Source organism: Paenibacillus sp. V4I5, assembly GCF_030817255.1.
Taxonomy (GTDB): Bacteria; Bacillota; Bacilli; order Paenibacillales; family NBRC-103111; genus Paenibacillus_E.
Genome location: NZ_JAUSZB010000002.1, coordinates 5,561,542 through 5,619,212, shown reverse-complemented (window position 1 = coordinate 5,619,212; position 57,671 = coordinate 5,561,542). Strand labels below are relative to the sequence as shown.

The following is a 57,671-nucleotide window of genomic DNA, read 5'->3' as shown; positions in this document are numbered from 1 at the left end:
GTATCAATAATCTCTTTCATCACCAATGGAGGGATTAAACCAATAATTGCCGCAAACAACGCCAATCCTATAATCGCCAGCAGTTGTCCCCAATATCCCTTGAACAACCGCAAAATCCTTTTTACCGAAACATCCTTTAACTTCGCTTTAGGCCGATTCCTATCGGAAAGTCGCCCCATACCGCCTGGTCCCACTATTCATCTCTCCGTTCTACCCTAAGCTGCCTTCTAAATAGGAAAAGCATGCTCGATTGCTTTCGTCACTTCATCTGCCATCTTCAACACGCTGTACAGCGATGTCGTTTGTAGAACACTATACTGTCTTGGACCGTCTGCATTGACGATAGCGGCGATCGTATAATCCCCAACCTGAGGCAGCACCTTCCCAACTGACTTCCCCGGAGCCAATGGCTGATTAGACACCTGATACATGCCCACAGACAGCTTTTGACCCAAACAAGCATCAATCGCAATCACCACACAGCCATGTGGAATTTCCCGTAAGCGCGCTGCTATGTTACTAGCATCACAAGGCGCTTCAAGTGTTCCTATTACATGCGGATACCCGAGTTCCATAAGTCTGCTCCCTACAAGCGGGCCCAGTGAATCACCTGTAGATCGATCTGTTCCTATACATACAAAAGCCAACTTATCCGGCTTCATCACCGACTTTTTCCCAATCGCTTTGAGAAAGATGGCCAACTGTTCGCCATTCATCTTTTTCCAATACTGCTCCCGCGGTTCAATCCGTTCTTCCCCCATCTGATCCTCCCTTAACACGCATTCAGCAAAATTTCCCCTCACTCCTGATGAATGATATAATGCGGTCAACTTCTATTCTTTCACAAGGAGGTACACCATGTCCACCCTAGGAATGATCGCGATCCTGACCCTCCTCTATTGGCTTTATATCACTTTCGATGTGCTTAAAGGCATACATCTACTGTATTCTCTGCCCAAATCCACGAAGCTCCCGGACAAGCCTCCACTCGTTTCGGTCATTATCGCCGCCAAAGAAGAGGAGAGTACCATCCTAGAAACCGTCCGTCACCTTCTCTCGCAAAATTATCCGCGCCTCGAGATCATCGCCGTCAATGACCGCTCTCAGGACGCTACCGGCGTCCGGCTCGAAGAGCTGCGGAAATGGTCACAGCGCAAAACGGATATTCACACACCGCTGCAAATCATTCACATCACTTCTCTGCCTGAAGGCTGGCTTGGCAAAAACCATGCCCTCTACCAAGGGTATCAGCAAGCGAGAGGCCAATATTTACTTTTTACAGATGCGGATATCATCTTTGCACCTGGAACAATTTCAGATAGCGTTGCTTATATGAAGGAACATGACGTACAGCATCTCACGCTGACCCCTAACATGGTTGCGCGAAGCACATTGCTCAGAGGTTTCGTTCATTTCTTCCTCTTCTCTTTTTCTTTATTCGTTCGCCCGTGGCGTGCCAATCTTGACAGCGCCCGTGAACCAGGTATCGGAATTGGAGCCTTCAACATGGTTAGTCGCAGCGCGTATGAAGCGATAGGCACGCACAAATCGATCGCCCTAAGACCTGATGATGACCTTCAATTAGGCATCTCCCTCAAACGAGCTGGATTTAGGCAGAAGGTTCTGTCCGGCAAGCACATCCTTCAAGTCGAATGGTACCGCTCCCTCAAGGAAGCGATCATCGGTCTGGAGAAAAACCTTTTCTCCGGGTTTCGCTACAGCTACACCAATGCTTTACTCGCTTGTCTGGGTCAGCTTATCTTTTTTATATTCCCTTGGCTCGGTCTTATCTTCCTTTGGGACTGGAGAGGTGCCGTCTATGCTGTCGCTGTCATTTTACAAATATGGCTATACCGCAAGCTAATGTTCCGCCTCATGAGCAAACGCGGAGATGAAGCTTTCCTGCTCCCTATCAGCGCTTCCCTGCTCCTCTATACGATTGTCCGCTCCGTTTGGCTAACTTGGAAACAAGGTGGCATCAATTGGAGAGGAACGTTCTACTCCCTGCGCGAATTAAAAAAGAAGTAAATTCAGAAAGGATGATAGCTGCCATGCCTCTTGCTCGTTTCCGCACTCTTACTTACGCCGTGATGCTCAGCAGCCTGCTTTCAGCAGCCTTTATCTTCCCAGCATCTACTTCAGCACAAGGTACCGTTCAAACACAAAGCCGAACGATTGCTCATAATGGCAAGTCGTTTACTGTACAATGGGTCACAGTGGATCTCACTGATCCCTACTTGCGCGTTAAGCCTGTAACGGCTGAAGGCGGCATCGGTCATGATGAGTCCTTCTCCTCCATGTTAACGAGGAACCATGCGATTGCAGGGATCAATGGGACTTTCTTTGACGCCTATGAAAAAGATGATACCCAGCGCTACCCGAATGGTTTACTCATCGGCTCCGGCGAAATCATGCACTCAGGCGTTAATCCTGCCTTTCTCGTTCACGCCGACAAAACAGCCAGCTTACAACGAATCCAAACCGAACACCAAATAAGCGTTACTCATCAGAGCAAAGCCTACACATTCACTGCTTGGGGTGTGAACAAATATTACGGGGATTCCGCCAATGATCAAGTCGTCTGGTACACCCGCGCTTTTGGGCCGACGATCGGCTTTCCTAACTCAACCAAAGTTGTCCTTCGCGAGGGCAAAGTTACAGATGTTACGACGCAGAGTGTCGATATTCCCGAAGATGGGCAGGTGTTCCTACTCGGAAATAGTGCCAATAATAAGACCTACGTGCTGCCGAATATCCATATTGGCGATACAGTGAAGCTGACATCATCTCTCCATAATAAAGATACCGGAGCAAGCTCTACTCTTGCGGCGGTTGATGCTTCTATCGGCGCAGGACCGCATCTGCTTACCAATGGCGCTGTTGATCTAGATGTCAAACGCGATGGCTTTACCGATCCCAAAATCACAACGAGTGCGAACGTACGCAGCTTCATTGGGTTAGACGCTTCCCATCAGTTCGTCATGGGGACACTCTCCGCAGCTACGATGGCGGATATGGCACAGGTTCTTCTAAAGCTAGGTTTAACGGATGCGATGAATATGGATGGTGGTGCAAGTTCATCTCTGTATGCGAACGGCTCCATGCTGCGAAGTCCGGGTCGGGCGCTGAGCAATGCACTTGTCGTGGAACGTCTAGATCATCCACAAATCCAATTGGAGGTAAATGGACAATTCGTGCATGAGTTCCGAGGGTATTTATTGCAAGAAACAAGTATGGTACCCTTTCGGGGCATTCTAGAAAGAATCGGAGCCAAATTCGATTGGAACGGGACAACCCGTACATTAACCGTTCATCATGGCTCTACTAATCTTCAGCTTCGGCCAGATCTTTCCGTGATGACTGTGAATGGGCAATCGGTCCTACTCCCTGAAGCACCTACCATAATAGATGGTCATATTTATATGCCCTTACGAGCCATTATTGAATCCTTAGGCGGACAGATCCAGTGGGATCCGCAGCTTTACCGGGTTTCACTTCGCTTTTAGTGCACGCGATTCATTCGTACAATACGGTAATACAGTTGGCTGCTCACCTCTTGCTCCACTTCCAAATAGCCTTCCACATGCACATAATCACCCAATATAAAGGTGGATGCATCGGCAGATCCGGAGTGTGTCAGAAAGAGGAGAGCGGCTTTCTCATTTCCAACTACGAACCCCGTTTGCTCATTCACTTGAAACTTATCTAGAACAGTCCCATGGTGAGACCTTGCGATATGATGAAAGCGCCAAGACTGATCCTCTTTTATTAGAAAATAAAGCACGCGATTTCTCTGATTATTACTGAATTCCCTCGTCACACCAATCATGCAAACCTTCTCGCCTATACGAAGATACTCATCGACAACAAAGGATTTTAATCGCAAGCGATGCACGTTTTTCTGCTGAATATAGGCTTCCATCTCTTCTATTGTCCTTTGATCCTTCGGATCCTGTTTCGTTGCGTAAAAGACTTCTTTTATAAACGTATCCGTCTGTAGGCTTCTTGCCCCTTTGAAATGATTATACGTAAGAAAAAATCGATCAATGACTCCCCGAATCTCTTCTGGTATGGCAGGACCTTGTTCCACGATATACATGCTATTTGCTTTATTCGAATGTCTTTTTTTATAAAACCAACTTTTCCAGACACTTAATTGCATGCCGTTCGTGTCACCTGCTTTCTTCCAAACATTTCTTCATTATAGGCTAAAAACCATAAAATTTCGATAAAAATCGCAATATTTCGCGTAAAAAAAAGAACATTTGCCTTCTATGCTTTCATTCGAAAGATTCATAGAGAACAAATGCCCGATGATTTAATCCTTTTTCACCACATGGCTGAATTACAGAACTCTTTTGGCTCCCACATATCTGGATCCCCAGTAGGAACTGGCGAGACTATCTATCGTTACACCTCTAGACGTTGTTGCTGAAATGAATTGATCATTCCCCAGATAAATACCCACGTGATTTACACTGCCTGCTGCAAAAAACACAAGATCTCCAACCTTCAAGTCCGTAACTCTAGTTCCGGCTTGATCATACATTTGAACCGAAGTTCTGGGTAGATCAATGCCTTTAGCTTCGTACAAATAGCGCACAAATCCGGAACAATCAAACCCTCTGGGTGTTGTGCCTCCCCAAACGTATGGCGTACCCATGAACGTATTTGCTGTTTGCACGATTTGATCAGACACGGATGGTTTAGCTACCGCTGCGACCTTTGGAGCTGAGGCTAGGACTGGCGTTGGTGGCGGTGCAATCCAGGCCGGCTTGTGCGACTTGCCATCGACATTCACAATCGCGATACGATTCACTTCATTCCATTCAATTGGAGAACCAAATGTTTCAGTAATGAAACGCAAGGGTACATACGTATTACCTTGATAAAGCGTCGGACTGCTTTCCAGACTAATCGTCTTGCTGTTCACGATCGCTTGCTTCTCGTCGGTTGTCAGTTGAATCGTCTGCTGCTTGTTCATCAACGTAACCACTATGTCGTTTTCTTGCCTAGCCCAGCCTACTTGATAACCCAATTTCTCAGATAGCACTCGTAGTGGAACTTGCAGCGTTCCTGCATTGTCAATAAATGGCTGTACTTCTGGGAACTTAATCAACTCATCGTTGACTTGGACTTTCACAGTGGATGTTGATGATGCGGCTTGAACCGAGGGAGCGGAAAACAGAGATACTGCCGCACAAACAAGTGCGCATGAACAAATAAAGCTTTTTGTGAAATATTTCAAAAATTTTGCCTCCTTGAAGCCTCCGAGGTTAGTTGACGGGTTCGGGAAGAGGTTTCCCTAGCGCGCTCAGTTTCTAAAAAGCTGAGCATTCATTCACCCCAAGTAAAGAAGTCCCCCGTACCCGGAGCTTTTGCTGCTCCGAGATTCGGCATTTTTTGTCTATGTTAGACTAGCATAGTTAGACTATTAATTTCAACTTTTGCATAGTGGTAATAGTTTCCACATGAAATTCTTTCGTACTAATTGCTTATCGTTTCAACTTCGGCAGCTAGCACATATTCGATCTTCTTGATTTTGGTATAAACAGTTGTCGTACGATGTTTGTCTGCCGTGGAAATGACCAACTGAATTTGTTGGTTCTCGTTCAAGTCCTTGATTTTGATATGCTTCACCTTCATGTATTCTGCGCTGATTTGATCAATAAGTGTAGACATGTCCCCTTCAGGACTGAATATAATATTGATCGCCAAGTCCTTCTCCCTCAGTTTTTGCGGGCCAAGCAGCTTGATAAAAATCGGAAACAGATTGATAGCGAAAATAATGAGAATGACAGCCATAGTCGCCTCTTGAAAAAAACCTGCTCCCGTTGCGATGCCTAGAGCGGATGCTGCCCATACCAAGGCCGCTGTCGTAAGTCCCGAAATAATCTCATTACTTCGTCTTAAAATAACGCCGGCCCCGATAAAACCTACTCCGCTTATGATTTGAGCAGCTAGCCTCATAGGATCCATATTCGTATATCCGGGGATGGAGTACTTTTGAACGGCTCCTATCGATACAATAGTGATTAAGCAGCTCGCCACTGAAATCACCATACTCGTTTTCATACCCAATGGTTTATGCTTGAGTTGACGGTCAATCCCGATCAACAGACCTAATAACAGCGCCATCCCTAGTTTCTCCAAAACAAGAAGACTCATTTCATGTCCCCATTCCTAAAGATAAAATGAAAGGTAAAGCCCCGGAAACCGGGGCTTTACGCATAGATTTTTTTTCACTTGGAATCCTGCGTATGCAACAAATCTTTTAATCTTCCAGGGAAGTCCGTAATGATACCCGAAACCCCAAACCCAGTTAGATGCAGCAGATCATTGACTTCATTTGCCGTATAAGGGTAGACATAAAGCCCGCTCTCTGTAGCCTTCAGCACATCCTCGGCATCCAGCATTTGAAAGTACGGATGAAGCGAGTACACCTCGACATCAAAACTTCGCGCGTATGCGGTAGGATCAAGCAATTTAGATTGATACAAAAGACCGATCTTGGCTTCCGATTCCATTTGCTTGATCCTTCTGACACACTTATGGTCGAAAGATGAAACGATGACATGATTTAAACGGTGACGTCTGCGTAGAAATTCAACTAACTTACGCTCCATTCTGCCTTCGTATGCATATTTAACTTCCACGTTAATCATAATGCTTTCAGGTACTAGATCAAAGACTTCGTCTAAAGTAGGAACGGTCTCCCCTTTGAACTCATTGCCAAACCAGAAACCAGCATCATAGGTTTTGATTTCCGATAAGCTTTTCTCCGCTATCAGGCCTTTCCCGTCTGTAGTCCGATCCAACGTCATATCATGACAAACGACAATTTCATCATCGGCGGTCAAATGTACGTCAAGCTCAATCCCTTCGCATCCCTGGCTTAACCCAAGCCTGAAAGCAGCGAGCGTATTTTCTGGAGCCATTCCTTTGGCCCCACGATGTGCAATAATCATTGGTTTATTACTTAGCATTCCTATTTCCTTTCAGGCTAGTGGACTCAAGCCTTTTTACATAATTATTTGACTGTTTTGTTGTAAGTTTGAATCTTCGAAGTGATCTCTTTTTCCGCTGCATCCAATGCTTCCTTCGGCGACTTCTTGTTGTTGAGCACTTCTTCGATCGCCCCTTCAACAATTTGTCTTGCTTCAGGGAATACCCCCATTACCGCGCCTTGCGTTGCTGGGTTCATCTTCGTTTGGTGCAGTTGATCAATGGCGGTCTGGAATTGAGGGAATTTTTTCAGGTTTTCCTTTACAATATCTTCGTCATAAGCTTTTTTAGTAATCGGGAAGTATCCAGTGTTCACGTGCCAGTAGGCCTGCTCTTTAGGTGAAGTCAAGAATTTGATGAAATCCCAAGTCGATTTTTGCTCGTCATCCGATCGGTTGTTCATGACCCACAAGCTGGCTCCGCCGACAACTACGCCGCCTTCTTTCGCATCTGCTGGCTTCGGCAAGAAACCGGTGCCAACTTCGAATTTGCCGCTAGCGCTGTCAACAAGCCCTTTAACTTGAGCAGTGGACTCTAAGATCATACCCACCTGTCCAGCAGAAAATGCCTTCTTGGAATCGTCGGTCTTACGTCCCAGGTTGTTTGCAGCTTTAGTGTCCACCAAGTCTTTCCACCAAGTCAACACTTTTACTCCAGCTTCCGAGTTCACTTGCGATTGGGTTGCCATCGAGCTGCGACCGTTTCCGTTGTTTACATATTCCGCGCCTTGGTTGGCAAAAAGCTGCTCCATGAACCAGCCGTATATCGCAAAGTTTGCTCCTGTCGCTTTACCAGTTTTGGTAATTGCGTCAGCTGCAGCTTTCAATTCCTCGAAAGTCTTTGGAGGTTTCGCAGGATCAAGGCCGGCAGCTTTAAACAAGTCTTTGTTATAATAAAGAACCGGATTCGATGTGTTGAACGGCATCGAGTAAAGTTTGCCGCCTAACGTATAGTAACCAGCGATGTTCGGCTCCAACTGTGACAAATCCCACTTATCTGCATCAATGAAGTTTTGCATCGGTGTAATTGCTTTGGAATCAATCATGAAGCGGCTACCGATTTCATACATCTGGACGACTGAAGGACCTTCACTTGTCCCCATCGACGCCTTCAGTTTACTAAGCAGGTCGTCGTAATTTCCTTGATAGACCGCTTCTACTTTGATTTTATTCTGAGAAGCGTTATAATTGGCGACCAGTTGATCAACAACTTTCGTATTTGCTCCACCCATCGCATGCCAGAAAACGACTTTTTTAGTCCCGCTTATCTCAACTGCTGCTCCAGATTTCGTTGTCTCTGGTTTCTTGCTTTCTGTACTTTCCCCCATATTTACGCTGCATGCTGCAAGGAAAACCATCGTTGCCGTTAAAGCTAAACCCGTTAACCTTTTATTCCCCATTGTCTCTATCTCTCCTCGCTCAAAGTGGATAAATATATATGATAAGTCTGTTAGGTAACAGACGGATCATCGCTCGTTTAACCTTTTACAGCGCCTGCTGTAATCCCACGTACTAATTGTTTCACGCCAAAGGCCAATAAAATGAAAGATGGAAGCAGAACCAGTGTAACTCCCGCTAAAATCAAATTCCACGACATGACTTCAGCATGCTGCAGCATCGAAACCCCGATTTGCACCGTTCGCATGGATGCCCTATTTGTAATTAACAGAGGCCATAAATAGTGATTCCAGTGCGTAAGGAAGACATAGACCGCCAAAGTAGAAAGTGCAGGACGGGATAGCGGAAGTACGATCGAGAAAAAATTCCGCAGATGCCCGCATCCGTCAATTTTTGCCGCATCAAACAGCTCATTAGGCAGCTGAAGGAAAAACTGGCGAAGCAGGAAAACCCCGAAGGCCCCAGCCATAAAGGGAACGATCAGCCCCTGGTAGCTGTCCATCCATCCCCAATTTTTGATGGTCAAATAATTAGGAATAATGGTGACTTCCCATGGAATCATCATGGTTGAAAGAAAGACGGCGAACAAAACTTTCTTTCCTTTGAAATTCAAGAACGAAAAAGCGTAGGCGGCCAAACTGGACGTGATAACCTGACTTACCGTAATCCCCGAAGATACAATAAAACTGTTCAGAATAAAGCGTACGATTGGAAAGCCAGAAATAGCGTTCTTGAAGTTCTCGAGATACAACTGAGAAGGAAATAATGGCGGTGGGAAGTTAGATACTTCCTGCTCTGTCATAAACGATGAGGATACCGTAAATAACAGCGGATACAAAACGATAAGGGCCAGCACAACTAGCAATAAGTAATTCAGGGTGGGTGCAATCCTTTTCGCGATCATTGATAATGCACCTTCTTTTCTAATACTTTAAACTGCACCACAGTCAAGATCATGATAATTACGAAGAGAACTAAAGCCTGTGCACTTCCAATTCCGAAACGGAAATTAACGAAAGCGTCCTGGTAGATGGAATACACGATCACATTAGTCGTATTCATCGGACCACCTTTTGTCAAAATATGAATTTGTCCAAAGGCTTGGAAGGCTCCGATCACGGACACAATAAGAGCAAAAAATATCGTTGGCGACAGAAGCGGCAAAACGATTTGGATAAATGTCCGTGTTGGTCCTGAACCGTCAATTTTAGCGCTTTCATAAATTTCTTCCGGAACCCCTTGAAGACCACTGGATAGCACAATGAACAGGAATCCCATATTCATCCATATCGTCAACAGGGAGATCGAAACCAACGCCCACGAAGGACTCGTTAGCCAAGGGATCGGATCGATGTTTGCAATGCTTAAAAAGTAATTCAGCATGCCTGCTGTCGGATGGAAGAGCAAGAACCAGATAATCGACCCCGTACCTACCGAAATGACGATAGGCAGAGAAAATATGAACTGGAATACTTTCATACCCCGCAGTTTGTTATGTGTGATTGCCGCCAAAAACAGGGACCATACGATTGAAGTAGGTACTGTAAACAAGATGAAAAGCAACGTCACTTTCAAATTCGAATAAAACTGTCCCGATGCGAGTAAATCGATGAAATTATCCAGCCCAACAAATTCAACGACCCTACCGCGAGGGTCCGTGAGCGTCATGCTCAAGTAAACAGATTTGACCATTGGATAAAAAAGGAAAGCAATAAACAAAGCCAAGGAAGGCGCTAGAAATAAATAAGCTAATATATTCTCCTCCCACTTCTTTTTCCTTGCTGACACACTTTCCGTTATCCCCCGATTTAAAACGCTTTCATTTACTGACATACGGCAAACCCCTCTCTTTCTAAAAGTTACATTTTTCACGTTAGAGGGCATTCGACTTCCCTATAACGCTTTTGGTAACTCGTTATTTTCCGTCACGCTCATCTAGAGGAAACGGTTGAAAAGAGCGAAAAAAAACACATAAATTGCCATGCCCATTGACATGCAATCTACGTGATCTCCTTGTCTCCATCACAATTATTAACTTGTTCACATCATACACGCTAGTAACGGATACTGTCAACCAAGATTTTCCACGAAGCACCAAGACGGGAGGCAAGACGTATGTCATGAGCTACACGGTTTTTCATCATTCTTAATTGTTCAGAATCCACAGAGTAAAATCGTTCTCCAAAACCACGAACGGAGGAGCTTTGATACCATAGTCATTCATGCAGGTGCGGAGATTGTTTTGTTGACCGATATCCCTTTGAATTCGACCGGGAAAATCCCCACCAATTCCCAGCTCCAAATTTCGAAGATCGAATTTTCTTGCAATCCTACAATGATCTTCTATTGTGCGGTAATGCAAACCCCATTCCCCTAAACCGTTTTCAACAATTTTCGAGTTACGTAGCGAAAAATCAAATCATGGTTAAGAAAAATCTGCTATCCCAGAATTTTCTCGCATTAAAATAAGATGATCAAGCCCCCGTATCGTGAGGCCTATTTGTCAGCGCTTATTCTCCATGCCTATCTATTTGCTCTAGGAGAAGGGCTGTATCAGAACGAAGTCTGGAAAGCTCGGTTCCAGGTGCGTATTCAAGAATCAACTGGCAATCGCGCACTGAACGCAGCACCTCATAAATAGGTTCCCATTCTATCGAACCTTCACCGATGGGAAGATGCTCGTCGGAACTCCCGAAATTATCATGCAGATGAACGGAACCAAGCCTAGGGGCTACCTTCTGGAGTAAAGCTGGAATATTCCAGCCATTAAGGTGGGCATGCCCCGTGTCTACCAAATAGACAGCCGCAGATTCCAGCCGCAGGACGAACTGCACATACTCATCCTCCGTAAATAGCGAATGACCGTGATATCCAACATTCTCGATAGCTAATTGAATCCCGAGAGGAGAAGCTATTCGGCATAACCTATTTACTGCCTCCTCAGCCTGAGCGATTGCATTTTGTTTACTGAAAGCCGGTGAAAAGCAAAACCCCGGATGAATCACGACATGTTTAGCCCCTATACGGTGGGCAAATAAGATCGATTTGCGGTATTCATCGAATGAAGCATCACGTATTGCTTTATTTTCACTGGTTAGATTCGTATCCCAAGCAGGAGGATGCACGCTATAAGAAACGCCGGCATGCAGGAGGTAAGGGACAGACCTGTTCATGGTTCCTTCTATATCGTTCCACGCCCCTCCATCAAGCAGAAGCTCAATATGCTTCGCCCCTTCTCTAACAAGCGCTTCCACATTTTCTTCCACTGGCTTCCCTAGCATCAATAAATCGGAATAACTGATCGTCCACTCCATTGAAACGCCCCCCATTCTTTGATTGTGACAACGAGATTGTCTACAACAAGATTATCCTACTTCCGCACGGGTCGGCAGGCAATTGACGATTTTTTAGATGGTTTACATTCGTTTTGATTTCCGATACTCACCGGGCGGAATGCCGGTTATTTTCTTAAACATTCGTATAAAAGAAGTGACATTCTGGTAACCGATCTGAAGGCCGATTTCCTGTACACTAAGATTATGCTCGGTAAGCAACTCCTTCGCTTTGCGAATTCGGATAGCATTTAAGTGCTCACTGAAGTTAGTGCCCGTTTTCTCTTTAATATACACCGACAAGTAGGCAACGGATAAATTCAGTTTATCAGCAAGCAGTTCAAGTGACAGATCCTCCGCATACCGATTCTCTACATAGTCCAAGATGAACGAGATGGTTGGATCTTGTTCATCTTTGATAGATAAGATGATTGTGGCGGATGTGAGAAAAAGATGCTCATAGAACTGTTTGAACTGGTCCAGCGTGTAGCATTCTTTCATAAGTGCCATATGGCGCTGCTGCATGGAGGATTCTGCATCGACTCCATAGGGTGCTAATATTTTCACAACCCTTGCTATGATTCCTGCAGCCAGTTGCTTCAGCTGCTGGATGCTTGCTTCCTTTCGATCGTATTGTTCGAGCATCCGATTCAAGAATGAAATACAGAACTCATGGTTGCCTGCCTGCAAGTTCGCGTACAGCTCCTGCTCTTGCTGAACTGTGAATACCAGTTGAGGCGGTACATGGCGACGTTCCCGAATGATTTGACTTTCATCTACTGGCCTGGCTCGCTGAGCCATCTCCTGAACTTCGAGATAGGCATCATTAAACTGGCTGGAATGCTCGTAAACCGAGCTGATTGCAATAGTTGCAAGAAAATAATCTTTATCCCGGTCGAGTATCATTTTCAACATCCCCAGTCCTTGCTCCAACTCTTCTCCCACATCCTTACCTCTAATTAGAGATAAAATTTGATTATTTTCGATTTGAAAGGTATGGGAAGAGGGGACAGATTCGGACATGACCACATTAATATACTCCTGAATATAGTAAGCCATGCGATCCGTTTTCATCTGACTGTTCTCAACCGATAGCATCTTAAAGTGGAGCTGATACAATACGATGAAGAACGGTTCGTTCATTTCGGCGATATCCTTCCAGTCGTTAATGTCGGACATAATAGCTTTCAATTTATTGATATAACCAAAGCTAGTCAGAAGAGATCGTTTGTCGATTAGATCCTTGAGGGTGGCCTCCTTCTCCAGCATCAAATCCCGGATGTTCTGATGGATCAAGTCAAACTCGTGAATGGTGCTTTTCAACTTGCCCGAATCCCTGCGTAAAAGCAAAGTTACCATATCTTTGACCGGTCGATTAATTTTGCGGCTAAAGAACACGGAAGCAAGGATGCCGATGATGATCGCAGCGCCAGAGATCAAGATCAGAGTAAGTGTGGCAGTCCTGACTCTTGTCGCGATATTGGAATAAGGAACAGCTGTTACATAGGTGAGACTAGATTCGGCAGGCGTGTCTCTAAAAAAGTAATAATCGCCGGATAAGATGTAATCTTCACTATCATTAAACTTGGGTATATCGGTTGCCGCCAGCCGACCAGAGGTGCTGTATAGAAGCGATCCATTCTTCTCTAAGATCATGAACTGCCGATTGTCCTCCTCGCCATAATAGGCTTCTCGCATCAGATTGGCATCAAGCAAGGCAATCACCTGATAATTGGATGCTGGCACCCGAAACGAAAATGGAATAAGCTGTAGCTCCAATGCGGAATTCAGGGTAGACACCGTAAATGTTTCTTCGGCGTGCAGCCTGTAATTGCGGGAATCACGCAAATTATTTTCCCAGAATGAGAGCGGGTAATCTTCGCTCACGTAGAATTGCGAGAAAAGCATGTCCGCTTCGACGCTGCCTTCCTTTTCAAAAACGATCGATGGCGTGTTGAAATGAATCAACACATTATGGAGATAGAGCATCGGATTATACGCCTGGGCCCGCAGTGGCTTCATAAATTCTGTCGCAGAGGAAAACTCGATATCTAACGGACTCTTCCTAAGAAGTTGACGGTTGAAAGCAACCACATATTCATCTGAATAAAGATCAAACAGTATAGTCTTCATTCGCTCAAAATGAGTTTGATACCGCTCTGCGGTATTCTTAAGCATCAAGCGGTTGTACTGAATAATCTCTTTCTGTACGCCCTTACCGAATAAGTGGACGGACAGCAGGTTAAATGAGGAAAACAATAAAATAATGACAAGAAAGCTAATGAATATTTTAAAAACAAGCGTTTGTCGGTTAAAGATAGGCCATTTCAATGAGAGTGCTCCTTTTCTAGTGAGGTTCTATCTTTATCTGGTTGTATTTATTCTACATGAATGTGGTTTTGTAAATAAGTTACTTTTTTTTATGTAGTTATCATTATTTTGGGTGGAGCATGATTTAGCAAAGGAACATAAGAATTGTAAATACCTTTTTCCTTAGAGCCATGCTACGATCTGAATTGAAAAAACGAAAGCGGGTGAGAATTTGTCGAACCAAACTTCTATGTCAACAGCAGAAATGAATGTAAGTACCCGAAAAAAAAGTTCGGCAACGGTGAGGCGAATCAAAAAAAACTGGGATTTGTACTTACTTATTTTACCTGTCATGGCCTTCTTTATTATATTCGAGTATGTGCCGATGTACGGTGTGCAGATTGCATTCAAAGACTTTATCGCAACCAAGGGGATTACGGGAAGCCCATGGGTCGGCTTCAAACACTTTGAGCGCTTTTTTGAAAGCTACTATTTTTGGAGATTACTCAAAAATACACTCGGCATTGGAGTGTACCAGTTACTAATTGGCTTCCCGGTACCGATCGCGCTAGCGCTCTTAATCAACGAGCTGCGATCTAAGAGGATTAGCCGTTTTGTACAAACCGTTACCTATGCGCCTCACTTTTTGTCCACGGTCGTTATGGTAGGAATGATCTTCATTTTCCTCTCGCCACAAACGGGAATCGTGAATGGACTGATCACCTGGTTTAGGGGAACACCCATCGATTTTATGACGGAGCCAGCGTGGTTTAAAAGTATATATGTTGGTTCGGGTGTATGGCAGCAAATGGGCTGGAGCTCCATCATCTATCTGGCTGCTTTAACCGGTATCGATCCACAGCTTCACGAAGCGGCAAGGGTGGACGGAGCGAGCCGCTGGCAGCGCATCTGGCATGTCAATTTACCAGGCATTATACCTACGATCATCATTTTGCTCATCCTGAATATGGGTTCCTTGCTCAGTGTTGGCTTCGAGAAGGTATACCTGATGCAGAACTCGCTCAATATGTCTTCATCTGATATTATCTCGACCCATGTATACCACAAAGGGATCATTGATGGGCAATACAGTTATTCCGCGGCCGTCGGTCTGTTCAATTCAATCGTCAATTTCACTTTACTTGTAATTGTCAATCGAATGGCCCGTAAAGTAAACGGCACAAGCTTATGGTAGGAGGTCAGGAAGATGCAGCAGCAATTCAACAGTGAGAAATTATTCGACTGGTTCGTCCATGCATTATTGGCGCTTATATGCATCGTTGTGTTATATCCGTTAGTGTTCGTTCTGGCGGCATCCATTAGCAGTCCCGACTCGGTCATGCGAGGTGAGGTTTGGCTTTGGCCGAAACAAATTACGTTAATTGGATATTATAGAGTTTTTCAAAACAGTGAAATTTTAACTGGTTATACGAACACGATTATTTATACCATAGTCGGGACCGCCATCAATCTGGTTATGTCGGTCGCAGCAGCTTTTCCTCTTTCACGAAGAGATTTTTATGGACGCAATCTTTTTGCTGCTTTGATGGTGTTTACGATGTTTTTCAGCGGGGGCATGATTCCGTCCTATCTATTGGTCAAAGATTTGGGGATGCTGAACTCGATGTGGGCGCTAATTATTCCGGGAGCCGTATCCGTTTATAATATTTTAATCATGCGAACTTTTTTTCAAAACGGTATTCCGCAAGAGATGCAAGAAGCCGCTTCGATTGATGGTTGTTCGAATTTAGGTACGCTTGTGAAGATTGTGCTGCCGCTATCGATGCCAATTATAGCGGTCATGATCCTATTTTACAGTGTAGGACATTGGAATGCCTATTTCAGTGCCCTCATTTATTTGACCGATCGTGATCAATACCCGTTGCAGCTGTTCTTGCGCGAAATCCTGATTCAGGGACAAATGCAGGAGATGTTAGGAGTAGGCGACGATACGAATGCTAATGTCGTAATGGAAGGTGAAGCCATCAAGTATGCACTGGTCATCGTTGCTAATTTGCCAATATTTCTGTTGTACCCATTTCTTCAAAAATATTTTGCCAAGGGCGTTATGATCGGTGCGATCAAAGGATAAGGGCTCTTTGTAAGAACTTTCATGCTGCGTTTTATAAGGTTAGCTATTAAGGTAATACCTTTTAGCCATAGATGTAAAGGAAAATAAGGGAGGTAGAAAAATTAATGAAAAGTAAGAGCTGGTTATCGTTAACTATAGTAGCTGTCATGACCGGAAGCCTATTATCGGCTTGTAGTGAAGAGCAAGGTACAGTAGAAAGTTCGACCAGTCCAACTGCCAATACGAAGGACGTTGCAAACTTAAACAAAAAGGGCATGCCGATCGTAAAAGAGCCAATTTCACTGACCTTTTTCACGGGCAAAGCGCCTACCAATGGCAATAACTTTGAAGAAACACTCGTATGGAAAGAATATGCGAAAATGACGAATGTTAACGTCAAATTCCAGCTCGTTCCTTTTGAGAATTTAAACGAAAAACGCAACCTTGTGTTAGCTGGCGGGGATTATCCAGACGCTTTTTATTCCTCAAGAGTATCTTCTGCAGATTTAGCGAAATATGGCGCTCAGGGAACCTTTGTCAAATTGAACGACCTGATTGACAATTATGCACCTAACTTCAAGAAACTGATGGAGAAATACCCAGACTTGAAAAAAGGGCTGACTATGCCTGATGGCGGTATCTATTCATTCCCGTCCTTTTATAGTCCGGACTTCCTTCCGATGCTCATCGGAACCCCGCTTTGGGTCAAGCAGGAATGGCTGGAGAAGCTCAAAATGAAGGAACCAACGACAACCGAGGAGTTTTATCAATATTTGAAGGCAGTCAAAAATACCGATTTGAATGGGAATGGTCAGGCGGACGAAGTTCCTTACGCTGGAGAGGGCATCAATCCGTTGATTGAACAAATAAGAGGTGCATGGGACTTCGGTAACCGCGGGTTGGGCCACAAATTTGTAGATGTCGATTCTAAATCGAATGAACTGCGCTTCTTCCGAACAGATCCGAAGTACAAAGAGGTCATCGAGTACGTGCGCAAGCTATATACAGAAGGCCTAATCGATAAGGAAATTTTCACGGTTAAACCGGCTGCCTTGTACGCTAAAGGCCAGAAGGGAGTCTTTGGCTCAACGATCAATCCTAATCCGATGACACAGATGAGCCAGCCGGGCTATTATGGACTTGGTGCATTAAAGGGGCCGCACGGCGATCAATTGTTTACTCAAATTAAGGTACCTATTGTATGGCCTGGATCATTTGTTGTCACAGACAAAAACAAGAACCCTGAAGCCACGATCCGCTGGATCGACCACTTATACGGCGACGAAGGAGCCACGTTTTATTTCATGGGCGTTGAAGGACAAACTTATAAAAAGGCTGCGGATGGCAAGCTGGAATTCGTAGAAGAAATTACGAAAAATCCGAACGGACTGACTATGGATCAGGCATTAGCGAAATACATCACTTGGCTCGGAGGAAGCTATCCAGGCTATGTGCAGGAAAAATATTTCAAAGGCTCCGAGACATTGCCAGAATCGATCGCTGTAGGGAAGAAAGCGGAACAACACAAAGTCAAAGAGCTATGGAATGCATTCAACTTTACACAGGAAGAAACCGAGTTCAGATCGACAGTTGGAAACGACATCCAAAATTATATCAGTGAAATGGAAGCAAAGTTTATTTCCGGTTCCGCACCGATGTCAGAGTGGGATAAATACGTTTCTACCGTTGATAAAATGGGGGTTGGTGAATATATGAAAATCTACAAGCAAGCGTACGATCGTTACAAGAAGTAAATTAGTCATGCTAGCAGATTCTAAGGAGGGCGGCCCAGTCGCCCTCCTGCTTATCCTTCAGAATGGGAAGGCGATGAGATCATGTTCTTGAAGCACTGGACTGCTGTTGCAAAGCTAGTGTGCATTGCGGTCATTCTTTCCTTGCTGTTTACGGCCTGCACGGATACCAAGCCTCAGGTGACTCCAGTCGCCTTGACAATTCAGAGTCCGCAGACAGTGCCAAGTGTACGAACGGAGCAAATATTTGATAAGGACGCTGGTAAAGGACAACTGACCATCCGTTATTTTTATTTGGATGGAGATAATTTGATGGGTGACAGCTTTTTGATTGTTTCTCCGGATGGCAAGACGATGCTGGTAGACGCTGGACTGCCGGAAGTCGGACCGCAAGTGGTGAATTATTTAAATAAGCTTGGAATTAACCTACTAGACATCGCACTGAACACCCACCCGCATATTGATCATATTGGGGGATTCGCTACCGTTGCGAAGGAGAAGCCAATCAAGTCCTTTTATATGGTGAATTTGCCGTATACCAAATCCTCCGCTTACAACAATGCCATGGCCCCTCTTGAAGCGGTGCCTATGAAAACGCTTGAGGAGGGAGATGTATTCCAACTGGGCGAGCATGTGCGATTCGAGGTGCTCAGTCCACCCAAGGGAGCGTTGCCCGAAGCGGTGAAAACATTTTCCGCTCAGGAAATTAACGATTATTCCATGGTGCTTAAGATGACTTATGGTGAACGCACATTCTTGTTTACCGCTGATATCTACAAGCACCGGGAAATTGAGCTTACCTCTTCCCCCTGGAAAGAGAAGCTGAAGTCAGACATGATGGATATTCCTCATCACGGCAGCGAATCAACCTCCTCTTCGGAGGCGTTCCTGCAGGCCGTTTCCCCGCAGATCATCATCATGAGTCAAAACCTGTTCCAAAGCCCGAACCTGCTGGAGCGCTTGGAGAAAAAAGGCGCGAAGGTTTACTCCACCGGCATGCACGGCAATATTATGCTTCGCTCCGATGGTACGACAATGAACGTAACGACTGAAAAAGATTGGTTAAGGAGGAATCATTGATGTCGAAACAGGAACAGGAACATGTGGAACAAGCAACACGTCAAATTAGCAGAAGAAAATTGCTTGCCTCTTTGGGATTGACAAGTGTAGCCCTTGCGACCGGTACTAACTTATTCCAATCTACTTCCGGTGTTTCTGCCAACTCGGTAACTGAAGAGGTCTACGGTCAGAAAGGCCATCCTATCTTTACGACAGAAGCAGTTTCAATGAAAAATATTCGTGATTACGGTGCTGTTGGGGACGGCTCAACCGATGATACTGCCGCAATTCAGAACGCATTGAATCAAGCGCTTCAAGGGACGGGCTCGCATGTTCACATTCCTAAAGGGACCTACAAAGTCACGGACACACTGCGGATCTACCGTCATACACGTCTGACATTAGATACAGATGCCAAAATTCTACGCTGCCATGATCATTCATTTTTAGTAAATGGAGATAACGGCCCTGGCTTCCAAGGCTACGAAGGGCATGGAGATTTATGGATCGAAGGCGGTATTTGGGAAGGGAACATCCTCCAGTATCCTGATACCTATAATGGGTTCGGCCTGGCCAGAGGCAGGAACATCATAATCCGCAACATCGAAATGCGAGATGTCGTTACCGCTCACGGTGTCGATATGAACGCTTGCGAGAACGTCGTCATTGAGAATTGTCGGTTCCTTGGATATCGGGATAGTACGCCCGATCAATCCAGAAATTATGCGGAAGCGATTCAATTAGCCAATCATACACAGGAAGGTTTTAGCCAAATGGGCGCCTTCGACGGAACCCCATGCCGTAACATTACTGTCCGAAGCTGCTACTTTGGGGCAAGCGGTACAACGGGGACACAAGCATGGCCTGCGGGTGTAGGTAATCATTACGCCGTTTATGACCTTTATAATTCGAATATCAAAGTAGTTGACAATACCTTCGAAGGTATGACTTTTGCCGGGGTACGCAGCTTCAAGTTCGCTGAACTATTCATCTCGAACAACTTATTCCTCAATTGCAACAGGGGCATTATGCTGTCTAATCCTGCGGGAAATACCAATTCGTCCAAAGATGCTGCTGGTAACCAAACCGGTCTACCGCAATCCAGTAAAAATATTGTAATTTCCGGTAATATATTTAAGGGGACGCAGCTCGAAACGATTTATTGCGTAGGATGGCCCAAAACGGCTTTGGTATATGCCAAAGTGGAGTCGGTTATCATCACCAACAATGTGTTCGCGCAGGGATCATCCAGCAAGAACTGCATCAACCTGCGATGGGTGCATAAGGTGAGTATTACCGGGAACTTGTTCCACAACCAATATCGTGGAATCTGGTTATCATACGTAACCAAAGCAAGTATTAGTCATAACGTCTTTCAGGACATCAATATGGAGGCTATATTCTCCGAAGAACCAGACGCAGATTACAAAAACCGCGGACTCACGGCCGACATTCAGGTACTTCATAATCAGATCGATCGCTGCGGCAGGACCGGTATTTATATTCAAAGCATGGAGAAATTTCAGATTATTGGAAATATCATTAATTCCCCGGCAACTGAAACTAACAATACGCGAAGTGGCATCCTTGTTGCGAATTCAGCTAAAAAAGGGAAGGTCGCAGGTAACCATATTACTAAAGCTTTGACCGGCAATCAAAACCAATATGGCATAAGCGTTACCGCTACTTGCAGCGATGTGCAGGTCGCTGACAACATGGCCGAAGGCATGACGGCCGCCGTGTCTATTCAAGGTTCCACGAACTTTGACGGAATTTACTTACATAGTCCGAACGGAATGCGGTATAAGATGACCATTGGTAACGATGGCGTTATGATGCATAGCCCCGCATAAGCAAGTATTTAAATAAAAGCCCCGGATCACCAGTCTAACCCATATGGCTTCACTTCCTTACCGTTCAAACGAAAAAGATCACCCGAAGGTGATCTTTTTCTGTAAAGCGGGCGGCGGGAATACTCCAAATACTTATTTTAAATGCTTCCTACGGAAGCGGCTATTGGTATATTGGGACGCGCGTCCTACTTGAGTATATTCTATGATGTCTTCACGGACGGTCGAACCCATACGGCTTCTCTTCCTTTCCCGTTCAAACGAAAAAGACCACCCGAAGGTGATCTTTTTCTGTGAAGCGGGCGGCGGGAATCGAACCCGCGCGATCAGCTTGGAAGGCTGAAGTTCTACCATTAAACTACGCCCGCGTATTATAAAGGGATTGATGGTCGGGACGACACGATTTGAACATGCGACCCCCTGCTCCCAAAGCAGGTGCTCTACCAAGCTGAGCTACGTCCCGATGCGGTTTATGAAAATGGCGCGCCCTGAGAGATTCGAACTCCCGACCTTTTGATTCGTAGTCAAATACTCTATCCAGCTGAGCTAAGGGCGCAAATTAATTGGAGCGGAAGACGGGGATCGAACCCGCGACCCTCGCCTTGGCAAGGCGATGCTCTACCGCTGAGCCACTTCCGCATCGTATAATTGCTTGTCATTCTCGCTAACGTTTCTCCGAGGCGACAAGGAATAATATATCAGGAATTGAAGACAAATGCAAATGTTTTTTCTTTCCTTTTTTCATTTGATGAAAATACCGCCAAATGGCAATACTTCTTTGGCAATACGACGCAATAGGCTGTCATTTTTCATATGCTCATCCAATTTGCGATCCGGCTTACAGGGCTGCATGAGAACATGGCCTTGCCCCGTCATTTCCCAATGATAATTCATATGCTGACTGGCCAGTGTATTGCCGTACACACACAGACGCAGCTGAGCATTCTGCGGATACGCAACAAGACAGCTTGTATCAACATATAAGGGCTGCTTAACATCCAATGCCATTTGGTAAATCGGTCCTGTAGTCAGAAGTCCTAGTTTGCCTGGACCTTTAAACTGCATTTTCACAAGATCCTGCGTAATCAGTGTATTCTTAACATTTTGCAGATGAGAAGTGTAGCTGACTCCCTCTGTGTAAAACAAAACATGCCGGAATTCATATAGAAGTTCATCATCCACTCCTATCGGTATAACAGCCATGCTGTATCCTTCAGGCAGCCCTAGCATTACATTGGCAGGACCATGCAGCCGTGACTGAACAAAACGCTTCTTCCTATACATACTCGGCAGTTTCATTAACGAATCTTCTCTCTGCTCAGACTTCCCTTGGAAAGCGACAATTTGGTTCGGATGCAGCACATGAACAGACTCACCCTGTTCGATGCACATTGTAGCTATCTTTGCATGTGAGCTCACTTCCTCGAAAGATACCTCCATACACACCGACCTCCTCGTAAGACTACATTTATCTCATTCCGCGCTTTTGCCTCCTCCAGACCATGAATCGAAACACGCGGCCTAGCACAAAATAAAAAAGAACCAGCAAAACAGCCGTCACAGCCATATAGGTTAATTTCCGATTTCGCTTTTCTTTATCTAGGGCTACTTGTTCCATGGCCTTCAAGCGTTCTTGCAATTGTTCATTTTCCCTTTTAAGCGTTTCGTTTTGCCCAAGAAGCCGTTCCTCCGTTTCTTGCGAATGTCGTATGGCTTCGGAAAGCTTATCCTTCTGGTCCTCTAATTGCTGCTTTGTTGCCTCATAGTCCTTCTGAATTTGTTCCACATTCTCTGGTAGTTGATATATGTCTTTCACCCGATCCAACCATGAAGCTTGGACAGCAGAAGCTGGATACATAAATCCAAACAAGATGACAAGTATGCTCAAGATTTTAATAGCCCGCGCTAAATAACGTGTCTGCATCTGCCGCCCCTCCCCCTGTGGATATCGACATTTTCTTCTATTTTACCGCAAAAGTCACCCCTTCACCACTTCTACAGCTGCTATGGGATACCGCAAGATCGTCATCATTCTCAAAGACTCCACCTTTCTCGGGTCTGATAAATAAAACTCATGATGGAGACCGCGGATCTTCCGTCTATGTTCAGTCAGCAGACATAAAAAAACTTACCCTTCGCCAAATTTCGCGAAACAGGTAAGTCTCATGCTCATAAAAAATCGTATGTAATTATACCGCTGCTGGTGGCGTGAATGAACGCTGAGCAAATTCAGCATCTAACATGTAGAAAGCGTTACTGTCTTTATCAATGCGTTTCAATTTATTAATAATGCTGTCGAACATTGCTTCTTCCTCTACCTGCTCATCAATGAACCATTTCAAGAATTGCATAGTCGCATGTTCTCTATCGTTCAATGCCAAATCGGATAGATGATAGATACGTCTTGTTACTTCTTGCTCATGTTGATAAGCATGTTCAAAAGCATCTAGGATCGATTTGTACTCATTCACAGGCGTATCCATACCAGCAAAGCTAACCTTTTTTCCACGATCATTTATGAATTTGAAAATTTTCATTGCATGGAATTTCTCTTCTTCAGCTTGTACAATAAAAAAGTTGGAAAAGCCGTCTAAGCTTTCCGCAGCACAATAACCAGCAATAGCCAAGTAGACGTGCGCGGAATAAAACTCATAGTTCATCTGCTCATTGAGCGCTTCTGTAAGTGTATCGTTTAACATAGATGCACACACCTTTCTGTATGGTTATCTCTTGCGTATTCCCCATACATACAAGATTACCAGAACTCCGCATACAAATACAAACGGAAGTAACAATTTAAGAAGGGTTAAGTTCAAGCCATCACGCTTTCTGCCCTAGATTCAGCTATAATTTGTTTGATCTGAGCATAAAGTAAGTCAGGCGATGCTGCACACAACAGCTCCTTTTTACCGATCATGGCAATACACTCTTTCTTACAATGCTTACAATTACCTAAGCAGTCCTTCTTCTTCTGCTTAAGGCCCGGATATTCGTTTTTCAAGGACTTATATATTTGTTTGGATCCGAACTTTTCATTTCTACAGCAGTATTTAATCGTTTTCATGTTCGATCTCCCCCCGCCATCGCTTTTACCACTATAATTGATATTAGTGATAATAATAATCAATGTCAACTGAAATTTAAAGTTGCTTGTCCATAGAACGCAAAAAACTCAATAGCCGCTAGGCCATTGAGTTTTTTAAATCTTTAGTATGACGAGTGACACAGTCTATCATTGAACAGATTTCTAACTGTGCAGGTGCAGAGAAGTCAAAAGGGGTGCGACCCGCACTCCGGGCCATAAAGGTAACTGTCTTAGGGCGATTCGGCAGTAAATCAAAATAGTTATCATCAAATATACCCTCTATCGACGTAGATAATCGCACCTGTTTGGCCAACGTATCTGTTTCCAATACAAACCGGGTTCCCCCGCTTCCTTCCACCTCGGTTATTTGAATGGTTGGGTCAGCTAGTTTCATTTCCTTGAATGGCACCAAATAATGTTCGCAGCTTCCGATGACTGTTCCATCCGTCTCCAACTGTACAACTAGCAGAACGGATGTCTCATCGTTTCCTGCCAGCAACTCTTCTTTATTGACCGAGAGGGCTTTAACACCTGATAAAGCATCAACCTCAACCGGCCCCACGCAGCACCATATAACATCTCCAGAAAAATTCAATAACTCTATCCTAAGCGTCCCGTGAATCGGAAATCGGAAATCGGAAATAATGTAAACATCGAGGCGGCTTTCATCTGTATCATCCACAGAGAGAAGTACATCGCTGAAGCTGCGCCGTGCATAATATTGCAAGGCTTTCCATCTGCCATAGTAATCCATCCCAGCCCATGAGGCCACAGGCCAGCAGTCATTCATCTGCCAATATAGAGAACCCATACAGTATGGCTTACGGCGTCGATGCGCTTCAATGGCAGTTTTCATCGCCTCCGCCTGCAATACCTGACTCATATATAGAAAGGATGGGAAATCTTTCGGCTCCCTCATATAGATGTCCATGTATTCCTTAATTAATTGATTGCCACGTTTGTGCTTCTGATGTGCCAGCATGACTTCAGATTCTAACGCCATATCTGTTTCCTCGGCATAGGTCTTAACCGACTCGTATTCCGGGAATGATTGAAAACCATATTCGCTCATAAAGCGTCCAACGTGCTCATTATACTTCTCAAAGGGCTCTACAGAATGCCATACGCCCCAGTAGTGAATATCCCCAGAGGAAGAATTCTGGTGAGCATGTTGATCCTCATTCCCCTTAAGCCCACACATAGGTGAAGAAGGCCAGTAAGAAATATCCGGAGCCCATCGGTTAACTGCTTCAGGTAAAATCATATGAAAAATTTGCTCATAATCATGCCAAATACGTTCCCGCTGCTCGGAGCTGTAAAGCTTTTTCCATCCCCATCCAGCCTGCTCATCGTAATGTGACCACGCCGTATCCATTTCGTTGTTTCCACACCACAACGCAATACAAGCATAGTTTCGGAGACGTTTAATGTTCTCCTCAGCTTCTAACTTAACATTTAGTAAAAAAACTTCGTCACCAGGGTACATACTGCAGGCAAACATAAAGTCTTGCCACACGAGAAGCCCATACTCATCACAAAGCTCATAAAACATATCCTGCTCATAGATCCCGCCGCCCCAAACCCGAAGCATGTTCATATTGGAGGCTGCCGCTGTGGCAATTTCATGTCTATAGGTTTCGTAAGTAACTTCTGTTAAAAAGCTGTCATTCGGTATATGATTGGCACCTTTGGCAAACACGGCAACGCCATTTAATTCGATATAAAATGAGGTTCCTTCGTCATCTTGATTCGTCACCAGTTTAATGGTTCGAAGTCCGGTTCTAATACTTTTCTGTGCTGCAGAACCTCTCGTTCCTATTAATTCCACTTTAAAGCTGTATAAATCTGGCTCTCCTAACCCTCTGCACCACCACAAGCGGGGTTGATCAATAGACATATTCAGTTCGACATGATTAATTCCACTTACCAGATTTACTTTCCTGGTCCAACTGAGACCTTCCGTAAGAACATGTAGTGATCCTTCCCATGCTTCTGTAACCTCTATCTCAAGAACAGCGGTAAGTTTAGCGAGTACAGGAGTAACTTCATCTTGCCTGATATATACATCGGTAATCCGGCATTCCGTCCAGCCTTCAAGTCTCACCTCACGCCATATTCCGCTTGTTACAAAGCGCGGACCCCAGTCCCATCCGTAATGGTATGGCGCCTTACGAGCAAAGACGCTAATCTTCTTATCAACGAGACCGCCTACATCTGACTGATCGTTCGATGCCGGCAGTCCATAGCCCAGCCTCTCTAACTTCGGTAAATCTTCATGAATCGGCGATCTGAAATGAACCGACAGCTTGTTATCACATTCGGTGAGCCATTGCTTAACATCAACTCTCCAGCTGCGGAACATATTATCCGCTGAAAGAATGTGCCGATCATTCACATATACATCTGCGTACGTATCTAATCCGTCAAACACAAGCTCCAAATGTAAGCTTGCCTTTAGCTCCTCTGGAACATCAAAAAAGCATTGATACTCCCAATCTTTTTTGTCGATCCACTGCAGCTCGCTCTCATTCTTTCCATAAAACGGATTCGGAATAATGCCGTTATGATATAGATCCATATGGACACAACCAGGAACCTTAGCTGGTATCCAGTTATTTTCGTCACAAGCTTTAAACGTCCATTCTTTCCATACATTTGCTGTTTCGCTCATCCTGTCCTCCATCATAAGCGGTGCTATCGAAAACCCGCTATTATCATCTATAGTCGAACATCGCTAGTATTCGTACCCTTACTTTCTTTCAGTCTCGCTTCTTCTATCTCATGTTCCCAATTCAGATGCCGGTATTCGGCCGCTTCATTAGAGGTGTCAAACCAATCCCTAAAGTCCTGCCAAAGAGCCGGTGTCCACATCCCGTCGATTTGAGCTGTTGTATATATGCCCTCATTCAGCCTTATAAATCCGAAGACGTCGCGCACTTGCGATTTTTCTGCAAGCTCGACCGTCGTTTCCGCCAAATGCGGAGGAATAAAGATAACTCCGGATGGGGTTCCGAGTACAACATCACCCGGTAGGCATACAGCTCTTCCAATCCGGCATGGCACATTCATGCCGACCATTGTCACATCCTCGATAGCGGTTGGATCGCTTCCTCGATAATAAACATTGATTCCCTCAATTTTGACAACCTGCTGATTATCACGAATGCCTCCCCATATGACAGCACCGCCTCGTTTCGTACGAGCGGAAATGGCTGTTGATAGATTGCCCCCAACGAATGTACCTTTATAGACCTTATCGAACATGTCGACTACGGCTACATCATCCTCTTCCAGACAATCGATAATCCATTGATTGAAGAAGCCTTTTCTATTCTCTTGTTCATGTCCATAATTTAGAAGTGTATGATGCAAATCAGGGCGGTGTGGTAGCAATACCGAAGTCACTGCACGACCTACCATGACTTGTTCGGGATGAATAATCTTGAAATCCCCTTCAAATTGAAACTTGTAACCGCTGTTCCATAGGGGGCCCCATGCTTCCTCCAACGTAATCCGGCGCATACGCCGCAATACATCGTCGGATACTTTTGGACGTCCATTTAGGAATCGCTCCCCTTCCCATAACGGCGTAAGTTGGATGATGTCTTCAGCATTATCGAATTTCATGAGTTATTCCTCCTGCGTTTTCGATTTTGTCAGCTCCATAAGCGGTCGTTCGACCAACGATGATTCCATTCATCCGTCGATACCCATAATCCCTGATCTTCTGGATGCAAATGCTGCGCAATCACTTCGTCATTAAGTTCCTCAATACCAAGACCGGGAGCATCGGGCACGGTGATGAATCCATTCTGAACAAGCGGTTTCGTCACATAGCTAGAAATGATGAGATCATCCCACCACGACACATCATCGGAGTGGAATTCCAAGGCAAGGAAATTCTCCGTTGCAGCAGCCACATGTGCAGCCGCTAGACAGGCAATTGGGCTTTCAGCCATATGAATCGCCATTGCTACGCCATATTCTTGCGCCATATCGCCGATTTTCTTCGTCTCTAGTATTCCGCCAGCCGTTAGCACATCCGGATGAATGACGGATACTCCGCCAGCTTCAAGGAGCGGTCTGAAATTTTCTTTTAAATAAATGTCTTCACCCGTACAAATCGGGGTTGTGACACTACTCGCTAGCTTGGCGTACTGCTGCGTATACGTCCATGGAATCATATCCTCCATCCAAGCCAGGTTGAACTTATCGATCCGACGCCCAAGTTTAATACAATCTTCAACACCGATATGTCCAAAATGATCAATAGCAAGGGGAACTTCATACCCGATAACGGATCGAACATCCGCTACATATTGTTCCAGCATATCAAGCCCCTTTTCTGTCACATGGATGCCTGTAAAAGGATGCGCGATATTGTACATATCATACACTCGGTTGCGCAGCGCTCTTTCTTCGGATTGTGGAAGGCTTCCGGGCTGGCGTTTCCACCAGGAACGCGATAGACTCTGCATGTCTTCTAAGAATCCAAGAGGCGCGCTTAACGTACCTGGCTCATGAATAATCTGATTGATGCCAAGATCCATTTTCAAAAATGTATATCCTTTATTTATTCTTTCTTTCAACGCTAATCCCATCGCATGACCGGTGTCTCTACCGTTTACGTCCGTATCACAGTACATTCGAATTTTATCGCGAAATTTGCCACCCAGCATTTGATAAATAGGAATCTGATAGGCCTTTCCTGCTAAATCCCATAGTGCAATTTCTAGACCGCTGACGCCCCCACCTTGACGAGCATGACCTCCGAACTGCTTAATACGACGGAACAATTTATCAATATGACAAGGATTCTCCCCTAGCAATCGACTCTTCAACATCTGAGCGTACACTTTATCCGCACCATCACGAACTTCTCCATAACCAACCAAACCTTGGTTGGTATACACCTTAATTAGGCTGCAATGCATCGGTGCGCTGACAATATCGGCAAAGCGGATATCAACGATCCTCAGCTCAGATGGATTTGAATGCCCGTTAACGTGGGCTAAAGTGCTTTCATAGGTATCTGGTTTCAGAATGATCCTCAATCCCTTCTTTACTGTAAATAAATTGCTTCTCCGTTATCATTAATTGTTTGAAGCTGCAGCCTCCATCAATCCCTTGATGTACCCAACCCCAAACAATCGGCCTAATAGCTCGTAACCCGGATTCTTATTATCCTCTCCTGCCATTGTAGGTACATGATCGGGCCTTGCAGGACCTTGATAGCCATATTTATAGTAAAGCTTCATGGCTTCGAGCATATCCGTCTTGCCGTCATCATGAAATGTTTCCTCGAAACGTTCCGCATTGCCCTTTACATCGCGAAAATGCACAAAAAATATTTTGTTCTGTTCCGCAAAACGAGTGATAACAGACGGAATATGCTCACCAGCTGTAGCCAATGTCCCTTGACATAAAGTAATCCCGCTATACTCGCTTGGAACTAAATCGATAGCCCTCTGCAGGGCATTGGCGCTCGTCAATATACGTGAAACTCCTCGAATTGGTGAAATTGGCGGATCATCCGGGTGTAGAGCAAGCTTCACCTTGGCTTTCTCAGCAGTTGGTACAATTTTCTCCAGATAGTACCGGAGATTGTCCCAGAGCCGATCTTCCTCTACGATACCTGCCTCCGTCAAAGGTGCATCTTTCATCAAAGAATGATCATAACCGGATACAAGGGCTTCTCCACGTGTACGAATGCTCGTTGATGTGCGGAACCAGCCAAACTGTGCCATAAAATTGTAGCAAAGGACAGGTATGCCAAGAGCACCCATGTTCGTAATCAACGTTTGCATGACGGCAATCTCTTCATCCCGCCCAGGTAGCCCTAATTTAATTAAATTCGTCGAAGGAGCTGATTCAATAACGGCTAATTCGATACCGTTGTTGTCGAATCTTTGCTTCATTAGAAGCAGATTATGATAATCCCACGGCTTCATACCGTTAAGTTCTCGGGGCAATGGACCCACCGCATAATTCACGCCCATTTGTTTGGCAAGCGACCAAAGCTGATCAGGTTCTGATGAAAAAAATTCAGCTAACTGCATGCTAACATGACCTCCTTGAATGTTGAGCCACTTCAATTCTCAAAGGAGAACGGAAGTGGCTCAAGAGAAATGTATAGGATGAATAGAGGGCTGACTTTATTTATTCAACTTGGCTTCCGCATCTTTGCCTTTATCAGTAATTGTTTTGAACGCTTGCTCAAGCGTCTGTTTGCCGAACATCACGGCTTCCATTTCCGATTTGTACGTTTTCACGAAATCTTCAGTGCCTGGAGGAGCAGGGTAGAAAGGCAGTGCCTTGTCTTTTGCTGCGTTCAATAAATCTTTACCGAAGAGATCACCTTTGGATAGTGTAGATTCAAGACTTTTGAAAATAGTTTCATTAATCGGAATACCTCTCGTTGTGCCCAGAACTTTGCCAGCCTCTTGATTGGAAATAAACCACTTGATGAACTGTTTGGCTTGCTCTTTATTAGCTGAGTTCGCACCTATGCTGAGGAAGATTGTCGACTGCGCCCAGCCTCCCCCTTTCGGACCTATCGGATTGCTGTTTACTACCAATTTGCCTGGAACTAGTGCCTGGATAGCCGTTGCAGACCCCACGGATGCTCCTTTGAGCATCACTTTGCCGGCTGCCAAAGAGTCGAGCTTTGGATCGTTCTCTTTAAAAGACATCTGCAAATCGGCCGAAGGTACGATGCCGTCTTTGCGGAATCCAGCATATGTGTTTTGGAATTGGAACCAAGTGTCCTTATCTAGGTTGAACTTCGTGCCGTCTTGGAAAATAGGTCCTTTTCCTTGGGCCGTTTGATAATACTGGTACCAATCCCAAACATTTGATAAATCGTCGATCGGATATTTGTCTTTAGGCAATTTCGTGCGTGCTTCTTTCGCAAAGGCAAAGAAATCATCATAGGACCAATTATTGAATGGCAGCTTGATTCCTGCCGCTTCAAGATCAGGTTTGTTGTACACCATCCCCTGACCGTTCAAACTGAGGGGAACACCGTACAGCTTGCCGTTGATTTTAACATTCTCCAAAATTTTTGGATCGACGATGTCTTTCAAATCGAGATCCGACAAGTCAGCAAGCTGCCCCCGCTTGACGTAACTTTGAATATACGCCGCATCCATCTGCAGCACATCTGGGATCGTATTGGAAGCCGCTAAAGTTGGAAGCTTTTCCCAAAATCCATCCCATGCTGTATACTCTGGGGCAAAGGTCACTTTAGGCACTTGACTCGTGTATAAATCCAGCGCTTTCAAAGTGGCATCATGACGTGCCTGTGTTCCCCACCACATGATCTTCAGCTTAACCGCCTTGTCAGAAGCAGGCGCAGACGTCGCTGTTTTCGCCGTCGTTTGCGGCTGCGTCGATGATTGCGCCGGCTGGCTGCCGCTGCTGCATCCAGTAATACCAATCGTTGCAGCAATCATGGCTAAAGATAACCCTTTGAGCATTGGTTGTCGTTGTTTCATGAATAAACACTCCCTTTATATGTGAAATGATGTGTTGCCTACATGAGGTGCAGCTTTTGGCATCAACCTTTGATTCCTGTTGTAGCGATGCCCTCCACGAAATGCTTTTGGGCCAAGAAAAACACAATGGCAGAAGGAGCGACTGAGAGAAGCGACATAGCCAACAATTGGCCCCACTGGATTTCAAATTGGTCAATAAACATTCTTAGTGCCAAACCGACTGTAAATTTCTCAATGGAGCTTAAATACAACAATTGGGAGAAGAAATCGTCCCAGCTCCAAAGAAATGTGAAAATACCTACGGTTACAAGCGCTGGTTTTATTAAAGGTGCAATGACGAAGAGAAATATTTTGTAAACAGAAGCACCGTCCATTTGTGCGGCCTCGTCCAGATCTCTGGGAATTCCCCTAATAAATTGGACGACTAGGAAGATGAAGAATGCACCTCCTCCAAAGAAATGAGGTAATATCAATGGAATATAACTGTTCACAAGGCCCAACTTGTTATACATAATGTACTGAGGCACAACAGTCACCTGAGAAGGCAGCATCATTGTAAGCAACAACACGGAGAACCAGAAACTCCGTAGTTTAAACTGCAATCTCCCAAATCCATACCCCACTAGTGCCGCCGTGACTACGCCGCCCAATACGTTCCAGAATTCCATTAAAAGCGTATTGGCAAAAAAGGTTGTGAACGTGTACTCGGAAGAATACGTCCAGCCTTTGGTGTAATTTTCCCACATCAACACCTGCGGCCAAATCGTTGGTGAACCTAATTCCGCCAAACTTTTCAATGAGGCACCCATCCACCAAAAAACCGGGTAGAGCATGATCAGAGAAAACGGCAACAGAATGAAATGTGCCTTTAATGAAGAATATCGCCGTATGATCATTTAGATCCTCTCCCATCGGATTCGTAATAGACCCAGTATTTGGATACGGCAAAATTAATTGCCGTTAATATTGCTATAATAAGTAACAATATCCATGCTAGTGCGGAGGCGTAACCCATTTGAAATTGTTTGAAAGCCTTTTCATACAAGAACATGACATACATATAAGTTGAGTTTGCAGGGCCTCCTGCCGTAATGACGAATGCAGAAGTAAACATTTGGAAGGATCCAATAATACCTAGCACTAAATTAAAAAACATGACAGGTGAGAGCATTGGTAACGTAATGGTAAAAAACTTACGGACGATTCCAGCACCATCTACGGAAGCGGATTCATATAAATCTTTCGGAATTTGTTTCAAGCCCGCTAGGAAGATAACCATGGTGGACCCAAACTGCCAAGCATTCAGTAAGATAAGAGTGCCAAGAGCTGTATCAGGGTTCGATATCCATCCAACTCCAGTAATATGAAACCATCCCAGAATGTGATTGATATACCCATCCAATCCGAACATGTTTCGCCAAAGCGCAGATACCGCAATACTTCCCCCAATTAACGATGGAAAATAAATAGCTGTCCGATACACATTCATCCCACGGAGACTCCGATTCAGCAGCATCGCTACCATTAGGGAAAAAAACAACTTGACTGGCACGGAGATGAGAACAAACGAGAAAGTTACAGAAAGCGATTTCAAGAATAATCGATCTTTTGTAAAAATCTCCGAATAGTTTTTCGAGCCAATCCATGATGGCTTATCCAGTAATGAATAATCTGTAAAAGATAAATAAAATGACTGAATAATAGGCCATAGCGTCAACAATAGAAAGCCAATTAACCAAGGGGAAATGAATAGATACCCGGCAGTATTATACTCATCTTTATTGCGAAACCTACGCTTTCTTATAATCATAGTTGTTACCTTCTCTCAGCTTAAAATAAATGGGGTCAATGTTACTTAATGTATTTCGATTGTAATCCTAATATTTTATTGTGTCAACCTAATATATAAATAATGTTATGTTAAATAAACTAGTTTTATGTTTATTTTAACCGCTTACTTTCATAACATAAAACACATTATTTACTTATAATCCGTTTATTTCTTGGATATATCGACAAACAACATAAAAAAGTTCCCGAATCAAGTTTACTTGTAAACTTGATTCGGGAACTTTGTAAATCGAGCTACTTCAATTATTCTAAATCGTTAACTTTCTGTGAAAGCACTGATACTTTCCCTAATAATTAAGTCGCTTTGCAGCAATACTTTTTCATAGGGCATATGCCTATTCTTCAATCTCCATAACAACAAGTCTACTGCTTTGATACCGAGTGCATCTTTCTCAGCATTGATCGTTGTAAGCGTTGGAAAGTCTTTAACAATATCGACATTGTTATCAAAACCTGTTAAAGAACAATCCTCAGGGACACGAAGATTCATTGCCTTTAAGGCATTATGCACTAGCACGGCAATTTGATCATTCGCGCTCACGAATGCTGTAGGAAACTCACTAGCCGGGATGGACTGCAAACCTGTCAGCAGCAAATTCGTATTTTCTTCTCTCAAAGAAGGTATCACATTTAACAACGCATGACTTCTATGCAAATAAGGCAGTTCATTCTCCTCCATGATAGACCTGAACCCTATCCAACGGTCAAAAAAACTTCGCGAATAACGCAAATTGCCGATGAATTGGATACGGGTGTGACCCTTGCCAATCAAAAAATTAGTAAGCTTGCGCATAATATCCACATTATTCATGAAAATAGTGTCCGATTCAATCATCTCATCTTCATGATCGACCATTACAAAGGGGATTGCCTTACTTCTTAGCTCCATCAGCATCGGCGTTGATACAAGCCCAACACCAATGACCCCTAACAGACCCTCTGGTTTCATAACCAGATTAAAGTTTCTAGGATTGTCATCTGAGACAATAATCGAGCCTATTCCTTCAGATTCAAGTGTTTTGGAGATGCCGTCTAGTACTTTCCCCCAATAGCCGGACTCTTTATTCTGGCTGCGAATGTTCGGAATTAGAATACAAACGATTTTATCACTTTGCTCCGAAGTGGACTGACTCTGAATTTTTTTAATCGTTTTCTGGTTCAGATATCCTAATTGGGAAGCGATTTCAAAAATTTTTTCTCTCGTTACTGCACTAATGCCAGATTTCCCGGACAATGCTTTCGATACTGCATATTTAGATACACCAACTCGATCCGCGATCTCCTGCATGGTAATTTTATTCGTTTTTGTCAAAGCTATCACTCCAAATCAGTATCCGACACTCGTGTTGATTTTGTAAACCAAACAATACTCTCATAATAATAACAAATTAGCATATATAAGTATACAAGAAGTGTTATCTCTAGTAGATGGAGAAAATAAAAAGAAGAGAAGGCGCTTATTAGCAACCTACTCTTCTTTACCGATAATGCGGTCAAGAGGACTCGAACCTCCACGGGGGGTTAGCCCACACGGACCTGAACCGTGCGCGTCTGCCAATTCCGCCATGACCGCGAAACAGAGAACTTTAGACTAGGTCTAAAGCTCCCCATAAATACTGAGTCATGTAGGATTCGAACCTACGACACCCTGATTAAAAGTCAGGTGCTCTACCAACTGAGCTAATGACTCATGGACATAAATAAAAAAAATGGCGGAGCTGACGGGATTCGAACCCGCGGTCTCCTGCGTGACAGGCAGGCATGTTGGGCCACTACACCACAGCTCCACACTATGTAAGACATCTAATATAGGGATCTTTTTGATAATATCAAAAGTCTCTCCTTATATAAGAGGTTGGTTGCGGGGGCAGGATTTGAACCTGCGGCCTTCGGGTTATGAGCCCGACGAGCTACCGGGCTGCTCCACCCCGCGACATTACTAGCATGATATTTTATTATCCCCGAAAAATGTTTAGCTAATGCGTTACACTTTTTAAGGTAAAATGGTGGAGGCTGACGGGATCGAACCGCCGACCCTCTGCTTGTAAGGCAGATGCTCTCCCAGCTGAGCTAAGCCTCCATGGGATATAACTAGAATATAGATGGTGACCCGTAGGGGACTCGAACCCCTGTTACCTCCGTGAAAGGGAGGTGTCTTAACCACTTGACCAACGGGCCTCGTAAACAGGCTTTTCTTATGTAAAAGTTTATTGGTGGCGGAGAGAGAGGGATTCGAACCCTCGAGACGCTTGTGACGCCTACACGATTTCCAATCGTGCTCCTTCGGCCAGCTCGGACACCTCTCCATGAAAAGCCTGGTATGTTATAAAAAATGGCTCCCCGAACAGGACTCGAACCTGTGACAACTCGATTAACAGTCGAGTGCTCTACCAACTGAGCTATCAGGGAAAACTGCTTGGCAACGTTCTACTCTCCCAGAACCCTGCGGTTCAAGTACCATCGACGCTGGAGGGCTTAACGGTCGTGTTCGAGATGGGAACGCGTGGGTCCCCTCCGCCATCATCACCAAACAGTCAAAGCGTGTTTGCGCCTTGAAAACTAGATACGAAACTTGCGTAAAGTTAGAATTTTAGGTTTATTGGTTAAGCCCTCGACCGATTAGTATTCGTCAGCTGCATGCATTGCTGCACTTCCACCTCGAACCTATCAACCTCGTCGTCTACAAGGGGTCTTACATACTGGGAAATCTCATCTTGAGGGGGGCTTCGCGCTTAGATGCTTTCAGCGCTTATCCCCTCCGTACATAGCTACCCAGCGATGCCTCTGGCGAGACAACTGGTACACCAGCGGTACGTCCATCCCGGTCCTCTCGTACTAAGGACAGCTCCTCTCAAATTTCCTACGCCCGCGACAGATAGGGACCGAACTGTCTCACGACGTTCTGAACCCAGCTCGCGTACCGCTTTAATGGGCGAACAGCCCAACCCTTGGGACCTACTTCAGCCCCAGGATGCGATGAGCCGACATCGAGGTGCCAAACCTCCCCGTCGATGTGGACTCTTGGGGGAGATAAGCCTGTTATCCCCAGGGTAGCTTTTATCCGTTGAGCGATGGCCCTTCCATTCGGTACCACCGGATCACTAAGTCCGACTTTCGTCCCTGCTCGACTTGTAGGTCTCGCAGTCAAGCTCCCTTATGCCTTTGCACTCTGCGAATGATTTCCAACCATTCTGAGGGAACCTTTAAACGCCTCCGTTACATTTTAGGAGGCGACCGCCCCAGTCAAACTGCCCACCTGACACTGTCCCCATACCGGATCACGGTACTAGGTTAGAACTCCGATACGATCAGGGTGGTATCCCAACGATGCCTCCACCCAAGCTGGCGCTCAGGCTTCAAAGGCTCCCACCTATCCTGTACAGATCGTACCAAAGTCCAATATCAAGCTGCAGTAAAGCTCCATGGGGTCTTTCCGTCTTGTCGCGGGTAACCTGCATCTTCACAGGTATTAAAATTTCACCGGATCTCTCGTTGAGACAGCGCCCAAGTCGTTACGCCATTCGTGCGGGTCAGAATTTACCTGACAAGGAATTTCGCTACCTTAGGACCGTTATAGTTACGGCCGCCGTTTACTGGGGCTTCAATTCATAGCTTCGGGCTTGCGCCCTAACCACTCCTCTTAACCTTCCAGCACCGGGCAGGCGTCAGCCCGTATACTTCGCCTTGCGGCTTCGCACAGACCTGTGTTTTTGCTAAACAGTCGCTTGGGCCTTTTCACTGCGGCCCCCTCGGGCTATTCACCCTACCGAGGCACCCCTTCTCCCGAAGTTACGGGGTCATTTTGCCGAGTTCCTTAACGAGAGTTCTTCCGCGCGCCTTAGAATTCTCTTCTCACCCACCTGTGTCGGTTTGCGGTACGGGCACCTTCGCCTGGCTAGAAGCTTTTCTTGGCAGTGTGAACTCATGACCTTCGGTACTTAAATTTCCCTCCCCATCACAGCCCAGCCTTAACGATGTGCGGATTTGCCTACACATCAGCCTCACTGCTTGGACGAGCATCCATCAGCTCGCGTCACTATCCTTCTGCGTCACTCCATTGCTCATAACGGCTACGGTGGTACAGGAATTTCCACCTGTTGTCCATCGACTACGCCTTTCGGCCTCGCCTTAGGTCCCGACTTACCCTGAGCGGACGAGCCTTCCTCAGGAACCCTTAGGTTTTCGGCGGATCAGATTCTCACTGATCTTTTCGTTACTTATACCGGCATTCTCACTTGTATGCGCTCCACCTGTCCTTACGGTCAGAATTCTACGTACATACAACGCTCCCCTACCCATGCACTAAAGTGCAAGCCATAGCTTCGGTGGCGTGTTTAGCCCCGTTACATTTTCGGCGCAGAGTCACTCGACCAGTGAGCTATTACGCACTCTTTCAATGGTGGCTGCTTCTAAGCCAACATCCTGGTTGTCTGTGCAACTCCACATCCTTTCCCACTTAACACACACTTGGGGACCTTAGCTGATGGTCTGGGCTGTTTCCCTTTTGACAATGGATCTTAGCACTCACTGTCTGACTCCCGGATTTAAGTTTGTGGCATTCAGAGTTTGACTGGACTTGGTAACCCTTGGCGGGCCCCGCACCCAATCAGTGCTTTACCTCCACAACTCAACATCCGAGGCTAGCCCTAAAGCTATTTCGGGGAGAACCAGCTATCTCCGAGTTCGATTGGAATTTCTCCGCTACCCCCACCTCATCCCCGCATTTTTCAACATGCGTGGGTTCGGGCCTCCAGTGAGTGTTACCTCACCTTCACCCTGGACAGGGGTAGATCACACGGTTTCGGGTCTACGTCCACGTACTAAAGCGCCCTATTCAGACTCGCTTTCGCTGCGGCTCCGTCTTTTCAACTTAACCTCGCACGGGAACGTAACTCGCCGGTTCATTCTACAAAAGGCACGCCATCACCCATATAGAGGGCTCTGACTTCTTGTAAGCACACGGTTTCAGGTTCTTTTTCACTCCGCTTCCGCGGTGCTTTTCACCTTTCCCTCACGGTACTGCTTCACTATCGGTCACTAGGGAGTATTTAGCCTTGGCAGATGGTCCTGCCGGATTCCGACGGGGTTTCACGTGACCCGCCGTACTCAGGATACCTCTAGGGGTTTCGTTCGATTTTGGCTACAGGGCTTTTACCTTCTATGCCGGACCTTTCCAGATCTCTTCGCCTACCGAACTAACCCCACAACGAGGTCCTACAACCCCAAGGAGCAAGCTCCTTGGTTTGGGCTATTCCGCTTTCGCTCGCCGCTACTGACGGAATCACTTTTGTTTTCTTTTCCTCCAGGTACTTAGATGTTTCAGTTCCCTGGGTATGCCTCTACTATTGCTATGTATTCACAATAGAGTAACTGCGCATTACCACAGCTGGGTTCCCCCATTCGGACATCCCCGGATCAAAGCCTGCTTACGGCTCCCCGAGGCATTTCGTCGTTCGCCACGTCCTTCTTCGGCTCCTAGTGCCTAGGCATCCTCCGTGTGCTCTTTCTAGCTTAACCATTTATAGGGATCTTTTGCGCTAAGCAAAAGTCTCTCCTATTGGAAAGAGTTTAAGATTTTTGTGCAACCCGAAGGTTAACACAACCTAAGTTCTTACTTTACGTTTTGTTTCGTTATCTAGTTTTCAAGGAACAACTGCGATGCTTTTGAAAGATTGCTCTTTCAAAACTGAACACGAGTGAGTAAGCGGTTTGTGTGCTAAGCACACTTGACTGGTCTTATCAAGACCGAGTCTCCATAGAAAGGAGGTGATCCAGCCGCACCTTCCGATACGGCTACCTTGTTACGACTTCACCCCAATCATCTACCCCACCTTCGGCGGCTGGCTCCCTTGCGGGTTACCCCACCGACTTCGGGTGTTGTAAACTCTCGTGGTGTGACGGGCGGTGTGTACAAGACCCGGGAACGTATTCACCGCGGCATGCTGATCCGCGATTACTAGCAATTCCGACTTCATGCAGGCGAGTTGCAGCCTGCAATCCGAACTGAGATCGGCTTATAAGGATTGGCTCCACCTCGCGGCTTCGCTTCCCGTTGTACCGACCATTGTAGTACGTGTGTAGCCCAGGTCATAAGGGGCATGATGATTTGACGTCATCCCCACCTTCCTCCGGTTTGTCACCGGCAGTCATCTTAGAGTGCCCACCCAAAGTGCTGGCAACTAAGATCAAGGGTTGCGCTCGTTGCGGGACTTAACCCAACATCTCACGACACGAGCTGACGACAACCATGCACCACCTGTCTCCAATGCTCCGAAGAGGGCACCTATCTCTAGGTGTTACATCGGGATGTCAAGACCTGGTAAGGTTCTTCGCGTTGCTTCGAATTAAACCACATACTCCACTGCTTGTGCGGGTCCCCGTCAATTCCTTTGAGTTTCACTCTTGCGAGCGTACTCCCCAGGCGGCATACTTACTGTGTTAACTTCGGCACCGAGGAATCGAATCCCCAACACCTAGTATGCATCGTTTACGGCGTGGACTACCAGGGTATCTAATCCTGTTTGCTCCCCACGCTTTCGCGCCTCAGCGTCAGTTATAGGCCAGAAAGTCGCCTTCGCCACTGGTGTTCCTCCACATCTCTACGCATTTCACCGCTACACGTGGAATTCCACTTTCCTCTCCTACACTCAAGTCAACCAGTTTTGGATGCGAACCGGGGTTGAGCCCCGGGCTTAAACACCCAACTTAATTGACCGCCTGCGCGCGCTTTACGCCCAATAATTCCGGACAACGCTTGCCCCCTACGTATTACCGCGGCTGCTGGCACGTAGTTAGCCGGGGCTTTCTTCTCCTATACCGTCACACAAAAGGCAGTTACTCCTCTTGCTGTTCGTCTAGGGCAACAGAGCTTTACGATCCGAAAACCTTCATCACTCACGCGGCGTTGCTCCGTCAGACTTGCGTCCATTGCGGAAGATTCCCTACTGCTGCCTCCCGTAGGAGTCTGGGCCGTGTCTCAGTCCCAGTGTGGCCGTTCACCCTCTCAGGTCGGCTACGCATCGTCGCCTTGGTAGGCCGTTACCCTACCAACTAGCTAATGCGCCGCAGGCCCATCTATAAGCCACAGATTGCTCCGTGTTTCATGATTCTCTCATGCGAGAAAACCAGTTATCCGGTCTTAGCTATCGTTTCCGATAGTTATCCCGATCTTATAGGCAGGTTACCTACGTGTTACTCACCCGTCCGCCGCTAACTTATCCCGAAGGATAAATCCGCTCGACTTGCATGTATTAGGCACGCCGCCAGCGTTCGTCCTGAGCCAGGATCAAACTCTCCATAATAGTGGACGATTGCTCGTCCGTATATTTGAAAGCTGAAATGCTCATTGACTTGCTAGCGAGATTTTGCAATCTCTTTTTTGAACGATTTCTCGTTCGTGCTTACTCACTCGTTGTTCAGTTTTCAAAGATCAATTTCTTTCGTTCACTGCCGTGTTACCGAAGCAGCGAGAAGTAATATACCACAGCTCGTTCATCAATTGCAAGCACTTTTTTTCTTGTCAATTTCTGTCGCTCTCTGTCGGAAAGCTATAGTAACATAGTTTGCTGCTTGAATGCAAGTTCCATTTAATGTCTCATGGTGATTTGCCGCTTCAAAGCAACGAGGAATAATGTAACACGTAGAGAAACCAATTACAACCCCTTTGGAAATGTTCCACAATTGCAATTGTTTTGAATTGTTCCTACAGAAAATCTAAACAAAAAGGATGCAGTCCTTCCGCATCCTTTAAAGCTCATTCGTATTCCATTCTATTTATTGAAGGAAAATTCAAGGGGGAATCTACAAATCTAGTGAAAGGGCTGCATTATCTAGCAGATTATTAACAAATCAACGCGTAGATTGAAAGAATTCGATACGCTCTCCATCTAAACCATTAAAGAAGAAGTATCTGGAGCCATTCGGAAGGGTCGTAATCTCAGCATCCAGCTGCTCAACTCCCAGTCCTTTGATTCTTGTAAATTCCGCTTCAATATCATCCACAGTAAAGGCCAAATGGTGAACTTTGCCCTCTTGCGGTAAACCCGCGTTATAACCCTCTATTAATTCAACTTCCGTTTCATTTAATGCTTCAAAACCAAGAAAGCCGAGTTTGATCACACCATTCGTATGTAACAAGGTACCTTTGTGCTTAAGTCCAATCACATCTTCATAGAAACGAATTGATGCTTCCAAATTCGCTACCATTATACCGACATGCTCCATTTTCAAAACTGCCATTTGTACATAACCTCCCAACATCTCCTTCTATTGTAACGAAAAGAGCACGAGAGGACTAGACCATTTTTAAGAGATAAGGAGCGTCTCCATTTCCCCATCCAGCGAGAAGAGCGTTACTTCTTTATTTGTAATATTGACCAAACCAATATCATCAAATACTTTTCTCACTTGAGCATTGGATAAATGCTTCATTATGGTTTGGGCCGCAATCTGTAAATGATCCTGATATATGGATTCAAAAAACATAAGAACTTCTTTTTCCCCGACTAGGATTTTCGCATGCATCATCCTATAACACCCCCATTATCAATGGTTCAATTGTATATTTTGTAATCTAGGAAAGTGTCAGGACTTTATTAGGTTTATGTTAGGTTCATAGATTTCGCCTTAGATATAAAGTCAGTGTATACTAGAGTAAAGAAGATGGGGTAGGAGGGTGCAAATATGAGATTACTAAAGCTTCTTCAAATCTATGAAGTGGATGGGATTACACCCAAGCATCGATCGGAACGGTTCGATTTTGATGAAATTCAAGGGCAAACATTTCGTGAAATGAACCCTACTGAGGTTGGGTGCCCCATGATCCTATCAGGCGTCCATCGATATATACCCTTCAAAACAACTAGAGTTCAAGCTATCGATCGGGACGGTTTGGATTTCCGGGTTCTGACACGCAATACCATCTATCATTTTGAAGTTTATACAGAACGTCAAGCCACGTAACCTTTGGAAGGTTAATGGCTTTTTTTGTTCATTCATATAATAATAATTTCTTCACTTCTCAAAATCTACCATTTCCCCTTATACTAATAGATGGGTTTATTAACCGCGGTTCTATTATTTGAAGGAGGAATTTTTAACACATGAAAAAAACATTGACCACCCGCCTTACAGCGCTCGCTCTTGTTACCGTTCTCACTAGCTCTTTCGCTGGTAGTCTAGCATTTGCCGAAACAGCAGCACCCTCTTCCCCCGTCTCAATGAAGTCAGATATGCATCTTGCCATTGATAACGGCGCTGTTGAGGGATACGGGGATACCGACTACCGTGGTGGAAGTGCCGCTACTCGTGCTGAAGTGGTAACAATGATTAACCGTGCTGCCAAGCTGAAAAGTGCAGATCTTGGTTCTGTCACGTTCACGGACCTTGCGAATTGGCAAAAACAAGCGGTTGCGAATGCCGTTGCAGCTAAACTCATTAGCGGCTTTGCTGATGGTACGTTCCATCCGAATGCTCCCGTTACTCGTCAAGAGCTTGCTGAGTTAATTGTTAAAGTCGTAACTGGCGGCCAACTGCCAAAAGTAAACGAGAATGTGTTGAACTACTTCAAAGATTCCTCTTCTATAGTTAAAGAATCTCGCCCTTATGTCGCTTATGCCGTCATCAGCGGAATTTTCACACCTACCCTTGACGGAAACTTCAACCCTACTGCTGAAGTAACGCGTGATGAAGTAGCTAAAGCGCTTAAGCCTATTTTATTTAAAGTAGTTGATATTTTAACGACTAACGATATTCACGGTAAAATCGAAGTGGGCTTCGATAAAAAACGAAATCAAGGTCAAGGCGGTATCGAAACACTCGGCGGTATCGTGACCGATTTCCGTGCTGTAAATCCAAAAGGAACGGTCGTTGTTGACGGTGGTGACGCATGGCAAGGTACGCTGATCTCTAATACAACAAATGGTCAATCCGTATTGGATACGATGGCGCAAGTGGAGTATGATGCCGCGGCTATCGGAAACCATGAGTTCGACTTCGGTCGTGACGTTCTGATCGACAACATTAAGAAAGCAAAATTCCCTATACTCGGGGCTAATATTATTGATGATAAAACGGGTAAACGCGTAGACTGGACACAGCCCTATGTAATTGTTGAAAAAGATGGCCTGAAAATCGGTATCATCGGTTTCGCAACGCCACAAACGACAACGACAACGAAATCAACAAACATTGAGGGCCTTTCCTTTGTAAATCCAGTTCCTATGGCTAAAGAATTATCTGCTGAACTGCGTGCTAAAGGTGTAGACATCATTATGGTTACCTCCCACCTGCCAGGTGAGCAAAACCAAAAGTCCTCTGAAATCATTAGTGAGCTTGCTGATCTTGCACAAGGTACAGGAAACGGTACTCTTGATGCGATCGTTGGTGGTCACTCCCACATGCGCGTTGCCGGCATCGTGAATGGGATCCCTGTTGTTGAGGCTCAAAGCTGGCTATATGCGGTTGGGCACATTCAACTGTTTGTAGACAAATCGACAAAGCAAGTTGTTTCCTCGAACGCAAGCTTGCTTGAAACGTATACAAACCTGACGACTGCTGACGCAGAGATTCACCAAACGGTTGAGGAGTATAAGTCGAAAATTTCGGCGAAATCTGGTGAAGTTGAAGTCGTTGTTGCAGAGCCGCTAAGTCGTAAATCTTTCCGCTTTGCTACCAATGGTGGAGTTGATCGCGACGGCGCATCCCAATTAGGAAACAGCATCACTGATGCCATGCGCGCTTCTGAGAAATCAGATATTGCATTCACTAATATTGGCGGCATTCGCGCTGATGTAGACAAAGGTGAGCTGACATATGGCAAAATGTTTGAAGTGTTCCCTTTCGGCAATTACAACGTGACGGGTACAATGACTGCTGCACAAATCAAAAAGGCACTCGAAGTTACGGACAAGTATACCAATCTTCCGGCTATTCAATTCTCAGGTTTGAAAGTAGAATGGGACAGCACGAAGCCACTCGGTGAAAAATATTCCAAAATCACCCTGGTAGATGGTACTCCAATCTATGTCGATGGCAAGTTGAATACAGATCGCACATTCAAAGTAACAACCAATGATTTCATGGCTACTGGCAGTGGCGATGGCTTTACCGTATTTGGAGAAGTGAAGGATTGGAAGGATGGCGCCATCATGTTGGACGCTTGGGTGAATTACGCCAATTCCCTGAAAGCTGCCGGTAAAGAACTATCTGTACAAGACGATGGTCGCGATGTGCGTTTGGATTTGAAGAAATAAGCTATCATTAATTATTAACCTCATAAAATAAAAAGGACTTTGACCGCATCCAATAATGGATAGGGTCAAAGGTCTTTCTATTTGGTCAGCCATACACGCATCAGGGATAGCAGTTGGCTTAAATTAAGCGGTTTGCTAATATAATCAGAGGCTCCTGCTTGCAAGCAAATGTCCCTGTCCTGTTTCATAGCCTTGGCTGTCAATGCAATAATCGGTACTTTCTCAAATCGGGTATCTTTCCTAATCATTCTCATGGCTTCGTAGCCATCCATAACGGGCATCATGATATCCATAAGTATGAGATCGATGTCTTGATCTTTCTTCATGATCTCCAAACATTCTTGTCCATTATGGGCAACGCTAACTAGTATTCCTTCTTTCTCAAAAGCATTGCTTAGAGCGAACACATTCCGAACGTCATCGTCGACGACAAGTACTTTTCTTCCACTAAAATTGTTCCTCTCTGCTGGATCAGCGGCTTTCTTATAGGCATCCCTAAGAAGAAAATCACTTATCATCGGGGAAGACGCAGCTGCAGCTTCCTTCTGTATGGACTCAGTTTCGTTAAAAACATGCTCCATTGAAGGAACATAAAGCGTAAAGGTACTACCTACTCCCTCTTTGCTTTGCATAATAACCCTACCACCAAGAAGTCGGGCTAATTCACGGCTTATCGATAAACCAAGGCCTGTCCCTCCATATTTACGATTCGTTGTTCCATCCGCCTGGCGAAAAGGCTCAAAGATCAATTGCTGCTTCTCAGGAGATATCCCAATCCCTGTATCTTTTACGGATAAGACCAGAACTTGTCTATGTTTAGCCAATGGCAGAAACTCTCTAATCTGCTCCTCACTGCACATACTCAAATTCACCTGAACGGAGCCCTCATGTGTAAATTTAAAGGCATTCGAAAGTAAATTTTTAATAATTTGGCTTAATCGTTGTTCATCCGTATAGAAAATATCTGGAACCTGTGAATCGCGCACGATGCTGAAAGTGAGATTTTGCTGTTCGGCTACCTTAGCAAATTGACTCCGCAATATATCTGGAAGCTCTGATACATTCATTTCACCGACATGAATATCTAATTTGCCAGCTTCGACTTTGGATAAATCAAGAATATCGTTAATCAGATGCAGAAGATCATTCCCTGAAGAATGAATAACACGGGCGTACTCTTGCTCTTCTTTGGTCAACGAACCCTGTTTAAGAACTGTTTATTTTCTTGCAGCATTTGGGAAAGGATCAGCACACTGTTTAATGGGGTACGAAGTTCGTGTGACATATTTGCCAAAAATTCCGATTTATATCGAGAACTTTGCTGCAGCTGAATCGCATGTTCTTCAAAAGATGCTTTAATATTCTCTAGTTCCCGTGACCTTTCTTCGGCATAACGATTCTGTTCCTCTAACTGTTCATTTGTCATGTGCAGTTCTTCTTGTTGCGTTTGAAGTTCTTCCGTCATGATCTGATATTCTTTTAGAAGCCGCTCAACTTCAACACGCGTTTGCACGCTATGTACAATTGTACCTAATACTTCGAGAATATCTTCAAGCAGCTCAAGCTGCAGCGGAGTAAATTTATCAAAGGAGGCCAGCTCCATGACAGCAATAACTTCATTGTTATGTAGAATGGGTACGATCAGAACACTTTGAGCCTTCGCCGCTCCAAGTCCAGACGATAGGGTAATGTAACTATCTGGTACATTCGTTAGATGAAACATTCGCTTCTCAACCGCACATTGACCAACTAATCCTTCACCCAATTGGAATTGATGAACTCCAATGCCATCACTTCCCCCCATAACCGCATAAGAAGCCAATTTAATCATGGAATCCTTGCCTTCATAGGTAGAACGAAGATAGAGAAGACCGAAAGAAGCATCAAACAGCTCTGCAGCTTTGCTAATAAAGGTTTTCCCGAGCGTTTCCAGGTCCGAAATCCCTTGCAGCATATGAACGACTTCCGTTAATTTTCGCTGCTGCCATTCCATCTCTTCTTGATTCTCAAGCAGAAGATTCGTTGCTTCCGCAAGATCTTTCACCTCATCATTCATGGTAACTTGTATACGTTTAGAACGATCTCTTTTCGATGAACTTAAATTCATAATACTTCTTGTTACTTGTTTAATCGTGCCTACGATAGATCGGGAAATTAATTGTGCAGCCGCTATTGAAAATATAACAACAAGCGCTAACATGACGAATAAAGACATGGTAAGCATCTGATTCTGTGCATCTAAATGCGCCGCTCTTTCCTTGGTAAGTCCCATTTCAACGCTGCGAAATCGATCCAGTTGTGAGCGAATATCATCAATAACTTGCTTCCCAAGTAAAAAATTATAATCAAAATACGTTTCGTTATTAACGTTATTTCTCAGTGAAGATAGGGACTTTCCTCCACTCTGTTGAAGCCATCGTTCGATTGACGCCTTAATGGAAGCAAGATTTTCCTCCTGTATGATATGATCTCGAGTTAGCTCACTGAGACGACTGTAGGATTCCCTCCATTTCGACTCTCCTACGTTGTAGGGTTCTAAATAGCTGAGCACACCCGTAAGTAAATAGCCCCGTTGCCCACTTTCCATATCCATCACATATTTTTCGATACGATTCGTTTCAATATGGACGGCAAAATCATGCTCGATGATATAATTTCTATCTTCCTGCATGGAGATCACTTGATAATTAACTAATACAAATGAAATGGTTAAACAGATAATGATGAACATATACCCAATCATAATCTTGGAACGGATACCAAATCTACTTTTCCTCATCATGCTGCCGTCCTTCCCTTAGTAGAATTCACCTCATTAAATATATTATACTATGTTCCCTAAAAAATGGGATATGGTGATTATATATCCTTTACTACTTTACCGAGTTAATGTATTATTATAGTAACGCAGTAAATCAAACTAATTTAATTAAATAGGAGTGATTATTATGAGTCGGACAATTAAACATATCCGCCCTCGCAGCGTTCTCTCTCGCATGAAACCTTACTCTCCTGGGAAACCCATTTGGGAAGTTCAACGAGAATTAGGAATCGATAAGGTCACCAAGCTTGCTTCGAACGAAAATCCATTAGGCCCTTCACCACTGGCACTAGCTGCCATTCAATCTTATCTGACGGATATCAACCGTTACCCTGACGCCGACACGGTAGACCTCAGGGGGGCAATTGCGGAGAAATTACAGTTTTCTTCTGATGAAGTCCTCGTAACCAATGGGGCGGATGAATTCATTACGCTTATTTCAGAAACATTTTTGGAACCGGGGGATGAAATTATTGTTCCTTCTCCAACTTTTAGCGAATATGAATTCGGGGCTAATTTAATGGGCGCTCTTGTCGTGCAAGTACCGCTTCGCGAAGATTATCGTTATGATGTTGACGATATACTCGCTGCTGTAACAGAACAGACCAAACTGCTTTATATTTGCTCACCTAACAATCCAACAGGCACCTATATGAAGAAACAGGATTTACATCGGCTTATGGATGAGCTCCCTTCCCATGTTCTTGTTATTTTTGACGGGGCTTATAGTCACTTTGTAACGGCGAATGATTATTGTGATGGGTTGGAGCTTGTACGTATGGGCTACCCCATCGTCGTCACACAAACCTTTTCCAAAATATATGGATTGGCTGGTATACGTGTTGGGTATGGCATCGCGTCACCAAGTATTTTGCACAGTATCCGTCAGGTCAAAGAACCATTCAATGTGAATGCATTAGCACAAGTTGGTGCTACTGCGGCGATTAAAGATGATCAGCATCTCGATGCGACTCGTGAGATGAATGCCCGCGGGAGAGAGCAGTTATATGAAAGTTTGCAGGAAATGGGATTTCATTTCACACGCAGTATGAGTAATTTCCTATTGGTTGAGCTTGGGCCGGACGCTAAAAACATCTATGAAAAGCTGATGAATAAAGGAATTATTATCCGTTACGGCGGGGCTTGGAACCTCCCTGAGCATGTGCGGATTTCAATTGGGACGTCAGAAGATCATAGGATATTAACTGAGGCGCTTCACGAAATATTCATTCAGCAAACCTGATTTCATCCCTACAGCTCTAAAACGCCATGAAAAGACAAGCGGAAACCTACCCCGAATTGTTTGTGTGCAATCAAATATGCTACAATACTAACAATTATTGTCTCATGGGGGTAAGCGAAGCGATGCTGAAGGAATTTAAAGATTTTGCATTCAAAGGGAATATGGTAGATTTGGCTGTTGGGGTTATTATCGGGGGAGCTTTCGGGAAAGTCATTACGTCGATTGTGAATGATTTGATTATGCCGCTAGTTGGGCTGCTAATAGGTAAAGTGAAGTTCAATGATCTATTTATTTCATTAAATGGCATTCATTACGATACCCTTAAAGATGCGGCTGCAGCCAGTGCACCTACCTTTAATTACGGTCAATTTATTTCGACCTTCCTGGACTTTCTAATTGTTGCTTTTGTCATTTTCCTTGTTATCAGACAGCTTAGCAAGTTCCGCAAGAAAGAAGAGCCGAAAGAAAAGGTGTTAACATCCAAATCTTGCCCGCACTGCTTGTCCGAAATTCCCGTACAAGCTACACGCTGTAAGTTCTGTACTTCAGAACTGTCATCAGGTACTGCTGTGACTGGGAGCATTCAATAGGTATGTTAAAAGCCCGAATCATTTTAGTGATTCGGGCTTTTTTGTTCTTAAATCAGCGATCTCGCCTTGCTCGAAAGCGTTTGTCTGAAGCAGGTCGAGCAGCTGCCTCGCAGTCGCTTCGGGTGATTGCAGCTCGCCCTGCTCTTTGAGCTGTACGAACCGGCTCACCTGCGGGAAGTCCACTTCTGCAGCAGCGCGAATCTCCCGCTGCATATCCGTGTCAACCACACCCGGCGCGATGGAGTAAATCTCCACCGGGTGCGGTTGGTTCGTCTGCTCGACGCTTATGCAGCGCGTCAGCATATCGAGCCCGGCTTTGGCGGTGCAGTAGGCACCCCAGCCGGGGTAGGGTTTCTTCCCCGCGCCCGAGGAGATGATGGCGACCCGCTTCATGATCGGCCACGCCTGCGTGAGCCGAATGAAGCTGTTCGTCAGCAGCGTGGGCGCGATGAGATTAACCTGCAGGCTGCGCTGCAGGTCGTCATGGTCTGCTCGGCCGATCGACGTCATCGGCTCGAGCATGCCAGCATTATTGATGAGCGTGATGGAATCCGCTCCATCGACCGTGCTGAGGATTCGCTCCATGAGCGAATCCAAGCCTTGCGTGTCCGCCAAGTCGTAAGCGTGGAAGGTAAGTGTACCTTCCGCGCGCAGCGCCTCTTGGCGCAAAGCATTACTGTCGCTGCGGGAAATGCAGTGAATCGCAGCTCCCTGTTGTAGAAGCTGCCGGATGATCGCAGCGCCGAGTCCTTTTGAACCGCCTGTGATGATATAAATGTCCATTACGGCACCTTTACAACAAAAGGAACGGTTATCACTTGACCATCCCTTTGAAATTCGCCCCAAATTTTATAAATACCACTTTTGGGAAATGACGTCTTAAATTTGGCTTCTGGCCCTGATGATTTCTCATCTACAGGATGTACATGCAGATATTGGTCTGCTTTCTCATCAAGAATAACCACATGCCCTACTGCACCTAAATAGGGCTGCAGATTGGTTATTGGAGCTTTCGTAGCAGCATCCTTGAAGGTATAGGTCAAATCCAGATCCATTCCCGCCATGAGATGATCAGCCGCTAGTGATATCTCCATACCATTCACCGTTGCGGTAAGCTTGCTGTCTGGCTGCAGGGCAATGGCTGGCGCAGCCTCTCCACCTGCTTTAACGACGTGACTCTTGACTATTTGTGCTTGCCCGCTAGGTTTAAAATCAGCGAACAACTTATAGTCGCCACCTGCAGGAAACGCTGCACGAATCGTGAACAGTCCCTTACCTTGATAGGTCGGGTGAATGTGCTTGTAGTAGGAAAGATCTTGGCTAACAAGAATCAGATGCATCTTTTTCTCATGGTTCAGTTCAAAATCATCCACTGATTTCCCGTCTTTATCAAGGATCTGTATCGTCATCTCAGTCTCTTTTTTAGCTTGAACAGGGTCAGGGGCAAGCTTAAATATAGCCTGAATTCCTTCTTTATCCGCTGATTCACCACTGCCATGGCCAGCATGTTCCTGCTCTTTATTTTCGGAATGAGCGGAGTGCTCCGTAGTTGTTGCTTTACCACAAGCACTCAATAAGAGAGCCGCCGTGAGGAGAATTACGCCTATTTTCTTCATTATTGCACCACGTCGTAGCCTTGCTCTTCGATCGCCTCTTTGATCGCTTCCACGCTAAGCTTACTTTCATCGAACTGTACTTCGACTTCTTTGTTAGCCAGATTCACTTTGCCTTCTGCACCCAGCTCCTTCATCGCTTTCTCAACCGAATTCACACAGTGATTGCAGGACATTCCTTCAACTTTCAAAATAATAGTAGACATTTTCAACACTCCTTTATGGGGTTAATTATTTCATTAGGGTATTCATGTTTTGAGCAGTTCATCCACAACGGCCATGTCGCCTTCTTGAATACCACTATTATTTTTATAGTATACCCCCCTACCCTATATTGTCAAGTCTCATTAATAAAAAAAGAACCCGCTGCCTGATCGCAACGAATTCTTCTCTCATTAGGCTATTAGTTGAGCACGCCCAAACTACTCATTTCCTCTTCCATCTCTCGTCTTAGCGACAGCTTATCATCATCTTCCATAAACGCGGCATCTACGCCATTCATGATCAGCTTAACCAGCTCCGGTGTCGTAAAGCCAAAGCGATCCGCGAGCACCCGGTATTCATTGGTAATGTTCGTACCCGATACGCTGGGGTTATCTGTATTAATCGTCACGACCAGCCCTTGCTCCAAATATTCGCGAATCGGGTAGGCTTCCCAACCGGAAACGGCCTTCGTTTGGATGTTGCTGATCGGGCACATTTCGAGCGGGATGCGGCGATCCTTGACCATTTCCAATATGGACCTGTTCTCCTTCAATCTAACACCGTGCCCAATTCGAACAGCACCGAGGTTCGTAACGGCTTCAAACACGTTGATCGCTCCCGCTGCTTCACCAGCATGGATGGTGATTGGAATACCAAGTCTTCCTGACTCCGCAAAAACCTCCCGGAAACATTCCGGCGGATACGACGCCTCATCACCGGCTAAGTCGACAGCGACTAAGCCTTTCCCTACATACTTAGCAGCCGCTTCGATCACCTCTAAGTTGCTTTCGCAAGAATGATTTCTCATACAGATCGCAATGACGCCGACTCTCACACCGAAATCACGCTGCCCCCGCTTCATTCCCTCGACCACATGATGAATCGTTTCCTCAACCGTCAAACCGTTGTTCCGGTGTAGCTGCGGTGCAAAACGAACTTCCACATATCTGCAATTATGCTCAGCAGACTGTTCGACGACCTCATAAGCAACCCGCTCCAAAGCTTCAGCAGATTGTAAAAACTGTGTAGTAAAATCAAATTTGCTTAGATATTCAATGAGACTTCCGCACTCCTCACCTACACGCATATGTGGAATGAGTCCATCTGTATCATAAACAGGAAGTTCAATGCCTTGCCTACGAGCGAGATCCAGAATCGTCTCTGGCTTCACACTTCCATCCAAGTGCAAGTGAAGATCAACCTTGGGTAATCTCGCTAATAGATCGTTAGTACGCATGTTATTCATCTTCCATCTCTCCTTTTCTTTTAATCTCGTAACGCGCTTTTAAAGAATTTTAATAACTTTACTCGAATGTCATGATTATGTCAATATATATGACAAATATTTCGTTTTATTAATATATGCGTTAGGTATGGTGACATTGCATGAAATTCTCGAAATAAAAAAAGATCCACTTCAGGGTCATTCATCCCCCTCTGTGGATCTCCTATATCATTTTTCCTTACGATGAATCACTTTCAAAGCTTCCCTTACGCTTAGCGGCGAAAGCTCCGTACTTGCAACGAAAGACTGTACGGCCGCAGCGTCTGTCTTCGAATACTCACGAAGCGCCCACCCTATTGCTTTGCGGATGAAGAATTCCTTTGAATCGGCCATGCGTTTGATACAGCTAAACAGAAGCGGTACATCCGTCCGTTGTTTATACTTTAGTTGGAACAATATCGCTGTTCTTTGCAGCCACATATGATCCGAAGCTAGCCACTTATCCACATAGGATGGAATCAACTCAGGAAACCTCTGCAAATGAAAGCCGATTAAGTGATCAGCGATCATATCCACGGTGTCCCACCACGATTTTGTCACAACGAAATGCTCCAAGACATCGATATGCTCCCGTTCAGCGGTTTTTCGCAGCCCTGTAAGGACCAATAATGCCGTGTAGGCAAACTCGCGCTCCGACAATTCCCAGAGCTCTTTGGCAACTTTGACCCCCTCCTCACCTTTAGGGATGCCATGTTCCTTCGTGAACTTCTTGGTCAATGCTACTCGCGCTGGATTTCGGATCCCGAGAAATGAGAAATGATTCTTCATGTAGGCTTCCATACTTGGTGCATTTGCCGTGTCACGGTGCGCTCTTAGCCAAGCTTCCAGCTTGTCCGTATAAGGGGATGCCATCGGTTACGTACCTCCTTTTTAACCTATCGGCTATATGCTTTATTGTAGCAATTCCAAAGTAATTCGGGTATGCTTATAGCAGAATTTTTGCTATAGACTACATATCGGAGGAGAGAACTACATGACTTACAAACTAGTTGCCGCTGACTTAGATGATACGCTGCTGCGTGATGATCTAACCATCTCACAAGAAACTATTGATGCTATGCACCAGGCTGTTGCCAAAGGCGTAACCGTAACGATTGCAACGGGAAGAAGCTTCCCATCCGCCGCCAAGATTGCCAACCAGATCGGACTTAATGTTCCGATTATCACCTATCAAGGCGCTTTAATCAAAAATCTACTTGATGAGGAAGTCCTCTACGAGCGTACAGTCCCTGTTGAAAGCGCCCGCCTCCTGCTCGATTTCTGCGAAAAGCGCGACCTTCATCTACAGCTTTACCATGGAGATCAGCTTTATGCTGGTGAAGATAACGAAAAGATTAAAGCCTACGTGCGTCTTTCCAAGACGCCTTATATCATTGGTGATCTGCGCCAATGGATTGACATCCCTCAGCCTAAGATGCTTATCGTAGATACACCGGAAGTTTGCGACCAACTGCGCGAAGAGCTGCTGCCTCTGCTGGGAGATAAGCTGCACATTACGAAGTCCAAACCGCACTACTTGGAATTCATGCATAAGGAAGGTACCAAAGGACATGCGATTACTTTCCTTGCCGAGCATATCGGCTGCTCCTTAGATGACGTTATTGCTCTGGGCGATGCTTGGAATGATCGTGAAATGCTGGAAGTCGCTGGACTTGGCGTCGCCATGGACAATGCGCTGCCGCAGCTCAAGGAGCTGGCGAACTACGTGACGAAGAGCAATAACGACGATGGCGTTAGACATGTTATTGAAAAGTTTATTTTGAATACGTAAGAGTACCTAAAAGTACGCAAGAGCTAAACCGATTCCATCTGCATGGTTCACATGTGCAGGAGTCGGTTTTTTATTTGCAATCGCTTGTTTTTTGGACATATCCTGTCCCTCCGGCTTATATATTACAATAGAATCAGACCATCTCCGGAGGTGTTTCCACATGGGAATTTTTCCATTAACGCTGCGCTCTCTCTTTGAACGTTCACAAACCTTGTTCCCCAAAAAAGAGGTTGTTTCACGTACAAGCACCGGCATCCATCGATATACGTATGCCGATTTCAGGAGACGTGCGAAGCAGTTATCCAGCTCCCTGCAAGCATTCGGTGTGAAGCCCGGCGATCGGGTTGCTACTTTTGCCTGGAATCACCACTGGCATCTAGAGGCTTATTTCGCCATGCGGAAGACCGTTTTCTCTTCGTCGATGAGACCTTACTCCCTATCATAGAGAAAATTCAGGATCAACTTACGACGATAGAGGGCTATATTTTGATGACGGACAAAAAGGAATTGCCTCCTACTTCTTTACATCCCGTCTATTTATATGAGAACATGATAGAAGGCGGCGACCCTCAGTATACATACACTGCCGACATTAATGAAAGCGCTCCCGCAGGCATCTGTTATACATCTGCGACAACGGGCAATCCCAAGGGTGTGGTGTATTCTCATCGCGGGATCTACTTGCATTCCCTCTCCATTGGTCTAGCGGATACAGCAGGAATCGTTCCAGGACGGTTGGTTCTATAGCGGAGATATCGCGGTTATTGACAGTGAAGGATTTGTGAAGCTGGTGGACAGGGCCAAGGATCTGGTCAAAAGCGGCGGGGAATGGATTTCGTCTCTCGACTTAGAGAACGCATTAATGGCACATCCGGATGTGTTCGAGGCTTGTGTCATCGGTGTGCCGCATCCCAAATGGGATGAAAGGCCTCTCGCCTTCGTTGTTCTGAAAGACGCGCTGCGTTACAAACGGATGACGACAAAGAAGTTTTACTAACCTTTTTGGCAAACAAATTCACGAAGTGGTGGATTCCGGACGATATGATGTTCCTCAACGAAATACCTAAATCGTCGGTCGGTAAATTTATGAAACGCGAGCTTCGCGAGCAGTATCAAACCTATTTTACAGGAGACTAGATAGCAATGAATAATTTTGAATTAGAGGGCTTCCGCTTTTTTACACCAACGAAAGTTCGTTTCTGTGAAACCGATGCGAACGGACACCTTAGTCACCTTTCTTCTGTCATTTACATGGAGCAAGCCCGCTGTGAGTATATGAACGGTTTGGGTTTATTTTTTGCAAATTCGGATGGTAATCTGGCTGGTAAAACCTTCTTTCTCGTCAGCCAAAGTGTCGAATACAAGTCTCAAGCGCATTTTAACGATAACCTCGATATTTATATGAAAGTGAGCCGGATCGGCATTTCATCGATTGAAACTCAGTATGCCATTGTTAAGCGGGAGAATAAGCAGCTTGTGAGCTTCGCTACCAGCACCGGCGTCTATGTCGATGTTCATACACAAAAAGGCACCCCGCTCCCAGAAGATTTAGCAAGCCGTATCGAGCAATTCGAAACTTCGTTCCTAGGGTAGCAGCAATAGAGCAGCATTTACAGCATTAATTATTAGCAGCGTAAATTGATGATGAAAGGCGCGATGGATATGTTCGATGCAACCTTGCTGAAGGATAAAGTCATTCTTATTACAGGTGGCGGTACCGGTCTGGGCCGTGCTATGGGCGAGAAATTTCTGACTTTGGGGGCAAAACTAGCGATAACCAGCCGACGCGAGGAGGTACTCGCTAAAGCGGCTGCCGAAATGGGCAGTGATGGCAAAGAAGTATTCTACAAAAGCTGTGATGTGCGTGACCCGCTTCAAGTTGCCGAAATGGTAGCCGCCGTGGAACATCACTATGGCCGTATTGATGTACTGATTAATAATGCAGCCGGCAACTTCGCCAGCCCGACAGAAAGTTTATCTCCGCGTGCTGTGGATGCGGTGCTGGATATCGTCCTTCATGGAACGTTCTATACCACGTTAGAAGTGGGCAAAAGATGGATCGAGCAAGGCGTCGGCGGTACGATGCTGAACATCGTCACCTCTTACGCCTCCACCGGCTCGGCCTTCGTTGTACCGTCGGCTGCGGCCAAGGCCGGCGTGCTTGCGCTGACGCGCTCACTTGCCGTCGAGTGGGCGCGTCACGGCATCCGGCAAGTCGCTATCGCGCCGGGACTCTTCCCAACTGACGGCGCGTGGACCCGACTGGCTCCGACGCCCGAGCTGTCGGAGAAGCTCTTGAACCGCGTGCCGCTGCGGCGGGTCGGTGAGAAGGATGAGCTCGCGAACCTTGCAGCTTATCTGATTTCGGACTACGCCGCGTACATTAACGGCGAAGTGGTCACAATCGACGGCGGCGAATGGCTGCAGGGCGCCGGACAGTTCAACGACCTGCTCGAGGTGACCGAGGAGCAGTGGATTGGGCTTGCGGAGATGACACGCAAGGGCAAGTCGTGATTTTAGGTACGCTTATTTGCTTACTTATTTGCGTAATGTTGTATTTTGCACAACATTACGCAAGTTAATCCACGTTTTCCCCGTGAATGTTGCAGAGTTAACACAACAATTCTAGCCAAAAAGTAGCTTTCTAGCATAAAAAAGGCTTCATTGTTGCACGTTATGCAACATCTTCTGCTTGCCCAGTGAGAAATCAAGGAAATTGTTGTACGATGTACAACTCTATTTCCCGACCTGGTTCCCTCTGTTTTCTCTGTTTACCTGTACCTAATCTCCCTACTTCTTCTCTTCTTTTTCTCGAAATACCCCACAAAAAAAGATCCTGGTCGGCAAGATGAACTTGCGTCGGGATCTTTTGTGCTTCAATCAAGCGGATTGATTAGAACAAACCAAATTCCTACCAGATGATTTGGCTGTTTTAACACCGTATCGCCATTTGGAATCCAAGGATAGTGATTTTATTTATTCACACCATTAATTATTGGTTTTAGACTGCTGTATATAGTATAAGACTTGTTCTATATCCAAACTTATCCTTTGACAGCACCAGCCGTCATTCCCTTCATAATCTGCTCCTGGAACAGCAAGAACACGATAATGGTTGGCAGTACGGCAATGGCAAGTGCAGCCATCGTCAATTCGTAATCGGTCATATACCCTGTAGCAAAAGCAGATAAACTCAGCGGAACCGTCTTAAGCGCAGGCTTGCTGATAAAGACTAGTGCGAACGCAAAATCATTCCAAAAACGTAAAAATCCTAAAATCGCAACCGTAGAGAGCGCTGGCAAGCTAAGCGGAAGCATCATTTTAAAGAAAATACCCCAATAGCCCGTACCGTCGATTAACGCTGCTTCCTCAATTTCTTTGGGAATCGTAATTAAATAAGCCGCAATGACGAAGATGGCTAATGGCAGTTCAAAGGCCACATAAGGTAAAATGAGTGCGCCGTATGAGTTCAGCAGGCCGATTTTTTTCATAATAATAAATAGAGGTACGAGTGTACTATGGATCGGAATGAGCATTCCGAGTAGGAATAAACCCATGAAAAATGGTTTCCATTTAAATTCAAACCGCGACAAAACAAAGGCTGCCAGTGCTCCAATGACTAGGGTCAGCACGAGCGAGGCCACCGTCACTACGGTAGAGTTCCAGAGCGAGAGACCCATACCCG

General features: G+C 45.3%; 47 protein-coding genes, 12 tRNA genes, 3 rRNA genes, 1 pseudogene and 1 riboswitch (2 of these 64 only partly in view). Of the genes and pseudogenes, 15 read left to right on the top strand and 48 right to left on the bottom strand.

Annotated elements, in window-relative coordinates; all coding sequences use genetic code 11:
- Together QFZ78_RS27700 and yyaC are read right to left on the bottom strand one after the other, a co-directional pair.
- Positions 1-179, bottom strand: the 5' portion of a protein-coding gene (locus tag QFZ78_RS27700) for an ABC transporter ATP-binding protein (protein ID WP_307552278.1). Its footprint begins 1,606 nt before the window's first position; the window shows 179 of its 1,785 coding nt (coding positions 1-179); its start codon is at positions 177-179; its stop codon lies off the left edge, out of view.
- A gap of 48 nt (positions 180-227) precedes the next feature.
- Positions 228-761, bottom strand: coding sequence for a spore protease YyaC (yyaC, locus tag QFZ78_RS27695; protein WP_307552277.1), 534 nt, complete (start codon positions 759-761; stop codon positions 228-230).
- 97 nt (positions 762-858) lie between these two features.
- Here yyaC and QFZ78_RS27690 point away from each other — a divergent pair, with 97 nt between their 5' ends.
- Both QFZ78_RS27690 and QFZ78_RS27685 read left to right on the top strand, forming a co-directional pair.
- Positions 859-2,028 carry a glycosyltransferase family 2 protein gene (locus QFZ78_RS27690; RefSeq protein ID WP_307552276.1) on the top strand — a complete coding sequence of 390 codons (1,170 nt, stop codon included), beginning with the start codon at positions 859-861 and terminating at the stop codon, positions 2,026-2,028.
- Positions 1,983-3,506: a stalk domain-containing protein gene (locus QFZ78_RS27685; RefSeq protein ID WP_307552274.1), complete on the top strand. Its 1,524-nt coding sequence runs from the start codon at positions 1,983-1,985 to the stop codon at positions 3,504-3,506. Before QFZ78_RS27690 ends, QFZ78_RS27685 begins: the two co-directional genes overlap by 46 nt.
- On the opposite strand, the gene QFZ78_RS27680 is transcribed toward QFZ78_RS27685, so the two are convergent.
- From QFZ78_RS27680 to QFZ78_RS27640, 9 genes are all read right to left on the bottom strand, one after another.
- A complete protein-coding gene (locus QFZ78_RS27680) occupies positions 3,503-4,162 on the bottom strand; it encodes a hypothetical protein (protein WP_307552273.1) in 660 nt (219 codons plus the stop codon). The two genes, QFZ78_RS27685 and QFZ78_RS27680, sit on opposite strands and share 4 nt — an antisense overlap.
- 183 nt (positions 4,163-4,345) lie before the next feature.
- Positions 4,346-5,248, bottom strand: coding sequence for a C40 family peptidase (locus QFZ78_RS27675; protein ID WP_307552271.1), 903 nt, complete (start codon positions 5,246-5,248; stop codon positions 4,346-4,348).
- 2 nt (positions 5,249-5,250) lie between these two features.
- Positions 5,251-5,409: riboswitch (cyclic di-AMP (ydaO/yuaA leader) on the bottom strand.
- 78 nt (positions 5,410-5,487) lie between these two features.
- Entirely contained in the window at positions 5,488-6,168 is a 681-nt protein-coding gene (locus tag QFZ78_RS27670; RefSeq protein ID WP_307552269.1) for an MgtC/SapB family protein, read from the bottom strand.
- 74 nt (positions 6,169-6,242) lie between these two features.
- Positions 6,243-6,986 carry a glycerophosphodiester phosphodiesterase gene (locus tag QFZ78_RS27665; protein WP_307552266.1) on the bottom strand — a complete coding sequence of 248 codons (744 nt, stop codon included), beginning with the start codon at positions 6,984-6,986 and terminating at the stop codon, positions 6,243-6,245.
- A gap of 44 nt (positions 6,987-7,030) precedes the next feature.
- On the bottom strand, positions 7,031-8,404 hold the full coding sequence (locus tag QFZ78_RS27660; RefSeq protein WP_307552264.1) for an ABC transporter substrate-binding protein: 1,374 nt from the start codon (positions 8,402-8,404) through the stop codon (positions 7,031-7,033).
- A gap of 77 nt (positions 8,405-8,481) precedes the next feature.
- Positions 8,482-9,306, bottom strand: coding sequence for a carbohydrate ABC transporter permease (locus tag QFZ78_RS27655; protein WP_307552262.1), 825 nt, complete (start codon positions 9,304-9,306; stop codon positions 8,482-8,484).
- Positions 9,303-10,235 (bottom strand): carbohydrate ABC transporter permease, encoded by a 933-nt coding sequence (locus QFZ78_RS27650; RefSeq protein WP_307552260.1) that lies wholly within the window; start codon positions 10,233-10,235, stop codon positions 9,303-9,305. Before QFZ78_RS27650 ends, QFZ78_RS27655 begins: the two co-directional genes overlap by 4 nt.
- A gap of 677 nt (positions 10,236-10,912) precedes the next feature.
- Positions 10,913-11,716 (bottom strand): sugar phosphate isomerase/epimerase family protein, encoded by an 804-nt coding sequence (locus QFZ78_RS27645; RefSeq protein ID WP_307552258.1) that lies wholly within the window; start codon positions 11,714-11,716, stop codon positions 10,913-10,915.
- A 102-nt stretch (positions 11,717-11,818) separates the two neighbouring features.
- Positions 11,819-14,065: a helix-turn-helix domain-containing protein gene (locus QFZ78_RS27640; protein WP_307552256.1), complete on the bottom strand. Its 2,247-nt coding sequence runs from the start codon at positions 14,063-14,065 to the stop codon at positions 11,819-11,821.
- A gap of 244 nt (positions 14,066-14,309) precedes the next feature.
- On the opposite strand from QFZ78_RS27640, the gene QFZ78_RS27635 reads away from it, so the two are divergent.
- The 5 genes from QFZ78_RS27635 to QFZ78_RS27615 all read left to right on the top strand — a co-directional run bounded on the left by QFZ78_RS27635 (position 14,310) and on the right by QFZ78_RS27615 (position 20,778).
- Positions 14,310-15,239, top strand: coding sequence for an ABC transporter permease (locus QFZ78_RS27635; RefSeq protein WP_373460441.1), 930 nt, complete (start codon positions 14,310-14,312; stop codon positions 15,237-15,239).
- 12 nt (positions 15,240-15,251) lie between these two features.
- A complete protein-coding gene (locus QFZ78_RS27630) occupies positions 15,252-16,136 on the top strand; it encodes a carbohydrate ABC transporter permease (protein WP_307552255.1) in 885 nt (294 codons plus the stop codon).
- Between the two features lie 104 nt (positions 16,137-16,240).
- The gene (locus QFZ78_RS27625) at positions 16,241-17,869 is read left to right on the top strand and encodes an extracellular solute-binding protein (protein WP_307552254.1); all 1,629 of its coding nucleotides are present in this window, start codon (positions 16,241-16,243) and stop codon (positions 17,867-17,869) included.
- Between the two features lie 81 nt (positions 17,870-17,950).
- Complete coding sequence (locus QFZ78_RS27620; RefSeq protein ID WP_307552253.1) at positions 17,951-18,946, top strand: ComEC/Rec2 family competence protein; 996 nt, start codon at positions 17,951-17,953, stop codon at positions 18,944-18,946.
- Positions 18,946-20,778 carry a right-handed parallel beta-helix repeat-containing protein gene (locus QFZ78_RS27615; RefSeq protein WP_307552252.1) on the top strand — a complete coding sequence of 611 codons (1,833 nt, stop codon included), beginning with the start codon at positions 18,946-18,948 and terminating at the stop codon, positions 20,776-20,778. The genes QFZ78_RS27620 and QFZ78_RS27615 overlap by 1 nt, the downstream gene beginning before the upstream one ends.
- Before the next feature lie 294 nt (positions 20,779-21,072).
- Here the strand turns inward: QFZ78_RS27615 and QFZ78_RS27610 are convergent.
- The 29 genes from QFZ78_RS27610 to QFZ78_RS27470 form a co-directional block, all read right to left on the bottom strand.
- Positions 21,073-21,143 (bottom strand) — tRNA-Gly (locus tag QFZ78_RS27610).
- Positions 21,144-21,161: 18 nt separating this feature from the next.
- Positions 21,162-21,238 (bottom strand) — tRNA-Pro (locus QFZ78_RS27605).
- A 16-nt stretch (positions 21,239-21,254) separates the two neighbouring features.
- Positions 21,255-21,331, bottom strand: a tRNA-Arg gene (locus tag QFZ78_RS27600).
- A gap of 8 nt (positions 21,332-21,339) precedes the next feature.
- A tRNA-Gly gene (locus QFZ78_RS27595) sits at positions 21,340-21,414 on the bottom strand.
- A 102-nt stretch (positions 21,415-21,516) separates the two neighbouring features.
- Entirely contained in the window at positions 21,517-22,215 is a 699-nt protein-coding gene (locus tag QFZ78_RS27590) for an AIM24 family protein (protein ID WP_307552251.1), read from the bottom strand.
- A gap of 28 nt (positions 22,216-22,243) precedes the next feature.
- A complete protein-coding gene (locus QFZ78_RS27585) occupies positions 22,244-22,699 on the bottom strand; it encodes a hypothetical protein (protein ID WP_307552250.1) in 456 nt (151 codons plus the stop codon).
- 265 nt (positions 22,700-22,964) lie between these two features.
- Positions 22,965-23,474 carry a ferritin gene (locus QFZ78_RS27580; RefSeq protein WP_057307929.1) on the bottom strand — a complete coding sequence of 170 codons (510 nt, stop codon included), beginning with the start codon at positions 23,472-23,474 and terminating at the stop codon, positions 22,965-22,967.
- 113 nt (positions 23,475-23,587) lie between these two features.
- Positions 23,588-23,839 (bottom strand): DUF1450 domain-containing protein, encoded by a 252-nt coding sequence (locus QFZ78_RS27575; RefSeq protein WP_307552249.1) that lies wholly within the window; start codon positions 23,837-23,839, stop codon positions 23,588-23,590.
- A 118-nt stretch (positions 23,840-23,957) separates the two neighbouring features.
- The gene (locus QFZ78_RS27570) at positions 23,958-26,531 is read right to left on the bottom strand and encodes a beta-mannosidase (RefSeq protein WP_307552248.1); all 2,574 of its coding nucleotides are present in this window, start codon (positions 26,529-26,531) and stop codon (positions 23,958-23,960) included.
- 47 nt (positions 26,532-26,578) lie between these two features.
- Positions 26,579-27,487, bottom strand: a complete 909-nt coding sequence (locus QFZ78_RS27565) for an RraA family protein (RefSeq protein WP_307552247.1) — start codon at positions 27,485-27,487, stop codon at positions 26,579-26,581.
- 29 nt (positions 27,488-27,516) lie between these two features.
- Positions 27,517-28,905, bottom strand: a complete 1,389-nt coding sequence (locus QFZ78_RS27560) for a mandelate racemase/muconate lactonizing enzyme family protein (protein ID WP_307555929.1) — start codon at positions 28,903-28,905, stop codon at positions 27,517-27,519.
- Between the two features lie 48 nt (positions 28,906-28,953).
- Positions 28,954-29,919 carry a mannonate dehydratase gene (locus QFZ78_RS27555; protein ID WP_307552246.1) on the bottom strand — a complete coding sequence of 322 codons (966 nt, stop codon included), beginning with the start codon at positions 29,917-29,919 and terminating at the stop codon, positions 28,954-28,956.
- Positions 29,920-30,015: 96 nt separating this feature from the next.
- Positions 30,016-31,356 (bottom strand): extracellular solute-binding protein, encoded by a 1,341-nt coding sequence (locus QFZ78_RS27550; RefSeq protein ID WP_307552245.1) that lies wholly within the window; start codon positions 31,354-31,356, stop codon positions 30,016-30,018.
- A gap of 62 nt (positions 31,357-31,418) precedes the next feature.
- Positions 31,419-32,252, bottom strand: a complete 834-nt coding sequence (locus QFZ78_RS27545; protein ID WP_307552244.1) for a carbohydrate ABC transporter permease — start codon at positions 32,250-32,252, stop codon at positions 31,419-31,421.
- Positions 32,249-33,166, bottom strand: coding sequence for a carbohydrate ABC transporter permease (locus QFZ78_RS27540; protein WP_307552243.1), 918 nt, complete (start codon positions 33,164-33,166; stop codon positions 32,249-32,251). Before QFZ78_RS27540 ends, QFZ78_RS27545 begins: the two co-directional genes overlap by 4 nt.
- A gap of 297 nt (positions 33,167-33,463) precedes the next feature.
- Positions 33,464-34,519, bottom strand: coding sequence for a LacI family DNA-binding transcriptional regulator (locus QFZ78_RS27535; protein WP_307552242.1), 1,056 nt, complete (start codon positions 34,517-34,519; stop codon positions 33,464-33,466).
- Positions 34,520-34,695: 176 nt separating this feature from the next.
- Positions 34,696-34,780, bottom strand: a tRNA-Leu gene (locus QFZ78_RS27530).
- 44 nt (positions 34,781-34,824) lie between these two features.
- A tRNA-Lys gene (locus QFZ78_RS27525) sits at positions 34,825-34,897 on the bottom strand.
- A 20-nt stretch (positions 34,898-34,917) separates the two neighbouring features.
- Positions 34,918-34,994 (bottom strand) — tRNA-Asp (locus tag QFZ78_RS27520).
- A 69-nt stretch (positions 34,995-35,063) separates the two neighbouring features.
- Positions 35,064-35,140 (bottom strand) — tRNA-Met (locus tag QFZ78_RS27515).
- A 71-nt stretch (positions 35,141-35,211) separates the two neighbouring features.
- Positions 35,212-35,287: transfer RNA gene (locus QFZ78_RS27510), tRNA-Val, on the bottom strand.
- 23 nt (positions 35,288-35,310) lie between these two features.
- Positions 35,311-35,385 (bottom strand) — tRNA-Glu (locus QFZ78_RS27505).
- A gap of 36 nt (positions 35,386-35,421) precedes the next feature.
- A tRNA-Ser gene (locus tag QFZ78_RS27500) sits at positions 35,422-35,513 on the bottom strand.
- A gap of 27 nt (positions 35,514-35,540) precedes the next feature.
- Positions 35,541-35,616: transfer RNA gene (locus tag QFZ78_RS27495), tRNA-Asn, on the bottom strand.
- A 5-nt stretch (positions 35,617-35,621) separates the two neighbouring features.
- A 5S ribosomal RNA gene (gene rrf, locus QFZ78_RS27490) occupies positions 35,622-35,738 on the bottom strand.
- Between the two features lie 68 nt (positions 35,739-35,806).
- Positions 35,807-38,724, bottom strand: a 23S ribosomal RNA gene (locus tag QFZ78_RS27485).
- Between the two features lie 242 nt (positions 38,725-38,966).
- A 16S ribosomal RNA gene (locus QFZ78_RS27480) occupies positions 38,967-40,508 on the bottom strand.
- Together the 16S, 23S and 5S rRNA genes with 8 tRNA genes alongside form the textbook arrangement of a ribosomal RNA operon.
- Before the next feature lie 547 nt (positions 40,509-41,055).
- Complete coding sequence (locus QFZ78_RS27475; RefSeq protein ID WP_307552241.1) at positions 41,056-41,445, bottom strand: VOC family protein; 390 nt, start codon at positions 41,443-41,445, stop codon at positions 41,056-41,058.
- A 66-nt stretch (positions 41,446-41,511) separates the two neighbouring features.
- Entirely contained in the window at positions 41,512-41,733 is a 222-nt protein-coding gene (locus QFZ78_RS27470) for a hypothetical protein (RefSeq protein ID WP_307552240.1), read from the bottom strand.
- A gap of 156 nt (positions 41,734-41,889) precedes the next feature.
- Between QFZ78_RS27470 and QFZ78_RS27465 the strand changes: the two genes are divergently transcribed.
- Positions 41,890-42,168, top strand: coding sequence for a hypothetical protein (locus tag QFZ78_RS27465; RefSeq protein WP_307552239.1), 279 nt, complete (start codon positions 41,890-41,892; stop codon positions 42,166-42,168).
- A 140-nt stretch (positions 42,169-42,308) separates the two neighbouring features.
- Complete coding sequence (locus QFZ78_RS27460) at positions 42,309-44,459, top strand: 5'-nucleotidase C-terminal domain-containing protein (RefSeq protein WP_307552238.1); 2,151 nt, start codon at positions 42,309-42,311, stop codon at positions 44,457-44,459.
- A 77-nt stretch (positions 44,460-44,536) separates the two neighbouring features.
- On the opposite strand, the gene QFZ78_RS27455 is transcribed toward QFZ78_RS27460, so the two are convergent.
- Both QFZ78_RS27455 and QFZ78_RS27450 read right to left on the bottom strand, forming a co-directional pair.
- Positions 44,537-45,655 carry a response regulator gene (locus tag QFZ78_RS27455; RefSeq protein WP_307552237.1) on the bottom strand — a complete coding sequence of 373 codons (1,119 nt, stop codon included), beginning with the start codon at positions 45,653-45,655 and terminating at the stop codon, positions 44,537-44,539.
- Positions 45,652-47,241 (bottom strand): CHASE3 domain-containing protein, encoded by a 1,590-nt coding sequence (locus QFZ78_RS27450; protein ID WP_307552236.1) that lies wholly within the window; start codon positions 47,239-47,241, stop codon positions 45,652-45,654. The genes QFZ78_RS27455 and QFZ78_RS27450 overlap by 4 nt, the downstream gene beginning before the upstream one ends.
- A gap of 166 nt (positions 47,242-47,407) precedes the next feature.
- Here QFZ78_RS27450 and hisC point away from each other — a divergent pair, with 166 nt between their 5' ends.
- Positions 47,408-48,523 (top strand): histidinol-phosphate transaminase, encoded by a 1,116-nt coding sequence (gene hisC / locus QFZ78_RS27445; protein WP_307552235.1) that lies wholly within the window; start codon positions 47,408-47,410, stop codon positions 48,521-48,523.
- A 122-nt stretch (positions 48,524-48,645) separates the two neighbouring features.
- Entirely contained in the window at positions 48,646-49,113 is a 468-nt protein-coding gene (gene mscL / locus QFZ78_RS27440; RefSeq protein WP_307552233.1) for a large conductance mechanosensitive channel protein MscL, read from the top strand.
- Positions 49,114-49,131: 18 nt separating this feature from the next.
- Here the strand turns inward: mscL and QFZ78_RS27435 are convergent, their stop codons facing one another.
- The 5 genes from QFZ78_RS27435 to QFZ78_RS27415 form a co-directional block, all read right to left on the bottom strand.
- A complete protein-coding gene (locus tag QFZ78_RS27435) occupies positions 49,132-49,896 on the bottom strand; it encodes a (S)-benzoin forming benzil reductase (protein WP_307552231.1) in 765 nt (254 codons plus the stop codon).
- Complete coding sequence (locus QFZ78_RS27430) at positions 49,896-50,729, bottom strand: hypothetical protein (RefSeq protein ID WP_307552229.1); 834 nt, start codon at positions 50,727-50,729, stop codon at positions 49,896-49,898. Before QFZ78_RS27430 ends, QFZ78_RS27435 begins: the two co-directional genes overlap by 1 nt.
- The gene (locus tag QFZ78_RS27425) at positions 50,729-50,932 is read right to left on the bottom strand and encodes a copper ion binding protein (protein WP_307552226.1); all 204 of its coding nucleotides are present in this window, start codon (positions 50,930-50,932) and stop codon (positions 50,729-50,731) included. The genes QFZ78_RS27430 and QFZ78_RS27425 overlap by 1 nt, the downstream gene beginning before the upstream one ends.
- Before the next feature lie 197 nt (positions 50,933-51,129).
- A complete protein-coding gene (add, locus tag QFZ78_RS27420; protein ID WP_307552224.1) occupies positions 51,130-52,176 on the bottom strand; it encodes an adenosine deaminase in 1,047 nt (348 codons plus the stop codon).
- A 207-nt stretch (positions 52,177-52,383) separates the two neighbouring features.
- Positions 52,384-53,067, bottom strand: coding sequence for a DNA alkylation repair protein (locus QFZ78_RS27415; RefSeq protein ID WP_307552223.1), 684 nt, complete (start codon positions 53,065-53,067; stop codon positions 52,384-52,386).
- A 121-nt stretch (positions 53,068-53,188) separates the two neighbouring features.
- Between QFZ78_RS27415 and QFZ78_RS27410 the strand changes: the two genes are divergently transcribed.
- The 4 genes and pseudogenes from QFZ78_RS27410 (at position 53,189) to QFZ78_RS27395 (ending at position 56,500) form a co-directional block, all read left to right on the top strand.
- On the top strand, positions 53,189-53,986 hold the full coding sequence (locus tag QFZ78_RS27410) for a Cof-type HAD-IIB family hydrolase (protein WP_307552221.1): 798 nt from the start codon (positions 53,189-53,191) through the stop codon (positions 53,984-53,986).
- Positions 53,987-54,146: 160 nt separating this feature from the next.
- Positions 54,147-55,123: pseudogene (locus QFZ78_RS27405) on the top strand (AMP-binding protein).
- Positions 55,124-55,129: 6 nt separating this feature from the next.
- Complete coding sequence (locus QFZ78_RS27400; protein WP_307552219.1) at positions 55,130-55,579, top strand: acyl-CoA thioesterase; 450 nt, start codon at positions 55,130-55,132, stop codon at positions 55,577-55,579.
- A 69-nt stretch (positions 55,580-55,648) separates the two neighbouring features.
- A complete protein-coding gene (locus QFZ78_RS27395) occupies positions 55,649-56,500 on the top strand; it encodes an SDR family oxidoreductase (protein WP_307555927.1) in 852 nt (283 codons plus the stop codon).
- Positions 56,501-57,030: 530 nt separating this feature from the next.
- Here QFZ78_RS27395 and QFZ78_RS27390 read toward each other — a convergent pair.
- Positions 57,031-57,671, bottom strand: the 3' portion of a protein-coding gene (locus QFZ78_RS27390; RefSeq protein WP_307552218.1) for a carbohydrate ABC transporter permease. The gene runs 232 nt beyond the window's last position; only the last 641 of its 873 coding nucleotides appear in the window; its start codon lies off the right edge, out of view — the gene reads right to left on this strand; its stop codon occupies positions 57,031-57,033.

Excerpts from the sequence above, each read along its gene's own strand:
- yyaC (WP_307552277.1), bottom strand. The coding sequence starts at position 761 with ATGGGGGAAGAACGGATTGAACCGCGGGAGCAGTATTGGAAAAAGATG.
- QFZ78_RS27690 (WP_307552276.1), top strand. The coding sequence starts at position 859 with ATGTCCACCCTAGGAATGATCGCGATCCTGACCCTCCTCTATTGGCTT.
- QFZ78_RS27680 (WP_307552273.1), bottom strand. The coding sequence starts at position 4,162 with ATGCAATTAAGTGTCTGGAAAAGTTGGTTTTATAAAAAAAGACATTCG.
- QFZ78_RS27670 (WP_307552269.1), bottom strand. The coding sequence starts at position 6,168 with ATGAGTCTTCTTGTTTTGGAGAAACTAGGGATGGCGCTGTTATTAGGT.
- QFZ78_RS27665 (WP_307552266.1), bottom strand. The coding sequence starts at position 6,986 with ATGCTAAGTAATAAACCAATGATTATTGCACATCGTGGGGCCAAAGGA.
- QFZ78_RS27660 (WP_307552264.1), bottom strand. The coding sequence starts at position 8,404 with ATGGGGAATAAAAGGTTAACGGGTTTAGCTTTAACGGCAACGATGGTT.
- QFZ78_RS27655 (WP_307552262.1), bottom strand. The coding sequence starts at position 9,306 with ATGATCGCGAAAAGGATTGCACCCACCCTGAATTACTTATTGCTAGTT.
- QFZ78_RS27650 (WP_307552260.1), bottom strand. The coding sequence starts at position 10,235 with ATGTCAGTAAATGAAAGCGTTTTAAATCGGGGGATAACGGAAAGTGTG.
- QFZ78_RS27645 (WP_307552258.1), bottom strand. The coding sequence starts at position 11,716 with ATGGAGTGGACGATCAGTTATTCCGATTTATTGATGCTAGGGAAGCCA.
- QFZ78_RS27635 (WP_373460441.1), top strand. The coding sequence starts at position 14,310 with ATGAATGTAAGTACCCGAAAAAAAAGTTCGGCAACGGTGAGGCGAATC.
- QFZ78_RS27630 (WP_307552255.1), top strand. The coding sequence starts at position 15,252 with ATGCAGCAGCAATTCAACAGTGAGAAATTATTCGACTGGTTCGTCCAT.
- QFZ78_RS27625 (WP_307552254.1), top strand. The coding sequence starts at position 16,241 with ATGAAAAGTAAGAGCTGGTTATCGTTAACTATAGTAGCTGTCATGACC.
- QFZ78_RS27620 (WP_307552253.1), top strand. The coding sequence starts at position 17,951 with ATGTTCTTGAAGCACTGGACTGCTGTTGCAAAGCTAGTGTGCATTGCG.
- QFZ78_RS27615 (WP_307552252.1), top strand. The coding sequence starts at position 18,946 with ATGTCGAAACAGGAACAGGAACATGTGGAACAAGCAACACGTCAAATT.
- QFZ78_RS27590 (WP_307552251.1), bottom strand. The coding sequence starts at position 22,215 with ATGGAGGTATCTTTCGAGGAAGTGAGCTCACATGCAAAGATAGCTACA.
- QFZ78_RS27585 (WP_307552250.1), bottom strand. The coding sequence starts at position 22,699 with ATGCAGACACGTTATTTAGCGCGGGCTATTAAAATCTTGAGCATACTT.
- QFZ78_RS27580 (WP_057307929.1), bottom strand. The coding sequence starts at position 23,474 with ATGTTAAACGATACACTTACAGAAGCGCTCAATGAGCAGATGAACTAT.
- QFZ78_RS27575 (WP_307552249.1), bottom strand. The coding sequence starts at position 23,839 with ATGAAAACGATTAAATACTGCTGTAGAAATGAAAAGTTCGGATCCAAA.
- QFZ78_RS27570 (WP_307552248.1), bottom strand. The coding sequence starts at position 26,531 with ATGAGCGAAACAGCAAATGTATGGAAAGAATGGACGTTTAAAGCTTGT.
- QFZ78_RS27565 (WP_307552247.1), bottom strand. The coding sequence starts at position 27,487 with ATGAAATTCGATAATGCTGAAGACATCATCCAACTTACGCCGTTATGG.
- QFZ78_RS27555 (WP_307552246.1), bottom strand. The coding sequence starts at position 29,919 with ATGCAGTTAGCTGAATTTTTTTCATCAGAACCTGATCAGCTTTGGTCG.
- QFZ78_RS27550 (WP_307552245.1), bottom strand. The coding sequence starts at position 31,356 with ATGAAACAACGACAACCAATGCTCAAAGGGTTATCTTTAGCCATGATT.
- QFZ78_RS27545 (WP_307552244.1), bottom strand. The coding sequence starts at position 32,252 with ATGATCATACGGCGATATTCTTCATTAAAGGCACATTTCATTCTGTTG.
- QFZ78_RS27540 (WP_307552243.1), bottom strand. The coding sequence starts at position 33,166 with ATGATTATAAGAAAGCGTAGGTTTCGCAATAAAGATGAGTATAATACT.
- QFZ78_RS27475 (WP_307552241.1), bottom strand. The coding sequence starts at position 41,445 with ATGGCAGTTTTGAAAATGGAGCATGTCGGTATAATGGTAGCGAATTTG.
- QFZ78_RS27470 (WP_307552240.1), bottom strand. The coding sequence starts at position 41,733 with ATGATGCATGCGAAAATCCTAGTCGGGGAAAAAGAAGTTCTTATGTTT.
- QFZ78_RS27465 (WP_307552239.1), top strand. The coding sequence starts at position 41,890 with ATGAGATTACTAAAGCTTCTTCAAATCTATGAAGTGGATGGGATTACA.
- QFZ78_RS27460 (WP_307552238.1), top strand. The coding sequence starts at position 42,309 with ATGAAAAAAACATTGACCACCCGCCTTACAGCGCTCGCTCTTGTTACC.
- QFZ78_RS27450 (WP_307552236.1), bottom strand. The coding sequence starts at position 47,241 with ATGATGAGGAAAAGTAGATTTGGTATCCGTTCCAAGATTATGATTGGG.
- hisC (WP_307552235.1), top strand. The coding sequence starts at position 47,408 with ATGAGTCGGACAATTAAACATATCCGCCCTCGCAGCGTTCTCTCTCGC.
- mscL (WP_307552233.1), top strand. The coding sequence starts at position 48,646 with ATGCTGAAGGAATTTAAAGATTTTGCATTCAAAGGGAATATGGTAGAT.
- QFZ78_RS27435 (WP_307552231.1), bottom strand. The coding sequence starts at position 49,896 with ATGGACATTTATATCATCACAGGCGGTTCAAAAGGACTCGGCGCTGCG.
- QFZ78_RS27430 (WP_307552229.1), bottom strand. The coding sequence starts at position 50,729 with ATGAAGAAAATAGGCGTAATTCTCCTCACGGCGGCTCTCTTATTGAGT.
- QFZ78_RS27425 (WP_307552226.1), bottom strand. The coding sequence starts at position 50,932 with ATGTCTACTATTATTTTGAAAGTTGAAGGAATGTCCTGCAATCACTGT.
- add (WP_307552224.1), bottom strand. The coding sequence starts at position 52,176 with ATGAATAACATGCGTACTAACGATCTATTAGCGAGATTACCCAAGGTT.
- QFZ78_RS27415 (WP_307552223.1), bottom strand. The coding sequence starts at position 53,067 with ATGGCATCCCCTTATACGGACAAGCTGGAAGCTTGGCTAAGAGCGCAC.
- QFZ78_RS27410 (WP_307552221.1), top strand. The coding sequence starts at position 53,189 with ATGACTTACAAACTAGTTGCCGCTGACTTAGATGATACGCTGCTGCGT.
- QFZ78_RS27400 (WP_307552219.1), top strand. The coding sequence starts at position 55,130 with ATGAATAATTTTGAATTAGAGGGCTTCCGCTTTTTTACACCAACGAAA.
- QFZ78_RS27395 (WP_307555927.1), top strand. The coding sequence starts at position 55,649 with ATGTTCGATGCAACCTTGCTGAAGGATAAAGTCATTCTTATTACAGGT.